Origin of the sequence: Cupriavidus basilensis (assembly GCF_008801925.2) — a bacterium.
Classification (GTDB): domain Bacteria; phylum Pseudomonadota; class Gammaproteobacteria; order Burkholderiales; family Burkholderiaceae; genus Cupriavidus; species Cupriavidus basilensis.
The window spans coordinates 2941877-2997432 of the sequence record NZ_CP062803.1 but is presented as its reverse complement, the minus strand read 5'-3'; the positions used below and the strand labels follow the sequence as shown (position 1 = coordinate 2997432).

The 55556-nt window shown below is 62.9% G+C and carries 58 protein-coding genes, 1 tRNA gene and 3 pseudogenes (1 of these 62 cut by a window edge); 43 read left to right on the top strand and 19 right to left on the bottom strand.

The genetic code is table 11. The annotated features are described in order from the left end of the window. From F7R26_RS13835 to F7R26_RS13820, 4 genes are all read left to right on the top strand, one after another. Positions 1–44: the 3' end of an RluA family pseudouridine synthase gene (locus tag F7R26_RS13835; RefSeq protein ID WP_150983149.1), read on the top strand. Its footprint begins 958 nt before the window's first position; only the last 44 of its 1002 coding nucleotides appear in the window; its start codon lies beyond the left edge, outside the window; the stop codon is at positions 42–44. A gap of 19 nt (positions 45–63) precedes the next feature. Beyond that, complete coding sequence (locus F7R26_RS13830; RefSeq protein WP_150983150.1) at positions 64–723, top strand: HAD-IA family hydrolase; 660 nt, start codon at positions 64–66, stop codon at positions 721–723. Further along, positions 716–1108 carry a Rieske (2Fe-2S) protein gene (locus tag F7R26_RS13825; RefSeq protein WP_150983151.1) on the top strand — a complete coding sequence of 131 codons (393 nt, stop codon included), beginning with the start codon at positions 716–718 and terminating at the stop codon, positions 1106–1108. Before F7R26_RS13830 ends, F7R26_RS13825 begins: the two co-directional genes overlap by 8 nt. Before the next feature lie 69 nt (positions 1109–1177). Beyond that, entirely contained in the window at positions 1178–2347 is a 1170-nt protein-coding gene (locus F7R26_RS13820; protein WP_150983152.1) for a S49 family peptidase, read from the top strand. Between the two features lie 82 nt (positions 2348–2429). On the opposite strand, the gene F7R26_RS13815 is transcribed toward F7R26_RS13820, so the two are convergent. Both F7R26_RS13815 and F7R26_RS13810 read right to left on the bottom strand, forming a co-directional pair. Beyond that, entirely contained in the window at positions 2430–3161 is a 732-nt protein-coding gene (locus F7R26_RS13815) for an SAM-dependent methyltransferase (protein ID WP_150983153.1), read from the bottom strand. A 59-nt stretch (positions 3162–3220) separates the two neighbouring features. Then, the gene (locus tag F7R26_RS13810; RefSeq protein WP_043347904.1) at positions 3221–3820 is read right to left on the bottom strand and encodes a Maf-like protein; all 600 of its coding nucleotides are present in this window, start codon (positions 3818–3820) and stop codon (positions 3221–3223) included. A gap of 249 nt (positions 3821–4069) precedes the next feature. Between F7R26_RS13810 and F7R26_RS13805 the strand changes: the two genes are divergently transcribed. The 23 genes from F7R26_RS13805 to nagZ all read left to right on the top strand — a co-directional run bounded on the left by F7R26_RS13805 (position 4070) and on the right by nagZ (position 24484). Beyond that, positions 4070–4666, top strand: coding sequence for a DUF177 domain-containing protein (locus tag F7R26_RS13805; RefSeq protein ID WP_150983154.1), 597 nt, complete (start codon positions 4070–4072; stop codon positions 4664–4666). A gap of 119 nt (positions 4667–4785) precedes the next feature. Further along, positions 4786–4965 carry a 50S ribosomal protein L32 gene (gene rpmF, locus F7R26_RS13800; RefSeq protein WP_006158597.1) on the top strand — a complete coding sequence of 60 codons (180 nt, stop codon included), beginning with the start codon at positions 4786–4788 and terminating at the stop codon, positions 4963–4965. Positions 4966–5288: 323 nt separating this feature from the next. Continuing rightward, positions 5289–6365, top strand: coding sequence for a phosphate acyltransferase PlsX (plsX, locus tag F7R26_RS13795; RefSeq protein ID WP_150983155.1), 1077 nt, complete (start codon positions 5289–5291; stop codon positions 6363–6365). A 59-nt stretch (positions 6366–6424) separates the two neighbouring features. Then, entirely contained in the window at positions 6425–7405 is a 981-nt protein-coding gene (locus F7R26_RS13790) for a beta-ketoacyl-ACP synthase III (protein WP_150983156.1), read from the top strand. Positions 7406–7477: 72 nt separating this feature from the next. After that, positions 7478–8413 carry an ACP S-malonyltransferase gene (gene fabD, locus F7R26_RS13785; protein ID WP_150983157.1) on the top strand — a complete coding sequence of 312 codons (936 nt, stop codon included), beginning with the start codon at positions 7478–7480 and terminating at the stop codon, positions 8411–8413. Between the two features lie 15 nt (positions 8414–8428). Continuing rightward, on the top strand, positions 8429–9178 hold the full coding sequence (fabG, locus tag F7R26_RS13780; RefSeq protein WP_150983158.1) for a 3-oxoacyl-ACP reductase FabG: 750 nt from the start codon (positions 8429–8431) through the stop codon (positions 9176–9178). A gap of 170 nt (positions 9179–9348) precedes the next feature. Beyond that, entirely contained in the window at positions 9349–9588 is a 240-nt protein-coding gene (gene acpP, locus F7R26_RS13775) for an acyl carrier protein (RefSeq protein ID WP_009522116.1), read from the top strand. 199 nt (positions 9589–9787) lie between these two features. Then, entirely contained in the window at positions 9788–11020 is a 1233-nt protein-coding gene (gene fabF, locus F7R26_RS13770) for a beta-ketoacyl-ACP synthase II (RefSeq protein WP_043347879.1), read from the top strand. 49 nt (positions 11021–11069) lie between these two features. Beyond that, the gene (locus tag F7R26_RS13765; RefSeq protein ID WP_241754319.1) at positions 11070–11537 is read left to right on the top strand and encodes a hypothetical protein; all 468 of its coding nucleotides are present in this window, start codon (positions 11070–11072) and stop codon (positions 11535–11537) included. Positions 11538–11666: 129 nt separating this feature from the next. After that, positions 11667–12266, top strand: a complete 600-nt coding sequence (gene rpoE, locus F7R26_RS13760; protein ID WP_006158605.1) for an RNA polymerase sigma factor RpoE — start codon at positions 11667–11669, stop codon at positions 12264–12266. A gap of 149 nt (positions 12267–12415) precedes the next feature. Further along, entirely contained in the window at positions 12416–13045 is a 630-nt protein-coding gene (locus tag F7R26_RS13755; protein ID WP_150983159.1) for a sigma-E factor negative regulatory protein, read from the top strand. Between the two features lie 8 nt (positions 13046–13053). After that, on the top strand, positions 13054–14127 hold the full coding sequence (locus tag F7R26_RS13750; protein WP_150983160.1) for a MucB/RseB C-terminal domain-containing protein: 1074 nt from the start codon (positions 13054–13056) through the stop codon (positions 14125–14127). 153 nt (positions 14128–14280) lie between these two features. Continuing rightward, on the top strand, positions 14281–15732 hold the full coding sequence (locus F7R26_RS13745; protein WP_416351286.1) for a DegQ family serine endoprotease: 1452 nt from the start codon (positions 14281–14283) through the stop codon (positions 15730–15732). 14 nt (positions 15733–15746) lie between these two features. After that, entirely contained in the window at positions 15747–16052 is a 306-nt protein-coding gene (locus F7R26_RS13740) for a glutaredoxin family protein (RefSeq protein WP_150983162.1), read from the top strand. A gap of 240 nt (positions 16053–16292) precedes the next feature. Next, positions 16293–18086 (top strand): translation elongation factor 4, encoded by a 1794-nt coding sequence (gene lepA, locus F7R26_RS13735; protein WP_150983163.1) that lies wholly within the window; start codon positions 16293–16295, stop codon positions 18084–18086. 87 nt (positions 18087–18173) lie between these two features. After that, entirely contained in the window at positions 18174–19073 is a 900-nt protein-coding gene (gene lepB / locus F7R26_RS13730; RefSeq protein ID WP_150983165.1) for a signal peptidase I, read from the top strand. A 51-nt stretch (positions 19074–19124) separates the two neighbouring features. Beyond that, on the top strand, positions 19125–19610 hold the full coding sequence (locus F7R26_RS41755; RefSeq protein WP_416351285.1) for a DUF4845 domain-containing protein: 486 nt from the start codon (positions 19125–19127) through the stop codon (positions 19608–19610). A gap of 1 nt (position 19611) precedes the next feature. Further along, positions 19612–20382, top strand: coding sequence for a ribonuclease III (rnc, locus tag F7R26_RS13720; RefSeq protein WP_020205117.1), 771 nt, complete (start codon positions 19612–19614; stop codon positions 20380–20382). Further along, complete coding sequence (era, locus tag F7R26_RS13715) at positions 20379–21314, top strand: GTPase Era (RefSeq protein ID WP_150983167.1); 936 nt, start codon at positions 20379–20381, stop codon at positions 21312–21314. The genes rnc and era overlap by 4 nt, the downstream gene beginning before the upstream one ends. Further along, positions 21307–22185: a DNA repair protein RecO gene (gene recO, locus F7R26_RS13710; protein ID WP_150983169.1), complete on the top strand. Its 879-nt coding sequence runs from the start codon at positions 21307–21309 to the stop codon at positions 22183–22185. Before era ends, recO begins: the two co-directional genes overlap by 8 nt. Before the next feature lie 30 nt (positions 22186–22215). Further along, positions 22216–22998, top strand: coding sequence for a pyridoxine 5'-phosphate synthase (gene pdxJ, locus F7R26_RS13705; RefSeq protein ID WP_150983171.1), 783 nt, complete (start codon positions 22216–22218; stop codon positions 22996–22998). Further along, entirely contained in the window at positions 22995–23438 is a 444-nt protein-coding gene (gene acpS, locus F7R26_RS13700) for a holo-ACP synthase (protein ID WP_150983172.1), read from the top strand. Before pdxJ ends, acpS begins: the two co-directional genes overlap by 4 nt. Next, on the top strand, positions 23435–24484 hold the full coding sequence (nagZ, locus tag F7R26_RS13695) for a beta-N-acetylhexosaminidase (RefSeq protein ID WP_150983173.1): 1050 nt from the start codon (positions 23435–23437) through the stop codon (positions 24482–24484). The genes acpS and nagZ overlap by 4 nt, the downstream gene beginning before the upstream one ends. Before the next feature lie 110 nt (positions 24485–24594). On the opposite strand, the gene efp is transcribed toward nagZ, so the two are convergent. Next, the gene (gene efp / locus F7R26_RS13690) at positions 24595–25155 is read right to left on the bottom strand and encodes an elongation factor P (RefSeq protein ID WP_150983174.1); all 561 of its coding nucleotides are present in this window, start codon (positions 25153–25155) and stop codon (positions 24595–24597) included. A 126-nt stretch (positions 25156–25281) separates the two neighbouring features. Further along, on the bottom strand, positions 25282–26484 hold the full coding sequence (gene earP, locus F7R26_RS13685; RefSeq protein WP_150983176.1) for an elongation factor P maturation arginine rhamnosyltransferase EarP: 1203 nt from the start codon (positions 26482–26484) through the stop codon (positions 25282–25284). 112 nt (positions 26485–26596) lie between these two features. Here earP and uvrC point away from each other — a divergent pair, with 112 nt between their 5' ends. The 4 genes from uvrC (at position 26597) to F7R26_RS13665 (ending at position 31851) form a co-directional block, all read left to right on the top strand. Beyond that, positions 26597–28732, top strand: coding sequence for an excinuclease ABC subunit UvrC (uvrC, locus tag F7R26_RS13680; RefSeq protein WP_416351333.1), 2136 nt, complete (start codon positions 26597–26599; stop codon positions 28730–28732). A gap of 103 nt (positions 28733–28835) precedes the next feature. Continuing rightward, a complete protein-coding gene (gene pgsA, locus F7R26_RS13675; RefSeq protein ID WP_150983177.1) occupies positions 28836–29438 on the top strand; it encodes a CDP-diacylglycerol--glycerol-3-phosphate 3-phosphatidyltransferase in 603 nt (200 codons plus the stop codon). 167 nt (positions 29439–29605) lie between these two features. Continuing rightward, positions 29606–29681, top strand: a tRNA-Gly gene (locus tag F7R26_RS13670). Between the two features lie 226 nt (positions 29682–29907). After that, complete coding sequence (locus F7R26_RS13665) at positions 29908–31851, top strand: tyrosine-type recombinase/integrase (RefSeq protein ID WP_012614046.1); 1944 nt, start codon at positions 29908–29910, stop codon at positions 31849–31851. A gap of 66 nt (positions 31852–31917) precedes the next feature. Here the strand turns inward: F7R26_RS13665 and F7R26_RS13660 are convergent, their stop codons facing one another. After that, positions 31918–32559, bottom strand: a complete 642-nt coding sequence (locus tag F7R26_RS13660) for a substrate-binding domain-containing protein (protein WP_012614047.1) — start codon at positions 32557–32559, stop codon at positions 31918–31920. A gap of 89 nt (positions 32560–32648) precedes the next feature. Between F7R26_RS13660 and F7R26_RS13655 the strand changes: the two genes are divergently transcribed. Then, a complete protein-coding gene (locus tag F7R26_RS13655; protein ID WP_021205759.1) occupies positions 32649–32957 on the top strand; it encodes a helix-turn-helix domain-containing protein in 309 nt (102 codons plus the stop codon). Between the two features lie 26 nt (positions 32958–32983). On the opposite strand, the gene F7R26_RS13650 is transcribed toward F7R26_RS13655, so the two are convergent. Further along, positions 32984–33877 (bottom strand): LysR family transcriptional regulator, encoded by an 894-nt coding sequence (locus F7R26_RS13650; RefSeq protein WP_012614048.1) that lies wholly within the window; start codon positions 33875–33877, stop codon positions 32984–32986. Positions 33878–34197: 320 nt separating this feature from the next. Further along, positions 34198–34767, bottom strand: a pseudogene (locus tag F7R26_RS13645) (4-hydroxyphenylpyruvate dioxygenase family protein); the annotation flags it as partial. Here F7R26_RS13645 and F7R26_RS13640 point away from each other — a divergent pair. Together F7R26_RS13640 and F7R26_RS13635 are read left to right on the top strand one after the other, a co-directional pair. Further along, positions 34763–35011, top strand: a pseudogene (locus F7R26_RS13640) (Lrp/AsnC ligand binding domain-containing protein); the annotation flags it as partial. The pseudogenes F7R26_RS13645 and F7R26_RS13640 overlap by 5 nt on opposite strands. Positions 35012–35111: 100 nt before the next feature. Next, complete coding sequence (locus F7R26_RS13635; protein WP_012614049.1) at positions 35112–35306, top strand: heavy-metal-associated domain-containing protein; 195 nt, start codon at positions 35112–35114, stop codon at positions 35304–35306. Positions 35307–35380: 74 nt separating this feature from the next. Here F7R26_RS13635 and F7R26_RS41970 read toward each other — a convergent pair whose 3' ends face one another. The 5 genes from F7R26_RS41970 to F7R26_RS13615 all read right to left on the bottom strand — a co-directional run bounded on the left by F7R26_RS41970 (position 35381) and on the right by F7R26_RS13615 (position 39679). Beyond that, positions 35381–35749: a MauE/DoxX family redox-associated membrane protein gene (locus F7R26_RS41970; protein ID WP_223656233.1), complete on the bottom strand. Its 369-nt coding sequence runs from the start codon at positions 35747–35749 to the stop codon at positions 35381–35383. 95 nt (positions 35750–35844) lie between these two features. After that, positions 35845–36117 carry a glutaredoxin domain-containing protein gene (locus tag F7R26_RS41965; RefSeq protein WP_012614050.1) on the bottom strand — a complete coding sequence of 91 codons (273 nt, stop codon included), beginning with the start codon at positions 36115–36117 and terminating at the stop codon, positions 35845–35847. Between the two features lie 223 nt (positions 36118–36340). Beyond that, on the bottom strand, positions 36341–36679 hold the full coding sequence (fdx, locus tag F7R26_RS13625) for an ISC system 2Fe-2S type ferredoxin (protein WP_012614051.1): 339 nt from the start codon (positions 36677–36679) through the stop codon (positions 36341–36343). A gap of 15 nt (positions 36680–36694) precedes the next feature. Next, the gene (cueR, locus tag F7R26_RS13620; protein WP_012614052.1) at positions 36695–37174 is read right to left on the bottom strand and encodes a Cu(I)-responsive transcriptional regulator; all 480 of its coding nucleotides are present in this window, start codon (positions 37172–37174) and stop codon (positions 36695–36697) included. Between the two features lie 15 nt (positions 37175–37189). Beyond that, positions 37190–39679, bottom strand: a complete 2490-nt coding sequence (locus tag F7R26_RS13615) for a heavy metal translocating P-type ATPase (RefSeq protein ID WP_202944282.1) — start codon at positions 39677–39679, stop codon at positions 37190–37192. A 241-nt stretch (positions 39680–39920) separates the two neighbouring features. Here F7R26_RS13615 and F7R26_RS13610 point away from each other — a divergent pair, with 241 nt between their 5' ends. Next, positions 39921–40277: an ArsR/SmtB family transcription factor gene (locus tag F7R26_RS13610; RefSeq protein ID WP_015912826.1), complete on the top strand. Its 357-nt coding sequence runs from the start codon at positions 39921–39923 to the stop codon at positions 40275–40277. A 109-nt stretch (positions 40278–40386) separates the two neighbouring features. On the opposite strand, the gene lpdA is transcribed toward F7R26_RS13610, so the two are convergent. From lpdA to F7R26_RS13580, 6 genes are all read right to left on the bottom strand, one after another. Continuing rightward, positions 40387–41814, bottom strand: coding sequence for a dihydrolipoyl dehydrogenase (gene lpdA, locus F7R26_RS13605; protein ID WP_015912827.1), 1428 nt, complete (start codon positions 41812–41814; stop codon positions 40387–40389). Between the two features lie 105 nt (positions 41815–41919). Further along, the gene (locus tag F7R26_RS13600) at positions 41920–42318 is read right to left on the bottom strand and encodes a hypothetical protein (protein ID WP_015912828.1); all 399 of its coding nucleotides are present in this window, start codon (positions 42316–42318) and stop codon (positions 41920–41922) included. A gap of 53 nt (positions 42319–42371) precedes the next feature. After that, the gene (locus tag F7R26_RS13595; RefSeq protein ID WP_012614056.1) at positions 42372–45518 is read right to left on the bottom strand and encodes an efflux RND transporter permease subunit; all 3147 of its coding nucleotides are present in this window, start codon (positions 45516–45518) and stop codon (positions 42372–42374) included. A gap of 13 nt (positions 45519–45531) precedes the next feature. After that, a complete protein-coding gene (locus tag F7R26_RS13590) occupies positions 45532–46647 on the bottom strand; it encodes an efflux RND transporter periplasmic adaptor subunit (RefSeq protein WP_003821159.1) in 1116 nt (371 codons plus the stop codon). Next, positions 46644–47195: a hypothetical protein gene (locus tag F7R26_RS13585; RefSeq protein WP_015912829.1), complete on the bottom strand. Its 552-nt coding sequence runs from the start codon at positions 47193–47195 to the stop codon at positions 46644–46646. The genes F7R26_RS13590 and F7R26_RS13585 overlap by 4 nt, the downstream gene beginning before the upstream one ends. 34 nt (positions 47196–47229) lie before the next feature. Continuing rightward, the gene (locus tag F7R26_RS13580) at positions 47230–47391 is read right to left on the bottom strand and encodes a hypothetical protein (RefSeq protein ID WP_225104336.1); all 162 of its coding nucleotides are present in this window, start codon (positions 47389–47391) and stop codon (positions 47230–47232) included. A gap of 110 nt (positions 47392–47501) precedes the next feature. On the opposite strand from F7R26_RS13580, the gene F7R26_RS13575 reads away from it, so the two are divergent. The 7 genes and pseudogenes from F7R26_RS13575 to F7R26_RS41960 all read left to right on the top strand — a co-directional run. After that, positions 47502–48256 (top strand): IS5 family transposase gene (locus tag F7R26_RS13575; RefSeq protein WP_150983178.1). Its coding sequence is split into 2 segments (ribosomal slippage): positions 47502–47835 and positions 47835–48256, totalling 756 coding nucleotides; the frame shifts between segments, so codons are not numbered across the junction. Positions 48257–48621: 365 nt separating this feature from the next. Beyond that, positions 48622–48879, top strand: a complete 258-nt coding sequence (locus F7R26_RS13570; RefSeq protein ID WP_003821156.1) for a metal-sensing transcriptional repressor — start codon at positions 48622–48624, stop codon at positions 48877–48879. 9 nt (positions 48880–48888) lie between these two features. Continuing rightward, on the top strand, positions 48889–50199 hold the full coding sequence (locus F7R26_RS13565; protein WP_003821155.1) for an MFS transporter: 1311 nt from the start codon (positions 48889–48891) through the stop codon (positions 50197–50199). Positions 50200–50332: 133 nt separating this feature from the next. Then, the gene (locus tag F7R26_RS13560; protein WP_003821153.1) at positions 50333–51355 is read left to right on the top strand and encodes a cation diffusion facilitator family transporter; all 1023 of its coding nucleotides are present in this window, start codon (positions 50333–50335) and stop codon (positions 51353–51355) included. Between the two features lie 43 nt (positions 51356–51398). Next, positions 51399–51776 (top strand): ArsR/SmtB family transcription factor, encoded by a 378-nt coding sequence (locus F7R26_RS13555; RefSeq protein WP_003821152.1) that lies wholly within the window; start codon positions 51399–51401, stop codon positions 51774–51776. 229 nt (positions 51777–52005) lie between these two features. Continuing rightward, on the top strand, positions 52006–52602 hold the full coding sequence (locus tag F7R26_RS13550; RefSeq protein ID WP_017513346.1) for a DUF4148 domain-containing protein: 597 nt from the start codon (positions 52006–52008) through the stop codon (positions 52600–52602). 12 nt (positions 52603–52614) lie between these two features. Next, positions 52615–52929 (top strand): annotated as a pseudogene (locus F7R26_RS41960) (cation transporter); the annotation flags it as partial. On the opposite strand, the gene F7R26_RS41955 reads toward F7R26_RS41960, so the two are convergent. Continuing rightward, the gene (locus tag F7R26_RS41955) at positions 52876–53223 is read right to left on the bottom strand and encodes a hypothetical protein (protein WP_017642565.1); all 348 of its coding nucleotides are present in this window, start codon (positions 53221–53223) and stop codon (positions 52876–52878) included. The pseudogene F7R26_RS41960 and the gene F7R26_RS41955 sit on opposite strands and share 54 nt — an antisense overlap. Positions 53224–53274: 51 nt before the next feature. Between F7R26_RS41955 and F7R26_RS13545 the strand changes: the two genes are divergently transcribed. Continuing rightward, positions 53275–55464: a heavy metal translocating P-type ATPase gene (locus F7R26_RS13545; RefSeq protein WP_017513344.1), complete on the top strand. Its 2190-nt coding sequence runs from the start codon at positions 53275–53277 to the stop codon at positions 55462–55464. Positions 55465–55556 lie beyond the last annotated feature (92 nt).

Sequence of the window (55556 nt, the reverse complement as noted above, 5' to 3'; positions counted from 1 at the left end):
AAGCGTTCCTGCAGCAAGCCCGTAACCTGCGCGCCGCTGACTAAGGCGCCAACAAGGATATTCATGGCCAGGCAACGCTTCGACCTGATCGTGTTCGACTGGGATGGAACCCTGATGGATTCCACCCCGACCATCGCCAAATGCATCCAGCTGGCCAGCCGCGACCTCGGCTTGCCGGTGCCCGACGACAGCGCCGCCAGCCACGTGATCGGGCTGGGACTCAAGGACGCGCTGTCGTACGCCGTGCCGACGCTCGATCCCGCCGACTATCCCCGGCTGGCCGAGCGCTACCGTTTCCACTTCCTGACCCGCGATGCCGAGCTGGTGCTGTTCGACGGGGTGCACGAGATGCTGGAAGCCTTGCGCGCCGAGCATTATTTTCTCGGCGTGGCGACGGGCAAGACCCGCGTCGGCCTGCAGCGCGCCCTGGAAGCAACTGGCCTCGTGCGCCTGTTCGACGGCACACGTTGCGCCGACGAGACCTTTTCCAAGCCTCACCCGGCCATGCTGCAAGAGCTGACCCGCGAACTGGGGCAGGACATGGAGCGCACGGTGATGATCGGTGATACCACCCATGACCTGCAGATGGCGGCTAATGCCGGCGCGGCTGGCATCGGCGTAGGCTACGGCGCGCATCCCGCGGACGCCCTGCGCGCGATGGCGCCGCTGCATTGCGCGTCGTCCATCGCCGACCTGAAAGACTGGTTGCTGGCGCATGCTTGACGCAACGGGCCAGAGGATGACTGGCGAGCGCCACCTTTGCGCGGCCGAGGATCTGGCTGACGGCGGCGCCGGGGTGCGTTTTGTGGTCGAGGTGGGTGGGCGCCCCGTGAGCGCGTTTGTCGTGCGCTTCGAGGGGGCTGTTCACGGCTACCTGAACCAGTGCGCGCATGTGCCGATGGAGCTCGATTGGCAGGAGGGACAGTTTTTCGAGTCCTCGGGCCTATACTTGATGTGCGCGACACATGGCGCGGTTTATGCGCCGGACAGTGGCTTGTGCGTGGGCGGTCCCTGCCGGGGCGCTTCATTGGCCAAGCTGCGCGTCGAAGAGCGCGACGGCAATGTGTACTGGCTGCCGGAAAGTCCATACGAAGTACCCGCGGGCTAGCGGGCAGCGGGCAGCCGGCAGCCCCGGTGCCCCGGCCCGCCTATCTATTCATATTCAAGAGCCAACTGCATGACTGAACAGCAAAAACCGCCGCAGGACGAATCCGGCAAGGCGCAGGAACCGGTGGCTTCGGCCAGCGCCGGGGCGCCCGGGGCGGGGGATGACCGGCTGGAAACCGCCTCGCAGGCTGATTACCCGCTGGAGCAAGAGTTGCGCGCCGGAGATGCTGCTTCGCAGAAAGAAGCCGGCCAGCGCAAGGCGCGCATGGCCGGTCGCGATGTCGGCCCGGTGCCCACGGGGACAGGCTGGGAGCGGGATGTGCTGGAAAAGGTGCTGATGGCGACGCTGCGCGAGCAGCGCGCGGCGCGGCGCTGGCGGATTTTCTTCCGTTTTGCCGGGCTCGCCCTGCTAGCGCTGATTTTCTTTGCCGTTTTTGACTTCAAGGGCGACGGCACCATTGCCACGAGCGGTCGCCATACGGCAATGGTGTCGCTCGACGGCGAGATTGCTGCCGGGACGCCGGCCAGCGCCGAATCGATCAACGCGGCACTGCAAGCCGCGTTTGCCGATACCAATGCCGCGGGGATCATCCTCAAGATCAACTCGCCGGGTGGCTCACCGGTACAGGCCGGCATGATCAATGACGAGATCCGGCGCCTGCGGACACTTTATCCCGCCAAGCCGTTCTACGTGGTGGTGGAGGAGATCTGCGCCTCGGGCGGCTATTACGTGGCGGCGGCGGCCGACAAGATCTATGTCGACAAGGCTAGCATCGTCGGCTCGATCGGCGTGCTGATGGACGGCTTTGGCTTCACCGGGCTCATGGACAAGCTGGGCGTCGAGCGCCGGCTTTATACCTCCGGCGCCAACAAGGGCATGCTCGATCCGTTCTCGCCGCAGGTGCCGCGGCAGAAGCAATACGCCGAAACCATGCTCAAGCAGATCCACCAGCAGTTCATCGACGTGGTCAAGGAAGGCCGGGGCGATCGCCTGAAGGACGATCCGGACCTGTTCTCCGGCTTGTTCTGGTCCGGCGAGCGCAGCGTTGAGCTGGGCTTGGCCGACGGCCTGGGCAACGCCGATTACGTGGCGCGGGATCTCTTCAAGGCCGAGGACATCGTCGACTACACCGTCAAGGAGAATATTGCGGAGCGGGTAGCCAAGCGTTTCGGCGCGGCGATGGGCACGGCGGCGATGAAGACCATGCTGTTCGGCACGCGCGTGCAGGCCATGCATTAAGCCAGCCGAGCCGGACTCGGGGCAGAAAAATGGGGCGAAAACGCCCCATTTTTCGTTTACTTACTCGTTTGCCGGCCGTCGCTCAGGTTGCCAGCAAGGAGAAAATGGCCGGGCGCTTGTTCAGTGCCAGCCGCTCCGGGCGCCAATCGGAGATGGGCAGCGTGACGATCGTCTCGCTTGGCAAGGTCAGGTCTACCGCGATCGACAGCAGGCTGGTGCCTGCGCAATGCTGGCGCATGGCCTCCAGCAAGGGGCCGTTGCGGTACGGCGTCTCGATCCAGACCTGGGTCTGGCGCGCTTTGCGCGATAGCTGCTCCAGTTCGCGCAGGCGCTTGGCGCGCTCGCCGGCATCCACCGGCAGGTAGCCGTTGAACGCAAAGCTCTGGCCATTGAGGCCGGACGCCATCACGGCCAGCAAAATCGAGCTCGGACCCACCAGCGGGCGCACGCGCACGCCCTTGGTGTGAGCCAGGCGCACCAGGTTGGCGCCGGGATCGGCCACCGCCGGTACGCCGGCTTCCGACAGCAGGCCGCCGTCGCGCCCTTCGCGGATCGGTGCCAGCAAGGCGGCCAGTTCGCCTTCGCGCGTATTGACGTTGAGTTCGCGGATCTCGATCTGCTGGATTGGCTTGCCTAGCGGAGAGGTTTCACTGAGTTTCTTCAGGAAGGCGCGTGCCGTCTTGGCATTTTCCGCCACCAGGTAGTCCAGGCTGGCCGTGATTTGCTGCACGCCAGCCGGAATGACATCCGCGAGCGGGTCGAACTCGTCGCGTTTGCCCAAGGTGTTGGGGATCAGGTACAGGGTGCCGCTCATGCTTGGGTTCTCATTTGTCTTCTGTGGCTTGGTGGCTTGATGCAAGGTGGGCGAAGCCCTCAGTCCTGGAAGAAGGGGTAGCCGGCCTGGCGCAGCATATTGGTCAGCGCGATCAGAGGCAGGCCTACCAGCGCGGTGGGATCGTCGGACTCCATATGCGAGAGCAGGGCGATCCCCAGTCCTTCGGATTTGGCGCTGCCCGCGACATCATAAGGGCGCTCGATGCGCAGGTAGGCATCCAGTTCCTGGTCGGGAAGGTCGCGGAAGGTCGCGCGCGTCTGGATATCGGCCAACTGAGCCTCGCCGTTACGACTGTCAAGCAGGCACAACGCGGAGTGAAAAGTGACGGTACGGCCGCGCATCCACTGCAATTGCGCCAGGGCCTTTTCATGGGAGCCGGGCTTGCCGATCTGCCTGCCGTCCAGCGTGGCGACCTGGTCGGAGCCGATGACCAGGGTGCCGGGATGCCGCTCGGCGATGGCCTGTGCCTTGGCGTGGGAGAGCCGCAGCGCGGTGGCTTCGGGGCTTTCGCCTGGTTGCGGGGTTTCGTCGATGTCGGGAATGGCCACCTCGAAAGGAATGCGCAGGCGCTCCAGCAATTCGCGGCGATAACGTGAGCTGGAACCCAGGATGAGGGTGGGGCGGGAAGTTTGCGGCATAAGTAATTGAGCGAAAAGGGAAAGCGGCGAATGGCCGTCTTCCAAAATTTTGACCGCGGCAGCAGAATCGACGTATAATCTCGCGTTTAGCCAAGCAAGTCCGGCGCAATACCGTGTTTTTTCCGGTGTTGTGTGGCTTCCGAGTCACGTTTCGACGGTACGTATACCAGTTATATGTCAGGTATACAGAAAAATGCGTCGAAGCCGCGATCCTCCGGGATGCCTCCCGGCATGACGGCACGATAAGACATGACCCAGCCGATTGACCTGCGCGCGCTCGATCTCTTTGCGTTTTGCCGCGCTGGCGACGACGCCACCGGCGAAGTTGCCGCACGCGATTTGCCGCGCATCATAGCCGAGACTGCGGCGCAAGCGCCAGCGTCGGCGCCGGACGAGGTGTTCAGCTACGCGCTTTCCGGCTTTGTCGAGGAAGAGGCGGGCGAGCCCGGCAAGCCCGCGGTGGAGCGCCTGTTCATCGATCTGGCCGTGAATGGCCGGGTCTGGCTGGATTGCCAGCGCTGCCTGCGGGTGTACGAGCAGCCGATCGCCACGGACATGTGCTTCGAGGTGGTCGCCAGCGAGGCGGATGCCGATGCGGCGCCCATGGATGACGACGAGCTCGATGTGATTGTTGGCTCCAAGCGTTTCGACCTGCTGACGCTGATTGAAGATGAAGTGCTGCTGGCTTTGCCGGTGGCGCCCAAGCATGACGTTTGCCCCACGGTGCACGAAAGTCTCGTGACCGGGGTGGACGGACAGGCGGAACCTGAACCAGAGGTTCTGCCGGAAGAAGAAAAACGGCCTTCGCCCTTTGCGGCGCTGGCCGGCCTGAAAACGAAGCACTGAAGCCGGTTCGCCGGCATCTTGCAACGTTCGAGGGCACCAGGATCAGCATCCGGCCGGGCCCGGCTACGCCTCGTGCGGGATGCGTGTGTTACCATTGAAAAATTCTCGAAGGAGTCATCATGGCAGTTCAACAGAACAAGAAGTCGCCCTCCAAGCGCGGCATGCATCGCTCGCACGACCACCTGACCACGGCAGCGCTGGCAGTGGAGCCGACCACGGGCGAAACCCACCTGCGTCACCACGTGAGCCCGAACGGCTACTATCGTGGCCGCAAGGTCATCAAGACCAAGAACGACTGACAGATCGTTCGGCGTGACTTTGCGTCTCGTACGCGCACGTTGGTAGGTCAAAAACAAAAAAGCGGCAAAATCGTTGCCGCTTTTTTGTTGCGCGCTCGCAGCGCAAACCGTAGCGCAGGCTTCCATCGGGCCGATTTGCGCCGCCGGCTCAAGCTGAGTGCATGGCTGGATGCCATGCGCGGCGGCAAGGGCGGCGCCAGATCTCGCCGTGGAGCGCTCCGGGAGTGCCGTCGGGTTGCCACCGGCTGGTCAGGGTCATGCCTGCCCGGCTCGGGAGCCAGGATTCCAAGTCACGCCGACCAGCGCTTCTGCACCAGGAAACAATGACGATCAAACTAGCTATCGACTGCATGGGTGGCGATCACGGTGTCTCCGTGACCGTACCGGCGGCGATCAGTTTTCTCTCAAGCCATAGCGACGCCGAAGTGGTGCTGGTCGGCTTGCGGGACAGCATCGAGCCGCAGCTCAAGAAGCTGCACGCGCTCGACCATCCGCGCGTGCGCATTGTGACCGCGTCCGAAGTCATCACCATGGACGACCCCGTTGAAGTGGCGCTGCGCAGGAAGAAGGATTCCTCGATGCGCGTGGCGGTGACCCAGGTGAAGGAGGGGCTGGCTGGCGCATGCATCTCGGCAGGCAATACCGGCGCCCTGATGGCCGTGTCGCGCTATGTGCTGAAAACGCTCGAGGGCATCGAGCGGCCGGCTATCGCAACCACCATTCCCAACGAGCAGGGCTGGGGTACCACGGTGCTCGACCTCGGTGCCAATGCCGACTGCGAGCCCGAGCACCTGCTGCAGTTCGCGCGCATGGCGGAGGCCATGGTTGCCGTGGTGGATCACAAGGAGCGCCCGAGCGTCGGCCTGCTTAACATCGGCGAAGAAGTGATCAAGGGCAACGATGTCGTGAAGCGCGCGGGTGAGCTGCTGCGCGCTTCGGAGCTCAACTTCTACGGCAACGTGGAAGGCAACGACATCTTCAAGGGCACCACCGATATCGTGGTGTGCGATGGCTTCGTCGGCAACGTCGCGCTAAAGAGCAGCGAAGGGTTGGCCAAGATGATCGCCAACATGATCAAGGAAGAATTCACGCGGTCGTGGTTTACCAAGCTGCTGGCGGTCCTGGCTTTGCCGGTGCTCAAGCGACTGTCCCGGCGCCTGGACCCGGCGCGCTATAACGGCGCTTCCCTGCTCGGCCTGCGCGGGCTGGTCGTCAAAAGTCATGGTTCCGCCGATGCGCACGCTTTTGAGTGGGCTATCAAACGCGGGTATGATGCGGCCAGGAATGGTGTGATCGAACGCACCATTCAGGCCTTCGCCAACAAGTCAGGTAACAGCACTCCGGCTACCGGCCCGCAGTCAGGCGCCGAGGATTCCAGTCCAAGCCCGCACGCCGCCTGAGGTCTTGATGTAGATGCCGCGGGCGACGACCCGTGGCCAGACGATCGATCCGACATTACATGACAAGCTACGCAAAAATCATCGGGACCGGGAGCTATTTGCCTCCGCGGCGCGTCACTAACCAAGATATCGCGGCGCAACTGGCTGAGAAGGGCATCGAGACCAGCGACGAATGGATCTTTTCGCGCAGTGGCATCTCGGCCCGCCATTGGGCCGAGCCGGATGTCACCAGCAGCGACCTCGCCGTCAAGGCGGCGGAGCGCGCGCTTGAGGCCGCCGGCATCGATCGCCAGAGCATCGACCTGATCATCGTTGCCACTTCCACGCCCGATTTCGTCTTCCCCAGCACCGCCTGCCTCGTGCAACAGAAGCTTGGCATCACCAACAACTGCGCGGCGTTCGACCTGCAAGCGGTGTGCTCGGGCTTTGTCTATGCGCTGGCCACCGCCGAGAAATTCATCCGCAGCGGTTCACATCGCAATGCGCTGGTGATTGGCTCGGAAGTGTTTTCCCGCATCCTGGACTTCAACGACCGCACCACCTGCGTGCTGTTCGGCGACGGTGCCGGCGCAGTTGTGCTGTCCGCCTCCGAGGAACCCGGCATCCTGTCGTCGGCGATGCACTCCGATGGCAGCCATGTGGATATCCTGTGCGTGCCGGGCAACGTCTCGGGCGGCAATATCACCGGCAACCCCTTCCTGCACATGGATGGCCAGGCTGTGTTCAAGCTAGCGGTCACCGTGCTCGACAAGGTCGCGCGCGAAGCACTCGCGGGCGCGCAGTTCCCGGCGGAAAAGGTCGACTGGCTGATCCCGCACCAGGCCAATATCCGCATCATGCAAAGCACGGCCAGGAAGCTTGGCCTGCCTGCCGAGCGCATGGTGGCTACGGTGCATGAGCACGGCAACACCTCGGCAGCCTCGATCCCGCTGGCGCTCGACGTGGCGGTGCGCGATGGCCGCATTGGCGCAGGGCATCACGTGCTGATGGAAGGCGTGGGCGGCGGCTTCACCTGGGGCGCGGTACTGCTGCGCATGTAATATTCGGGCCGGCGCGGCGGTGTCATGCCGTTGCGCCGACCCGGCGCTATTCATCTTTACGATTCGATTGCGATGAAATTCTCCTTTGTATTCCCAGGGCAAGGCTCGCAGGCAGTTGGCATGCTCAACGCCTTTGCCGGCAACGCGGTAGTTCGTGCCACGCTGGATGAGGCATCCGCCGCGCTTGGGCAGGACCTAGGCCAACTGATCGCCGAAGGCCCGGCCGAGGACCTGAACCTCACCGCCAACACGCAACCGGTGATGCTGACCGCAGCGGTGGCCATCTACCGCGCCTGGCTCGACGCCGGCGGTCCGGTTCCGGTCGTGGTGGCGGGGCACAGCCTGGGTGAATATTCCGCGCTGGTGGCAGCCGGAGTGATCCCCTTTGCTGATGCGGTGCCGCTGGTGCGCTTTCGCGCACAAGCCATGCAGGAAGCCGTGCCGGTTGGAGAGGGCGGCATGGCAGCCATCCTGGGCCTGTCCGATGATGACGTGCGCGCCGCTTGCGCTGAAGCGTCGGCGACCGGTGCCGGCGTGGTGGAGGCCGTGAACTTCAATGCTCCATTGCAGGTGGTGATCGCTGGCAACAAGGGTGCCGTGGAGAAGGCCTGCGAAATGGCCAAGGCACGTGGCGCCAAGCGCGCGCTGCCGCTGCCGGTGTCGGCACCGTTCCACTCGTCGCTGCTCAAGCCCGCATCGGACCGCCTGCGCGAGCGCATGGCCGGCATGGTGTTTTCCGCGCCGTCGATTCCGCTGGTGAACAACGTCGATGTGGCCATCGTCAATGACCCGCAAGCCATCAAGGACGCGCTGGTCCGTCAGGCCGCAGCCCCGGTGCGCTGGGTCGAGTGCGTGCAGAAGATCGCTGCTGAAGGCGTGACCCATGTGATTGAGTGCGGCCCCGGCAAGGTGCTGGCCGGCATGACCAAGCGCATCGACGGCAGTCTGGTGGGCGGAGCGATCTTCGATCCGGCCTCGCTGCAGGACACGCTGGCGCTGCTGAAGTAAACAAGGACCAACGCAATGACAAAATTTCTGGAAAACCAGGTCGCGCTGGTAACCGGCGCGTCGCGCGGGATTGGCCGCGCCATCGCACTGGAACTGGCCGCCCAGGGCGCCACGGTGGTGGGTACTGCCACCAGCGAGGCGGGTGCGGCAGCCATCAGCGAATACCTGGCGGCAGCCGGTGGCAAGGGCCGCGGCGCCGTGCTCAACGTCAATGATGCAGTGGCGTCGGAAGCGCTGATCGACGAACTGGTCAAGGCGCATGGCAGCCTGGGCGTGCTGGTGAACAATGCCGGCATTACCCAGGACCAGCTCGCCATGCGCATGAAGGACGAAGACTGGAGTGCGGTGATCGAGACCAATATGACGGCGGTGTTCCGCCTGTCGCGCGCCGTACTGCGTCCGATGATGAAGGCCCGCGGTGGCCGTATCATCAACATCACCTCGGTGGTCGGCTCGACCGGCAACCCGGGTCAGATGAACTACGCGGCAGCCAAGGCAGGCGTGGAAGGCATGAGCCGCGCGCTTGCGCGCGAGATCGGCAGCCGCAACGTCACCGTCAATTGCGTGGCGCCGGGCTTTATCGATACCGATATGACCAAGGTTTTGTCGGAAGAGCAGCATACGGCACTGAAGACGCAGATCCCGTTGGGCCGGCTCGGCCAGCCGGAAGACATCGCACATGCGGTGGCCTTCCTGGCAGGTCCGCAGGCGGCCTACATCACTGGTACAACGCTCCATGTGAATGGTGGCATGTACATGAATTGATCACCTTGTGCAGTGGCCGGGTTCGAGGGAGAAGCCGGCAGAAGCTGTATGAAGTGGTTATTTTTAAAACTGATCGGGCGCAGTTCTTGCAATAGATGGCGGGGGGCATTTTTATGGCCCAAACCTGCTAAAATGCGCCCACTTTTTGTCGAACTTCCCTGGAGGGTTACATGGACAATATCGAACAACGCGTCAAGAAAATCGTGGCAGAGCAACTCGGCGTGGCCGAGGCAGACATCAAGACCGAATCGTCGTTTGTGAACGACCTGGGCGCTGACTCGCTCGACACGGTTGAGCTGGTGATGGCGTTGGAAGATGAATTCGGCATGGAAATTCCTGATGAGGAAGCCGAGAAGATCACGACCGTGCAACAGGCAATCGATTACGCCACCGCACACGTCAAGGCTTAAGCCTGTCGTATCTGAATTCCGAGCCACAGAAGGCAGGCGCGTGGGCCCGTGGGTCCGCTGCGTTGTTTTCTGTGGCTTTCGTCTGTTCGAAGAAGCACAATTGGATGCGTTGCGCCGGTGTCGGTGCAGCCGGTTGCTGGCCGTTGGCCGGCATCGATTCCCAATCCGGTTTTGCTTCACGTACCCGTAGGAAATCATAGTGAGCCGTCGTCGTGTCGTCGTCACTGGGCTTGGCCTTGTGTCTCCGGTCGGAAACACGGTTGCCGAAGGCTGGGCCAACCTGGTTGCCGGCAAGTCTGGCATTGCCACCGTCACCAAATTCGATCATTCCGCGCTTGCCGTGCACTTCGCTGGCGAGGTCAAGGGATTCAACGCCGAGGACTACATCCCGGCCAAGGAAGCCCGCCATATGGATACGTTTATCCACTATGGCATCGCAGCGGGTTCGCAGGCGCTCAAGGATAGCGGCTACGAAGTGACCGAAGCCAATGCCGATCGCATTGGCGTGCTGGTCGGATCGGGCATCGGCGGCCTGCCGATGATCGAGGATACCCACGCGGAGCTGACCAATCGTGGCCCGCGCCGGATTTCCCCGTTCTTCGTGCCTGGCTCGATCATCAACATGATCTCGGGCCACCTGTCCATTATCCATGGACTCAAGGGCCCCAACCTGGCCGCCGTCACGGCTTGTACCACTGGCCTGCACAGCATTGGCCTGGCGGCCCGCCTGATCCAGGCGGGAGACGCCGACGTGATGCTGGCCGGTGGCGCTGAATCCACCGTCTCGCCGCTGGGCATTGGCGGTTTCGCCGCAGCGCGTGCACTATCGACCCGTAACGATGACCCCGCAGCCGCCTCCCGCCCCTGGGACAAGGATCGCGATGGCTTCGTGCTGGGCGAGGGCGCCGGCGTGGTCATGCTCGAGGAGTATGAGTCGGCCAAGGCGCGTGGCGCTAGGATCTATGCGGAGTTGATCGGCTTCGGCATGAGCGGTGATGCTTACCACATGACCGCGCCCAATATGGACGGCCCCCGCCGCTGCATGGCCAACGCCCTCAGGGATGCTGGCATCAATGCGGATGAAGTCGGCTACCTGAATGCGCACGGCACCTCGACTCCGCTTGGTGACAAAAACGAGACCGAAGCAATCAAGCTGGCCTTTGGCGATCACGCCTACAAGCTGGCTGTCAACTCGACCAAGTCGATGACCGGACACTTGCTGGGTGGCGCGGGCGGGCTTGAGTCGGTTTTCACCGTGCTGGCGCTGCACCACCAGGTGTCGCCCCCGACCATCAACATCTTCAACCAGGATCCCGAGTGTGACCTGGATTACGTGGCCAATACGGCACGTGACCTGAAGATCGACGTGGCGGTGAAAAACAATTTCGGATTCGGCGGCACCAACGGCACGCTTGTCTTCCGTCGCGCCTGAACCCGGCGGCCGCCGGGTGGCTTCCCCTTTGCGTTTCAAGGCCCATCCCTTGCGGTGGGCCTTGGTGCTGTTCCTGGTCTGCGAGCTGGCAACGTTCACGTTGTTGGCCCGGCAAGGCGTGCAGGAACTGGGGCGCTCGGCGCAAGGCTGGGATTTGACGCAGTGGCTGTTGGTAGCCGGCCTGGCCGGGTTGTGCGGCTCGCTGGCCTGGCATTGGCCCAAGCTCTGGCGCGGTGCCGCCTGTGCCTACGGCGGCCTTGCGCCAGGGCGGGACAGTACCGGCCGGCCCGGCATCCTGGTCGATATGCCGGACGGAAGCCGCGCGATTGCGAGGGTGGAATCCAGCTGGGAATTGGGCGAGCTGGCGCTCGTGCTGGCCCTGGAACCGGTAGCCGGACAGCCACCACGCGTGCTGGTGGTCAATCGGGCATTTGCCGGCGCCAGCGCTTTGCGCGCCCTGAGGCGCACTATTCGGGTTGCGCGCCGCGAAGGCTCGGCAGTCAGCGAGGCCGGCTGATGCGCGGCTATTTCAACCATTCTTCACAATATGCGTTGCAACGCACTGACCGTGCGGCCCGCAACGTAGGTAAAATACAACGTTTGTCGTGAAGACGATACCAAGAGATACACTGCAGGTGAAATATTCGTGAGCGAACGCGAAGCCGATCAGCTCCTCGTTGAACGCGTCCAGCAGGGCGATAAGCGGGCCTTTGAATTGTTGGTGGTGAAATACCACCGCAAGATCATCAGGCTCATTTCGCGTTTGGTGCGGGATTCCGCGGAAGTGGAAGATGTAGCACAAGACGCCTTTATCAAGGCGTATCGTGCATTGCCGCAATTTCGCGGTGAGTCGGCGTTCTACACCTGGTTGTACCGGATCGCGGTGAACACGGCGAAGAACTACCTGGCGACCCAGGGACGCCGGCCGGAGGCCTCCAGTGATATCGATGCCGAAGAGGCTGAAACTTTTGCGGACGGTGAGCAACTAAGAGATATCAATACGCCGGAGTCGATGCTTCATACCCGCCAGGTGGCCGAGACGGTCAACCGCGCGATGGAAGCCCTGCCCGAGGAGTTGCGCACCGCCATCACCCTTCGCGAGATCGAGGGCCTCAGTTATGAAGAGATCGCGGAAGCCATGGGTTGCCCGATCGGCACAGTCCGGTCGCGCATCTTCCGGGCGCGCGAGGCGATTGCCGATAAATTGCGCCCGTTGCTGGGAACGGCAGAGGGCAAGCGGTGGTAGCAGGTGATGATGTAGCAGGTGGTGATGTCTAGTGGTAAGCAGTAAATAAAATGTCGTGCGGCCAGCGTTGCAGCCTATTCCTGCATCGAAAAACGACAAAGCAGTAGACGGGATTGTCGGTTGTTCAATGGTTTTTCTAGGGGTGGGAAATGGGTCAGGCTCATAAGCAGTCGGTTCATGAAGTGGAAGCAGCGGAGCAAATCTCCGTGCTGATGGATGGCGAGCTGGCGCCGCACGAAGTAAACGCAGTGCTGGACCTCGCGAAAAGCGAGGCGGGCATGGCGAGTTGGGCCTCTTATCAATTGATTGGCGATGCCCTGCGTTCGGAAGAACTGACGCATGCCGGCTCGACCGATGACTTTCTTTCCCGGTTTTCCGCTCGTCTGGACAGTGAGCCGCATGTGCTGGTGCCCGCCGTCGCCAAGGCGTCGTCGGCTCATCGCCTGCTGTTCAAGCCGTCGTGGGTGCGGCGCGTCATGCCGAGCACTGCGATTGCCGCTGCAGTGGCCGCCGTCAGCTGGGTGGCCGTGCCGCAGATGCGCGGCGCCGCCGACCTCGGCACGCCGGATGCGGTTGTGGCGCGTGTCGAACAACCTGCAGCGCCCAAGGCTGGCGGCATCGTGACTGTCTCCGCCGACAACGCGCAGATGATCCGCGATCCCCGTCTGGATGAATATCTTCGCGCTCACCGCGTCTCGGTTGCCACCGATGCGGTAGTGCCGACCATGCGCCAAGTGGCTAACAGCGCAAACTTCTCTCAGGACAATTCGCAGGAATAATGCCGGACATGCATAAAGGATGGTCGCCCGCCAACGTAGCGGGCGCACACAGAATTAGGGCCCTTCGCAGGTCCTTTTTTCTGGCCTTGTGTCTGACTGCGGCTGCGGCAACTGCGCAGCCGCCGGACAATACGCTGGCCCGTCGCGATGCAACGGCCTGGCTCAACAAGATCCATCGCGCGGCCCAGCGCGAGAATTATGTCGGTACGCTGATTTATCAGCGTGGCAGCGTGATGCATGCATCGCGCATCCAGCACTACAGCGATCTCGTCAACAACGAGTATGAACGGCTTGAGACCCTTGACGGCAAGCCGCGCGAGGTGCTGCGCCAGAACGACATCGTCCACAGCCTGATTCCCGAGGCCAAGCTGGTGGTGGTGGAGAAGCAGGAAGCCAAGGATCGTTTCCCGGCGCTGCTGGCCACCAACAAGAGCGATGTGCTCGATATCTACGACATGCGCAGGCTTCCGGGCGAGCGCGTGGCTGGCGTCGAGTGCGAGGTCTTTTCGCTCGAGCCGCATGACGCGGCGCGCTACGCCGTGCGCCTTTGGGCGGAGAAGAATTCCGGCTTGCTGATGCGTGCACAGACCCTGGGCGAGGCCGGCAAGGTGCTGGAACAGGTTGCTTTCTCGCAAGTCGACATCGGCGTGCCATCGGAAAAGCAGCGCATTCTCACGGCCATCAAGAACTCCGGCTCCTGGACTCACTATGAGGTGACCAACCATCCGGCCAATATTGCCGATGAAGGCTGGAGCATCGCGGTTCCGGTCAAGGGGTTCCTGAAGATCCGCGAAGTTCGCCGCCCGCTGGGAGAGTTGCGCGCGCCGCAGGCCAACCCGCGTGGCAATGTTTTCGAGGTGCTCCAGGTCGTCTACAGCGATGGCTTGACCGGCCTATCGGTGTTTATCGAGCCGGTTTCCGAGCAGCGCGTGCGTCGCGAAGGTGTCGCCTCACTGGGTGCCACGCAGGTCGTGGTACGCCGCGTAGCCGATTTCTGGATCACCGTGGTGGGCGAAGTCCCGCCGGCTACAGTGAGGCAGTTTGCCTCGGCGGTAGAATACAAACCACCGAAGGCCCACTAGGCCGGATCGCGGCGTTGCCGCAGGCGTGAACACCGCCTGCGGGCCGCCGCCGATCGGCAACCCTGCCGCGCCTGTGCTTTATTCCTCTTTTCGCTGATTTCCCGGGAGTCGACGATGTCACCAAGATCTCCAGCCTTGGCTCGGACCGTGCTCATGGCTGCAATTCTCGCCTTCGCGCCTTTTGCCGCGGAGCTGAGTCATGCGCAGGCCGCCGCGCCATCCTATAACCTGCCCGACTTCACCGATCTGGTGGAAAAGGCCGGACCGGCTGTCGTGAACATCCGCACCACCGAGCGCGTGCGCGCACGCGGCACACCGGGGGGGACCGAAGATGACGAAATGGCAGAGTTCTTCCGCCGTTTCTTTGGCGTGCCCATGCCGGGTGCCCCCACGCCGCCGGGTGCCCCGCGCCGTGGGCAGCCACCGCAAGGCGAGGAGCAGAGCCGTGGCGTGGGATCGGGTTTTGTCATCAGCCAGGATGGCTATGTGATGACCAATGCCCACGTGGTTGCCGATGCGGAAACCATCTACGTCACGCTGCCCGACAAGCGTGAATTCAAGGCCAAGCTGATCGGCTCGGACAAGCGCACCGATGTCGCCTTGCTCAAGGTCGACGCGACCGGCCTGCCAAAGCTGACGCTCGGCGATTCGGACAAGGTCCGCGCTGGCGAATGGGTGCTGGCCATTGGTTCTCCCTTTGGCCTCGATAACACCGTGACTGCCGGCATTGTCTCCGCCAAGGGGCGCGATACCGGCGACTACCTGCCGTTCATCCAGACCGATGTGGCGGTCAACCCCGGCAATTCTGGCGGCCCGCTGATCAACCTGCGTGGCGAGGTGATCGGGATCAACTCGCAGATCTACAGCCGCAGCGGCGGCTATATGGGTATCTCGTTCGCCATCCCGATCGACGAAGCCATGCGGGTCACCGAGCAGCTCAAGGCGACCGGCAAGGTCACGCGCGGACGCATCGCGGTGGCCATCGGTGATGTGACCAAGGAAGTTGCCGATTCGCTCGGCCTGGGCCGTGCCCGGGGCGCGCTGGTCGGCAGCGTCGAGCCCGGCGGCCCTGCCGAAAAGGCGGGGATCGAGGCTGGTGACATCATCCTCAAGTTCAACGGCCGCGACATCGAGAAGGCGTCGGATCTGCCGCGCATGGTTGGCGACATCAAGCCGGGCACGCGCGTTCCGCTGCAGCTCTGGCGCAAGGGCGCAACGCGCGAGGTGTCCATCACAGTGGCTGAGCTGGATGCGGATGCGAAGGTGAAAACCCGCGGCAATGGCTCGCGCGACGATAGCACTCCGCCGGCGGCCAAGCCCAATGCGCTTGGCTTGATCGTCAACGAGATTCCCGACGCAAAGCTCAAGGAGCTCAAGATCAAGTCGGGGGTCGAGGTCGAGCAGGCGGATGGTCCGGCGATGCGCGCCGGTATTCGCCCGGGCGACATCATCCTGCGGCTGGGCGACAGCGATGTGACCAGCCCCAAGCAGTTCAACGAGCTGGTCAAGGGACTCGACAAAGCCAAGATCGCAGCGGTGTTCGTGCGCCGCGGGGACGCCACCCAGGTGCTGACCCTGCGGCCGGGCACGATGTCCTCGCGCTGACCGGCGCCGCCATCGTGGCCCATCTCACACTGTATGGCAGGCGCTACTGCCATCTGTGCGAGGACATGAAAATCGCGCTGGAGCCGCTCCGGCGCGATTTTTCCTTTGTCTTGCACGTGGTGGACGTGGATGCCGATCCGGCGGCCATAGCGCGTTTCGACGAGCTGGTGCCCGTGCTGATGGCCGGTTCCCCGGTCGGGCCGGACGTGGAGCTGTGCCATTACTTTCTTGACGAAAAGCGGGTGAGGGCGTGGTTGGCCGCACATGCGGGGCCGCGGGCGGGCGAACAGGTGGGCAATGGGGCGTTAGATGGCGCATAAGTGCGCCCGGCGAAGCCTGGTTTGGCTGCAGGGCTAGCGCCGTGGTCCATTTCGCGATACGGAAGTCCTTGAAAATACGGTAAAATCGCACTTTGGCGCAAAGTCTGCGTCACCAACCTGCGGCCGGGATCGGCGTGCGCCCCGCAGGGCGCCAGTTCTAGGCCGTTCATAATTGCTGCGCCGCCCGGCGTGCCCACGCGGGCATTTCGTGGCCTGAAACGGCGCACCCCTGAGTATCAGATGGACCATATCCGCAATTTCTCGATCATCGCCCACATCGACCACGGTAAATCGACCCTGGCCGACCGCATCATCCAACTCTGCGGAGGCCTGTCCGATCGCGAGATGGAAGCGCAGGTGCTTGACTCGATGGACATCGAGAAGGAGCGCGGCATCACCATCAAGGCGCAGACCGCCGCGCTGAGCTACAAGGCGCGTGACGGCAAGATCTACAACCTCAACCTCATCGACACCCCGGGGCACGTCGACTTCAGCTACGAAGTGAGCCGCTCGTTGTCCGCCTGCGAGGGCGCGTTGCTGGTGGTCGATGCATCGCAGGGCGTGGAAGCGCAGACCGTCGCCAACTGCTATACCGCCATCGAGCTCGGCGTGGAAGTGGTGCCGGTATTGAACAAGATCGACCTGCCGTCGGCCGATCCCGAAAACGCGATCCGCGAGATCGAGGAAGTGATCGGCATCGACGCGCATGACGCCACGCCTTGCTCGGCCAAGACCGGCCTCGGCGTGCAGGACGTCATCGAGGCGATGATCGCCCGCGTGCCGCCGCCCAAGGGCGACCCCGCGGCCCCGCTGCAGGCCCTGATCATCGACTCGTGGTTCGATAACTACGTGGGTGTGGTGATGCTGGTGCGCGTGGTCAACGGCACCCTCAAGCCCAAGGACAAGGTCCTGCTGATGGCCACGGGCTCGCAGCACCTGGTCGAGCAGGTCGGCGTATTCTCGCCAAAGTCGCTGCCGCGTGAATCGCTGCAGGCAGGGCAGGTGGGCTTCGTGATCGCCGGCATCAAGGAATTGAAGGCCGCCAAGGTGGGTGACACCATCACCACCATGGCGCGCAAGGCGGCCGAGCCGCTGCCCGGTTTCAAGGAAGTCAAGCCGCAGGTGTTCGCCGGCCTGTACCCGGTGGAAGCCAACCAGTACGAAGCGCTGCGCGAATCGCTGGAAAAGCTCAAGCTCAACGACGCATCGCTGCAGTACGAGCCCGAGGTGTCGCAGGCGCTGGGCTTCGGCTTCCGCTGCGGCTTCCTGGGCCTGCTGCACATGGAGATCGTGCAGGAGCGCCTGGAGCGCGAATTCGACATGGACCTCATCACCACCGCGCCGACGGTGGTGTACGAGGTCGACATGCGCGACAAGACCAAGCTGATCGTGGAGAACCCGGCCAAGATGCCGGACCCGAGCCGCATCGAGAACATCCTCGAGCCCATTGTCACGGTCAACCTGTACATGCCGCAGGCCTATGTCGGCTCGGTGATCACGCTGTGCACGCAGAAGCGCGGCACGCAGATCAACATGAGCTATCACGGCAAGCAGGTGCAGCTTACCTATGAGATTCCGATGGCGGAAATCGTCATGGACTTCTTTGACCGGCTGAAGTCCGTGTCGCGCGGCTACGCCTCGATGGACTACGAGTTCAAGGAGTATCGCGCCGCCGACGTGGTCAAGGTGGACATCCTGATCAACGGCGACAAGGTCGATGCCTTGTCCGTGATCGTGCACCGCTCCAATTCGCAGTACCGTGGCCGCGAAGTCGTATCCAAGATGCGCGAAATCATCCCGCGCCAGATGTACGACGTAGCCATCCAGGCCACCATCGGCGTCAACATCATCGCGCGCGAGAACGTTAAGGCGCTGCGCAAGAACGTGCTTGCCAAGTGCTACGGTGGCGATATCTCGCGCAAGAAGAAGCTGCTGGAGAAGCAAAAGGCAGGCAAGAAGCGCATGAAGCAAGTGGGTTCGGTCGAGATTCCCCAGGAGGCCTTCCTCGCGATCCTGCAGGTGGGCGACAAGTAAGCCGGCTGGGCCGCGCCGGCACTGCCGGCAGGCTCCTGGCAGTGGTTGACGCGGACTCTATCAAAACAACACGACGATCTAGCCGACATGAATTTTGCACTGATCCTTTTTGTGCTTGTGGTTATTACGGGCATTGCCTGGGTGGCCGACAAACTGGTGTTCGAGAAGCAGCGGCGGCTTTCCGCCCAGTCCGCGCTGGCCGAGTTCGATGCGCGTAAAGCTGATCTCCAGGGACGCTACGGCGTCGGCGAGATCGACACTTCGCGTAGCCGCCTCGCCGAGGAAAAGCTGCGCCAGCCTTGGTGGCTGGAGTATTCCGCAAGTTTCTTCCCGGTGATACTGGCCGTGTTCGTGCTGCGCTCCTTCGTGGTCGAGCCGTTCAAGATCCCGTCCGGCTCGATGATCCCGACGCTGCTGATCGGCGACTTCATCCTGGTCAACAAGTACGACTACGGCATCAGGCTGCCGGTGGTGAACAAGAAGATCCTCTCGGTCGGCGACCCGAAGCGCGGCGACGTGATGGTGTTCCGCTACCCGAAGGATCAGTCCCTCGACTACATCAAGCGTGTGATCGGCGTACCGGGCGATGTGGTGAGCTACCAGAACAAGCGCCTGACCATCAACGGCAAGGCCGCCGATTACAGCCCGCTGCCCGATTACCTGGATGAAGAACGGCTTTCATACTCGAAGCACTTCCGCGAGAAGCTGCCCGACGGTCCGGAGCACGGTATTCTCAACGACACCGACCGGCCACCGTTTGTCTCCGGCGCGGACCCCGATTTTCCGTTCCGCGAAAACTGCACTTACAATCAGCAAGGGCTGACTTGCAAGGTGCCGCAAGGTCACTATTTTGTGATGGGCGACAACCGCGACAACAGCCTGGATTCACGTTATTGGGGCTTCGTGCCCGATCAGAATATTGTCGGCCGGGCATTCCTGATCTGGATGAACCTCGGCAATATCGGACGCGTGGGGGCGTTCAAGTAAGCCTTCCGCGGCGCGAATAAATCACTCCAGTCAAGCGAGGGAAAGCGCAACATGGGTCAACAGGGTCAGAATGGTCAGAAGCGTCAGGCCGGTCAAACGGCACTGGCAGAACAAGCAGAACAATCGGATCAATCGGATCAATCGCGTCGGGAGGTTGGTTCAAGGAGGGGGAGGGCGCGTCTGGCGGGGCGGTACAAGGTGCGCGGATTCTCCCTTGGCAGCTTGCTGATCGTCATCTTGATCGTCGGAGGCATCGTGATCCCGGCGGTCAGGGCGATCCCAAGCTTGCTGGAGTATTTTGCGGTCAAGCGCGCCATCAGTTATGCCAAGCAACAGGCATCCAACAAGCGCGAAGTGGCCGATTATTTCGCCAAGCAAGCACAGATTGACCGTATCACCGCTGTGCGCAGCGACGATCTGGACATTCACGAGGACGACAATGGCACGATCCGCTCGGTGGGTTTTTCCTACCGTAACGAGGTGCCGTTATACGGCCCTCTGAGCCTTATGATTACCTATTCGGGAACGCAGTACTGACATGAACCTCGATGCCTTGCAGCAACGCCTCGGCTACCGCTTCAGCAAGCCAGAATTGCTGCAGCAGGCGCTGACGCACCGCAGCCACAGTGCCTTGCACAACGAGCGCCTGGAATTCCTGGGCGATTCGGTGCTGAACTGCGCCGTGGCCGATATGCTGTACGGCATGTTCAGCAAGCTCGACGAAGGCGATCTCTCCCGCGTGCGCGCCAACCTGGTCAAGCAGCAGGCGCTGTATGAAATTGCCCAGATGCTGCAGTTGTCCGAGGCGCTGCGCCTGGGTGAGGGCGAACTGAAGAGCGGCGGTTTCCGCCGCCCTTCGATTCTTGCCGATGCGCTGGAAGCCATCGTCGGCGCCGTATTCCTCGATGCCGGCTTCGAAGGTGCGCGCACACTGATCCGCAAGCTCTACATCCCCATCCTCGAGCAGGTGGATCCGCGCACGCTGGGCAAGGATGCCAAGACGCTGTTGCAGGAGTACCTGCAAGGCCACAAGATAGCCCTGCCGCAATATAACGTGATCGCCACCCATGGCGCCGCGCATAATCAGCAGTTTGAAGTCGAGTGCACCGTGCCTAAACTGGAAGTGCGGGTGTTCGGTACTGGCGCGTCGCGCCGTGCCGCCGAGCAAGCCGCCGCCAAGCTGGCGCTCGACGAGGTGCAAAAGCTCGTGCCCCAGTTGCTCAAGCGCAGCCGGGCCGAGCGCACCGGCAAGACGCGCAAGCAGCCGGTGCCGCCCGATCCCCAGTTGTCTCTCAGGTTGAAGGAATGACCGAATCTACCAATCCGCAGCAAGACGCCGCGGGTACCCCAGGCGCAGCCTTTCGTTGCGGCACCGTGGCTATTGTCGGGCGTCCCAACGTCGGCAAGTCCACGCTGATGAACGCGCTGGTTGGCCAGAAGGTCAGCATCACCTCCCGCAAGGCGCAGACCACGCGCCACCGCATCGTTGGCATCCAGACCACCGAGGACGCCCAGTTCGTCTTCGTCGATACGCCGGGTTTCCAGACCCGCCATGCCAGCGCGCTGAACCGCTCGCTGAACCGTGCCGTCACCTCGACCCTGTCGTCGGTGGACCTGGTGCTGTTCGTGGTCGAGGCCGGCTACTACGGCGCCGACGACGAGAAGGTGCTGTCGCTGCTGCCCAAGAAAGTGCCGGTGCTGCTGGTCACCAACAAGCTGGATCGCCTTGGCGCGGATCGGGCAGAGGTGATGATGCCCTTCCTGGAAAAGATGGGACACCAGTTCCAGTTCGCGGAAGTGGTGCCGATGTCGGCCAAGACGCACGATCACATCGAACGCCTGCTCGCCATCATCCGGCCTTACTTGCCGGAAGGCGAGCCGATGTACGACGCCGACTCCATGACCGATCGCAGCGAGCGCTTCATGGCCTCGGAGATCATCCGCGAGAAAGTCTTCCGCTGGACCGGTGACGAGTTGCCCTACACTAGCACGGTCATCATCGAGAAATTCGAGACCGAAGGCCGGCTGCGGCGCATCTTTGCCACCATCCTGGTCGAGCGCGACGGGCACAAGGCCATGATCATCGGCAACAAGGGCGCCAAGCTCAAGACCATTTCCACGGAGGCCCGCATCGACATGGAGAAGCTGTTCGACGGCAAGGTCTACCTGGAGATGTTCATCAAGGTCAAGAGCGGCTGGGCCGACAACGAAGCTGGATTGCGCGCCTACGGCTATGAGTGATAGAGCGGGCGGGCCTGCCCTGAAGGCCCGCCGCATTGACCCGGTGGTGGAAGAAGCCGCCGAACTGCTGGGCAGCCATGCCGTGCCTGGCATGGCAGTGGCGGAGCAACGCGCGATGATGGATCGCGCGTTGCGCATTGTGCCGGCGCGCACCGAGCTGCGCGTCGCCAACCAGCCCGGCTTCGTGCTGCATGCCTGGCCTTACCGCGAAACCAGCCTGATCCTCGACGTGTTCACGCGTGACCACGGGCGCGTCGCCATGGTGGCCAAGGGCGCCAAGCGGCCGCATTCGGCGCTGCGCCCGGTACTCCAGCATTTCCAGCCGATCTCGCTGTCATGGAGCGGCCGCGGCGAGGTCAAGACGCTGACACGCGCGGAGTGGGTTGGCGGCATGCTGCCGCTGGCAAGCGACGCCTTGCTCTCAGGTTTTTATCTCAACGAATTGTTGCTGCGGTTTTGCGCCCGCGAAGACGCCCACGTTACCCTGTTTCGCCAGTACATGGCCACGCTGACCCAACTCTCGCACGGCGAGCCGGCCGGACTGGTGCTGCGCGGCTTTGAGCGTGTGCTGTTGCAGGAAACCGGCTTTGCGGTGGCTTTCGATGAGTGCGCCAATTCCGGCGAGACGGTCGAGCCGGAGCTGGACTACGTTTACCAGCCTGAGCGCGGCGTGCGTCGCGCGCAGGCCAGCGATCCGTCATCCTGGCCGGTGGTTTCCGGCCAGACGCTGCTCGACATGTCGCAGGACGACTATAGCCGTATACAAACTGTCACGCAAAGTCGTGCCCTGATGCGCTTCCTGCTGCATTATTATCTGCAAGGCGCGCCGCTGAAGACGCGCCAGATTCTGATCGACCTGCACTATCTCTGATTTGTTTCCGAGCCTTTAGAGCCCACCCGCATGATCTTCCACGCGCATCCCGGCGTCATCGACCTTGGCGTCAATATCGACCACGTGGCCACGCTGCGCAATGCGCGCGGCACGGTCTATCCCGATCCGATCCAGGCAGCGCTGCAGGCCGAGCAGGCCGGCGCCGACCTGATCACGCTGCACCTGCGCGAAGACCGCCGCCATATCCGCGACGCCGACGTGCACGCGCTGCGCCCGCTGCTGGCCACGCGCATGAACCTGGAGTGCGCGATCACCCAGGAAATGCTCGACATTGCCTGCGGGATCCGTCCGCAGGATGTCTGCCTGGTGCCCGAGCGGCGCGAGGAAGTCACCACCGAAGGCGGCCTGGACGTAGCCGGGCGCTTCGAGCAGGTCAAGGCCGCCTGCCGCCAACTGGCCGACGCGGGCATTCGCGTCTCGCTGTTCATCGATGCGCAGGTCGAGCAGATCGAAGCCGCTGCCGCTTGCGGCGCGCCGGTGGTGGAACTGCACACCGGGCGCTACGCCGATGCGCATTCGGCCGAGGAGCAGGCTACCGAGCTGCGCCGCGTCGCCGAAGGCGTCGATGCCGGCGTGCGGCTCGGTCTGGTGGTCAACGCCGGCCACGGCCTGCACTACACCAATGTGCAGCCGGTGGCCGCGCTGCATGGCATCAAGGAACTGAATATCGGCCACGCCATCGTCGCGCATGCGGTCTTTGTCGGCTGGCAGAACGCCGTGCGCGAGATGAAGGCCATCATGGTCGCCGCGCGTCTCGGTACCACCTATCCACGCCCGGACACCGCAGCGTGATCTACGGCATCGGCACCGACATCATCCAGATCGATCGCGTGCAGGGCGTGATGGAGCGCACGCGCGGCCGGTTTGCCGAGAAGGTGCTTGGTCCGCAGGAACTCCAAAAGTACCACGCCCGCAAGGCGCGCTCGGAAAAACGCGGGCTCGCTTTCCTGGCCACGCGTTTCGCCGCCAAGGAGGCCTTCTCCAAGGCGATCGGCCTGGGCATGCGCTGGCCAATGACCTGGCGCGCGATGGAGCTGCTGAACCTGCCCTCCGGCGAGCCGTATCCGCATTGCCACGGCGAGCTCGACGCCTGGCTGCGGGAGCGCGGCCTCGTGGTACGGGTCAGTGTCAGCGACGAACATGATTATGCGGTCGCTTTTGCGATTGCCGAGCCGGGCGGCGCTGGCGTCAGCCCGCCGCTTGCCTCCCAGCCTAGTGAAGAATCCAAATGATCAAGAAGATTCCCGGTAAACGGCCGGGTCCGGTTGTACTCGATGTCAAAGGCAAGCAGCTCGATGCGGACGATGTCCGCCGCATTTCTCACCCGCTGACCGGTGGCGTGATCCTGTTCGCGCGCAACTTCGAATCGCGTGCGCAGCTGCAGGCACTGACGCATGAGATCCGCACCGTGCGCGACGATGTGCTGATCTGCATCGATCACGAGGGTGGCCGGGTGCAGCGCGCCAAGACCGACGGCTTCACGCACCTGCCGGCCATGGCCCGGCTTGGCGCGTTGTGGGACCAGGACGTGCTGGCGGCAACCAAGGCGGCCGTGGCCTGCGGCTACGTGCTGGCGGCCGAATTGCGCGCCTGCGATATCGACCTGAGCTTCACCCCTGTGCTCGACCTGGACTACGGTCTCAGCGCCGTGATCGGCGACCGAGCCTTCCACGCTGACCCGCGTGTGGTGACCATGCTTGCCAACCACCTGACTCACGGCCTGCTGCTTGCCGGCATGGCCAATTGCGGCAAGCACTTCCCGGGGCACGGCTTTGTGGCCGCGGATTCGCACGTGGCCGTGCCGGTGGACGAGCGCGGCCTTGACGAGATCCTCTCGCAGGACGCGCGCCCTTACGAGTGGATGGGGATGACGCTGTCATCGGTGATGCCGGCGCACGTGATCTACCCCAAGGTCGACCCGCACCCGGCCGGCTTCTCGCGCTACTGGCTGCAGGACGTGCTGCGTACCCAGTTGGGCTTCGAAGGCGTGATCTTCAGCGACGATCTGAGCATGGAAGGGGCCAGCGTCGCGGGCACGGTGACCGAGGCCGCGCGTGCTGCCTTGGGCGCCGGATGCGACATGGTGCTGATCTGCAACCATCCGGAGCGGGCCGACCAGTTGCTGGATGAGCTCGATGTGCGTATCGGCAAGACCTCGCAACGCCGTATCCGCCGCCTGTTCGGGCGCCGCAAGCCGCTGGACTGGAACAAGCTGATGCAAGAGGCGGAGTACGCCGCCGCCATGCGCGTGCTCAAGCGCCACAGCTTGATTGCCTGACGCTGCATTGGCCGAAGGCCGGCAAGCAGCGGGGAAAGGAAAAGGGCAGCCGAAGCTGCCCTTTTTCCGTTGCGCCACCCGCGCTGCGGATGGCGGCGAATCAGCTGCGCTTAGTTTGCGCGGCTGCGGTATTCGCCGGTACGGGTGTCGATTTCGATCTTGTCGCCGATGTTGCAGAACAGCGGCACCTGCAGCTCGAAGCCGGTGTTGATCTTGGCGCCCTTGAGCACCTTGCCCGACGAGGTGTCGCCCTTGACTGCCGGCTCGGTGTAGGTGATCTCGCGGACCAGCGTGGTCGGCATATCCACCGAGATGGCCTTGTCGTTGTAGAACACCACTTCGACGGTCATGCCGTCTTCGAGGTAGTTCAGCGAGTCACCCATGCTGTCCTGCTCGACTTCGTACTGGTTGAAGTCGGTATCCATGAACACGTACATCGGGTCGGCGAAGTACGAGTAGGTGCATTCGCGGCGTTCCAGCATCACGACTTCAAACTTGTCGTCAGCCTTGAAGACGGATTCACCCGGGGCTTCCGTCAGCAGGTTCTTGTACTTCATCTTGACCACGGCGGAGTTGCGGCCCGACTTGTTGTACTCAGCCTTCTGCACGACCATCGGGTCGGTACCGATCATGAATACGTTGCCGACGCGGAGTTCTTGTGCGGTTTTCATCTGAACTATTTCCTGAAAAAGAATGTCTCGGAATTCGGTATGGCGAAGGCGCTCTGCCGACACACTGCGCGCAAGCTTGCGCGGGGCGTTTCCGTCTTCCGGCCTGGTCACCATCAAAATAACCCATTATTTTACCCGATTTTCGCAGAAGGCCACGAGATTTGCGGCCAGGTCGCCAAGGTGCTGCAGGCTGCGCTGCCACTGCTCGGTGGCGGCACCCAGCACGGGTAGATGGGCGCGCAGGCGCGACCAATCAGGTGATTCACCCTCCTTATTCCAGCTGTGCCAGAAGGTGGAAAGTGCGTTGGCAACCTCAATCTGGCCGCTTTGTTCCAACCGATGCCGGAACAGAGCCAGGAAGGCATCGAGCTTGACCATGTGCGCGGCGTCGGATTGCGGGTAGATATGCCAGACAAAGGGCCGGCCAGCCCACTGTGCGCGCACGAATGAATCCTCGCCACGCACGAAGTTCAGGTCACATAGCCAGAGCAGTTCATCGTAGTGCTCCTGGCGCACAAAGGGCACCACCTGCACGGTCAGGTTGCCGCGCGCGAAGGCGCTGCCGGGCACGCAACCGGCCGCCCCGAACCATTCGCTTGCCTGCTGCGCCGCCAGGCCGGCCGGGACCAGGCACTGGACCGGGTCCGGGCCATCCCGCCATTGTGCGAGCAGCGCTGGCAACGCAGCATTGGCATATGCGAACAGACTGACTTTCAGCGCGCCGTCGATGGGCTGGAAGCCAAGGCGATGCCAGAGCGCCGCTTGGGCAGCGGGGCTGGTGCGCAGGTGCTCGCGTTGCATGCCGAGCATGGCTTCGCGCAGCAGGCCGCCCGTGCCGGGCTCGAAGCCGGGGAAGAAGAAGTACTTGACCAGTGGCAGGCGCGGATGGGGCGAGGCCATGCCGTGGTGTTCCCTGACCCAGGGCTCGGCGCTCATGTATTCGAGATTGATCCAGGCCGGCTTGGGCTCGCATGCAGCCATGGCGGCCAGGAACGTGGCCGGCAGGTCGCAAGCGAAGGATTCGATCACCGCATCGTGCGGCGTGACCCCCGCGAAGCGCGCGGCGCTCTCCTCGGCGCTTTCCTGGTCCGCGCGCCGCCACGGGCGAATCGTCACGCCGGCAAGCACTTGCTCTGGGGCGGCGACGTTGAGGCCTGGCGCAAGGCGCGCGAAGCTGGCCAGGTCATCCACCCACAGGCGTACCGCGTGGCCGTGTTCCTGGGCCAACTGCCGTGCCAGTCGCCAGCAGACGCCGATATCGCCATAGTTGTCGATGACTGTGCAGAAGATGTCCCAGGAGCGGATGGCGCGATCGGGCTGAGTGGGCATGGTGGCGGGGCTCCGCAAGGATTTGCTCTAAACTTGCAATTTTAGAGCTTGTTGCGGCTTGGCCCAGCCGGGCATGCGCGCCAACAGCCAACCCACGGTCAATTCGCTACCGATGTCCCAGCAGGAACCTGAAACCCACGATCAGGGCGCGTCCACTGCCGCCCAGCCGGATGAGCGGCCCGAGCAGCCGGCCAAGGCGTCCTTGGCGGTCCCTTGCGCGGCGCCCGGCGAACCTGTGCCAGACACGCCGTTCGACGCCAAGGCCGTGATTGCGCAATTGCCCGGCCTGCCCGGGGTCTATCGCTACTTCGATGCCCAGGGCAATGTCCTTTACGTGGGCAAGGCGCGCGACCTGAAAAAGCGTGTCTCCAGCTACTTCAACAAGACGCTGCTGTCGCCGCGCATTGCCATGATGGTGGCCAAGATCGTGCGCATCGATACCACGGTGGTGCGCACCGAGGCCGAGGCGCTGCTGCTCGAGAACAACCTGATCAAGGCGCTGGCGCCGCGCTACAACATCCTGTTTCGCGACGACAAGTCGTATCCGTTCGTCAAGCTGACCAGCCATCGCTTCCCGCGCATGGCCTATTACCGCGGTGCCACTGACCGCAAGCATCAGTATTTCGGGCCGTTCCCCAGCGCCGGCGCTGTGCGGGAGAGCATGCAGATCTTGCAGCGCGTGTTCCAGTTGCGTACCTGCGAGGACACCGTCTTTACCAATCGCACGCGGCCTTGCCTGCTGCACCAGATCCACCGCTGCACCGGGCCTTGCGTGGGCGCCATCAGCGAGGCGGATTACACGCGCGATGTCAGCAACGCGGCGCGCTTCCTGCAAGGCCGTCAGAACGAGGTGCTCGAAGGCTTGCAGGCGAAGATGGAAGAGCACGCCGGGCGGCTGGAGTTCGAGCAGGCGGCAGCGGTGCGAGACCAGATCGGCGCGCTGTCCACCGTGCTCAAGCGGCAGGCCGTGGAGGAGGTCGGGCAGTCCAGCGACATCGACGTGCTTGCGGTAGCGGTCGAGGGGGGGCGCGCGTGCGTCAACCTGGCGATGGTGCGCGGAGGCCGCCATCTTGGCGACAAGGCTTACTTTCCCGCGCACGTCGAGGAAGGCGCGATGATTGTTGGGCACCAGGACGAGGATATCGGTGCCGGCGCGGTGATCGAGCCAGGCGAGGCAGGCGGTGAGGGCGCGGCAGCGCCCGGCGGCCCGGCCGGCATACCGGTCGAGCGCATCGCCGCCGAGGTGTTGTCCGCCTTCATGGCGCAGCACTATCTGGACCAGGCCGTGCCGCCGATCCTGGTGGTGAGCCACCTGCCGCCAGGCAAGGCCCTGTTGGAAGCGTTGTCGATGCAGGCGGGGCGCAAGGTCACGCTGGTGCGCCAGCCGCAGGGGCAGCGCCGGTCCTGGCTCGAGATGGCGCAGAAGGGCGCCGAGCTGGCGCTTTCACGCCGCCTGGCTGAGCAAGGCAGCCAGCAGGCGCGTACGCGGGCGCTGGCCGAGACGATCGGCATCGACATGGAAGACCTCGCTTTGCTGCGGGTCGAATGCTTCGACATCAGTCACACCGCTGGCGAGGCCACGCAAGCGTCTTGCGTGGTCTTCCACCATCACGAGATGCAGAACGCCGAGTACCGCCGCTACAACATCCAGGACATCACGCCCGGCGACGACTACGCCGCCATGCGTCAGGTGCTGACCCGCCGCTACCAGAAGCTGGTGGAGATGATGGAGCAGGCGCAGGAGCCCGCCCCCGAGGGTGGCGAGCAAGGCGGCGAGGCGGGGGCATCCAGTGCGCTGGCGCTGGTGCCGAACGTGGTGCTGATCGATGGCGGCAAGGGTCAGGTGGAGGTTGCGCGCCAGGTGTTCGAGGAGCTTGGCCTCGATATCGGGCTGTTGGTCGGCGTGGCCAAGGGCGAGGGCCGCAAGGTCGGGCTGGAGACGCTGATCTTCGCCGATGGCCGTCCTTCGCTGGAGCTGGGGCAGGGCAGCGCGGCGTTGATGCTGGTGGCGCAGATTCGTGACGAGGCGCACCGCTTTGCCATTACCGGCATGCGCGCGCGCCGCGCCAAGGTGCGCAACACCTCGCGGCTGGAGGAGATCGAGGGCGTCGGCGCGCGCCGCCGGCAGAAGCTGCTCACGCGCTTTGGCGGCCTGCGCGGGGTGGTCGCGGCCAGCATCGACGAACTGGCCAGCGTCGATGGTATATCGCACGCGCTGGCCGAGGAAATCTATCGGCAGCTACATTGATCCGGACAAATCCGACGCCCATGTGGCAGGAAATGCTCGGCCATCGTTGAAATAGGCGACAATCTCGGCGTTGCCCATTGCCGTCGTTTCGTTCCGAGCCCCCATGCCGCTGAATATACCGATCCTGCTGACCTGGCTCCGTGTTGCCATGATTCCCCTCGTGGTGGGCGTGTACTACCTGCCTGAAGCATGGCTGCCCATGCATGCCAAGAACATGACGGCAGCCGGTTTCTTCATCGTGGCCGCAGTCACCGACTGGCTGGACGGTTTCCTGGCAAGGCGCTGGAACCAGACGTCTTCCTTTGGCGCCTTCCTCGATCCGGTCGCCGACAAGCTGATGGTGGCGGCCGCGCTGCTGTCGCTGCTGGCGCTGGGCCGGGTGGCCGACCTGATCGCGCTGGTGATCATTGGCCGGGAGATCACCATCTCCGCGCTGCGTGAGTGGATGGCGCAGATCGGGGCGTCGAAGAGCGTCGCGGTGAATTTCCTCGGCAAGCTCAAGACCACCTTCCAGATGATCGCGATCCCTCTGCTGCTCTTCAACGATAGCCTGCTCGGCATCGTCGATGCTTCCGTGCTCGGCGCATGGCTGATCTACGTGGCGGCGGTGCTGACGCTGTGGTCGATGTTCTATTACATGAAGCTGGCGTGGCCGCAGATTCGCGAGCGCAGCGGCCTGAGTGGCGAGGCCACCGCACAAAAGTGATGGTTCGATGAAAAATATGCTTGACGACCACGTCGCTGATTTGCAATAATCCTGTTCTCGCTTCTGACGAAACAAACCGAACGAAGCGAAAAGCAGCAAGAATGTAGCGAGATGTGAGCGGTATTGGCACAAAAGCTGTGTTTTAAGTAAGAAGTTAGCAGGATCCTGCGGGAGTAGCTCAGTTGGTAGAGCGCAACCTTGCCAAGGTTGAGGTCGCGAGTTCGAGCCTCGTCTCCCGCTCCAGATAGTGATCTACAGACTTCTACTGACGTCTGTAAGTCGTTGAAAAGAGGGGCTTTGGCCCCTTTTTTCATTCCAGCGAGCGCCACGGAAATCCACCCACAGCTACCGTTTTTGAGTGACCAATTGAGGCACAAGAATACGGTTGGGACGGCTACCGGATAGTTGCTGGGGCTGAGCGGGAACCATGACGAGCATTAGGCCTAAGTCATAACTTAGGAGCCTCGAAATGGCACTCTCTGATCTGACAGTCCGGCAGGCAAGAACCACCGGCAAGCGCTACACCCTCTCCGATAACGACTGCCTGGGCCTGATGGTCTCTGCCGCAGGCGGCAAGTCGTGGATCTTCCGATACTACTGGCTGGGCAAGCAAAAGCGCATGTCCCTGGGTGGCTATCCCGCCCTCAGTCTGCGCGAGGCCCGCGCCGAGCGGGACAAGGCTCAGGTTCTGCTCGCCAAGGGCATTGATCCCCAAATCGAACGCGACCAGCGCCGGCACGCGGCCAAGCTGGCGGGCGAATACACCTTCAAGAACGTCTTCGATGCTTGGGTCGAGCATCGCCGCAAGGAACTCAAGGAAGGCCGTCAGAGCACGCTTTCGCAGATCCTGCGCATCTTCAACAAGGACGTGCTGCCTACCCTGGGGAAGATGTCGATCTACGACATTCGACGGCCCCAGCTCGTGGGCGTCGTGGCGGCGATCGAGAAACGCAAGGCGTTCACCACCGCCGAGAAGGTCCGCACCTGGTTCAACCAGATGTTCCGCTATGCCCTGGTCATCGCCGAAGGGCTGGAAGTCAATCCGGCCGCGGACCTGGACGTGGTGGCCGAGCCCAAGCCCCCGGTGGCCCACAACCCCTATCTGCACCTGCCCGAGCTGCCCGAGTTCCTTCAGAAGCTCCGGCGCTACAACCCCCGGGGCTGGCAGACCCAGCTTGGCGTCCGGCTGCTGTTCCTGACGGGGGTGCGCACGGGCGAGTTGCGCCTGGCCGAGCCTGAGCAATTCGACCTCGACCGCGGCTTGTGGATCATCCCGCCGCAGGTCGTCAAGCAACTCCAGGACGAAATGCGCAAGGCCGGCAAGCGGCCGCAGGACGTGCCGCCCTACATCGTGCCCCTGTCCCTGCAGGCCATCGAGATCGTGCGCTATCTCCTGGGCGTGATGCGTCCAGCGCAGAAGTACCTGCTGTCGCATCGCAGCGAACTCAAGAAGCGCATCAGCGAGAACACCCTCAACAAGGCCGTGCAGCTCATGGGCTACGAGGGGCGCCTGACCGGCCACGGCATCCGCGGCACCATCTCGACCGCGCTCAACGAGATCGGATACCCGAAGATTTGGGTGGACGCTCAGCTTTCGCACTCCGACCCCAACAAGGTGAGTTCGGCCTACAACCACGCCAAGTACGTGGAGCCTCGGCGTCGCATGATGCAGGACTGGGCAGACCGTCTTGACCTGCTCGAACAGGGTGAAGTCGAAGCCGCGAGCGCGCATCTGACCATCCGTATCGACGGGGTGCCGGCAATGGCGGAAGTGGAGGAAGTGGTGGGCGCGGTCTCCACGACTGCTGAGCCTGTTGTCCCCGGCGTGCCGCCCGTGGTGGCCACGCCTATCGTCGTGACCCCCAACAGCGGCGGAATCATGTTCCAGCGGCTGTCGCAGGTGCCGCCGCCTCCGGTGCATGCCCCGGAGCCGGAAGTCTCCGCGATCCAGCGCGAGCGCGAGGAAATGCTGGCCATCTACGAGTCGCCGAACAATCTGCCGGTCCCGCTGTTCGGCAAGCTGGCCGGGAAGTCCAAGGACCAGATCAACCGCGAGCTGAAGGCGGGCAAGCTGCTGTCGATCAGCCTGGGCAACCGGGGGCAGCGGGTTCCCGACTGGCAACTGGTGCCGCTCAAGCACAAGCTGGCCCAAGTGCTCATGAACCAATGCCCGCACGCCGATTCGTGGGACCTGTACCGCATGCTGACCCAGCCTCACCCCGACCTGGGTGATCGTGCGGCCATTGATGCGGTCACGCCAACGAACGTGCCCGCAATCATCCGGGTTCTCATGGGCGACTACCAGCACCATGCGGATGTGCCCGAGGCCGTTGCCCCGCGGCCCATCCCCGAGGACGTGCGGCAGAGCGTCCGCCGACTGGTGGACAGCGCAGCGGTGCTTGAAGGGGTCTAGTCCGGTCTAGTCCCATGCTGCAACCTATGGCCGGGATGAGACGGCTCCGGCCTATAGGAGTGCCTGCTACAGGGCGCCTGCCTCGGCGATCTGCAGCGCCCTGCGCTCGAAACGCTTGGCAGCAGAATCTGCTTGCGCGTGGGGCCGTTGGAGGTACGTCACGATCTCATAGGGGCCATCGGCGAGCGGTCGCATGCTTACCCCCCATTGATGGGCACGCTCGATGCGCGATTGCGCGCATACGCCGATGCCGTAGCCGGCTGAAACCCACAGCGCCATCATCTCGAATGAAGTTGCAGGCAGGATGTTCTCTTGGTCCACTGGCATCAGGGAGGCCAACCTCTCGTCCAGCAAGGGACAAGCCTCCGCCTGCCAGCGATAGATTGGATAGTCCTGAAGATCGGAGATGGTGAGCTTCGCCTGATCAACCAAACGGAACCGCGGTGGTATCGCGACGGCCATGCTTTCGCACCACAGCCTCCGGCTACTCGTCAGGTGATCCCCCGCACTGCTAAGAGATAGCCCCGCGTCGTAGCGGCCCTCATGCAGGCCCGTTACCAGCTCTTGATCCGAAACTTCACGCACGGCGATCGCGACACCCGGCTCGTGCGCTCGCTGCAGTGCAAGCAGCGCCGACAGCCGTGAAGACGGCACACCTGGCGCTATGGCGAGTGTGAAATTCGGGGACGGTCTGATGGCGTTGTGCATGGATGCCCCCAAGAGGCAACGGGATCGAAAAGAGCAGCCGACATCATACTCAAGAGATATCTTTAACGTGGTTAAAGATCAGTGATTCCATGACGCTTCTGCGAATGCAGAAGCGCACTATTCGGCCTGGACGGCCCGCCGGAGTAACCACCTATGAGTCCGCACCGGCGTTGGCGTTCGGGCAAGCGGTGCGAGCCGCTCGCCTGGCTCAGGGGATTGCTCAGGATGAGTTCGCGGGCTTGGCGGGGATCGCGCGCTCGCACATGGGCAAGATTGAGCGCGGCGAGCACATGCCGACACTCGCTCTCATTCTAAAAATTTCCCTGGCTCTCAAGATCAGCTCGGCCGAACTGATGACGGCCACGGAGCGCAACCTCTACCTTCAGGGCGATGCGTGACGCCGGATGTGGCGCAGGCGTCGTAGCTAATCGCTCTTTGGCGAACGCAAACGCTCGATGAAGCGCTCTACGGGTGCGGATAGTCCGCTACCGCCTTCGGGCCGAAGCAGGTAGGTGATGATGACGGCCGAATCGAGCGCCAACGGCCGGATCACCACGTCGGGACGTTGACACGCCGCGATTCGGGTCGCCGTTGCGAAGCCGATGCCGTAACCAGCTCCGACCAATGTGAGCATCATGTCCAGCGACGAGACATGCTCAACGATGGTGGACTCGCGCTCCAGGGGATGTAGCAGCCGGGTCAATTCGCGGCAGTAGCCCTCGCAAAGCTGCGGATCGCACATCACCAGCGGGTAACTCACGAGTTCACGTAGCGACACTTCCTTGTGGGCCAGCAACGGGTGCCGGATCGGCACGGTCACCACCAGCGGGTCCTGCCAGATGGGCTCCGTCACCAGTCCGTCGCCGACGTCCGCGGTGTGTGCGAAACCGATCGCGAAGTCGCCGGATCGCAGTCCCCGCAACTGTTCCGCCAGGGTGACCTCGGAGAGCCGTATTTCGATCTCCGGCTCCTCCTGGCGGCACAGGGCAAGAAGTGCAGACAGCCGCGGGTCGATGGCGCCATCGGAGATGGCGATGCGCACGCTGCCTCTTAGGCCTGCGGCGATCGCCCTGACGTTTTCTCGTGCCTGCTCCAGGTTGGTGAACAGCCTGCGAATGTCCTGAAGGAAGGTGGTGCCCGCTGGCGTCAACCGCGTTCCCCGCCGATCGCGGTCAAAGAGCAGCACCCCCAGTTCGTCTTCCAATTCCTTGATCGTGCGGGACAGCGGCGGCTGCTCGATGTGCAAGCGCTCCGCAGCACGGGTGAAATGCAGCTCTTCGGCGAGAGCCACGAAGCAGCGCAAATGACGAAGTTCCATGGGCACGTCCTTCAGCAATCCTGGTCATTGGGTTGGCCACGGCGCATTGCTGCCGAAGTGCGCTTAGAGGGGGCGACGTAGTGCTGGGTCCCTCTTCAGGGCGAGGAAAAAGGCCATCGGTGTATCTGAATAAGAATACATATGTTCATGTATTAACTCAAGTCAAGGGCGGTAGCAACTGTTTCGGAACGTGACGCCGAAGCCAACCCGCTCAATGCTTGAGCGGCTAAGGCAGTACTGACGCCAAAGTAGCGCGAGCCCACAGAGGGGCTCGCGAGATGTAGGACTGAAGGCGCTCTGCCTTCATGGAAAGGCCCAAATCAGGCCGGGTTGATTTCCAACGAGCCACGGTTGATCTGGTCGCGTTCCATCGACTCGAACAAGGCACCGAAGTTTCCTTCGCCGAAGCCCTCGCGGTAGTTGCCCTTGCGCTCGATGAACTCGAAGAACACCGGGCCAAGCAGCGGCTCGGAGAATATCTGCAGCAGCAGGCGGGGCTGGCCGCCTTCGGTCGTGCCGTCGAGCAGAATGCCGCGCGCCTGCAACTCGGGTACGGGCTGGCCATGGCCGGGCAGGCGCTTTTCCAAGTTTGCGTAATAGATGTCGTTGGGGGCGGTCAGCAGCGGGATACCGGCCATCTGCACGCGGTCGAGCGCATCGAGTAGGTTGTCGCACAGCAGGGCGATGTGCTGGATGCCCTCGCCGCTGAACTGCATCAAGAATTCCTCAATCTGGCCGCCGCCCTGGCGTGCTTCCTCGTTCAGCGGGATGCGGATCAGGCCGTCCGGCGCGCTCATCGCCTTGGAGGCTAGGCCGGTGTACTCGCCGTTGATGTCGAAGTAGCGGATCTCTTGGAAGTTGAAGAACTTCGTGTAGAAGTCGGCCCAGTACTCCGACTCGCACAAGCGCAATCCCATGGACGTGTTCCGCGCGTCTGTCCAGAACTGGCCAGAGGTTGTGGAGTGCCATGCGCTGACCGGCGACATGGACTATCTGCTGCGGGTGGTCGTCATGGACATGGCTCACTACTCCCGCTTCGTGCTCGACACGCTGCTCAAGCACCCCAGCGTGCAGGACTGCAAGACCAGCTTCGTGCTGGATCGCGTAAAGAGCACCACGGCCTTGCCCCTATGAGCATTCGGCCGGTTGGTGTGGCGGGGATGCAAATAGCGATTGACCTTCCAACGGTGGCAAGGAGCACACTTCAAACACCCCAACCCGAAAGGAGTTTTCCATGCAATTCCATCTCGAAGACATGACCTGCGGCGGCTGCGCCCGCACTGTGACGAAAACGATCCAAATGATCGACCCCAACGCCAAGATCGTCACGGACCCGCCGACCCGCCGTGTCGAGGTCCAGACCTCGGCCTCGCAAGAGCAGATCGCCGCGGCCCTGAGCGAAGCTGGCTTCCCGCCGCGCGCGCAGTAACACCGCATCGTGGCCGGCATGCACACAGGACGGCCGATGCGAGCACGTGCGCTGCGCCGTACCTGGCGCGGCGCTCAGTGCATCCCAAGGTAGGCCGACCTTGGCCACAGGGCCATCGCCACCATCATCAGGTTCTCGGTCAGGGACACGAAGCCCAGCGGCACGTTGCTGTCCCCGCCCACGCAGGCGCACTTGAGTTCCCGGCGATCGACATAGACCGCCTTGAAAACCGACACGGCCCCGACGGTCCCGATGAACAGCGCCAACGGAATCGACACCCACATCCCCACGCCCGCGACCATCTGGACGCCTGCGATGGCCTCCGCGAACGGGTAGAAATAGGCATACCGAACCCAGCGCTTGGCCAGCAGGTCGTCGCGAAGCCGTCCACGTCCTTGAGCTTCTGCAGCGCCAGGAGGCACATGGCAAAGGCCACGAACCACTCTGCCGCCTGAATGCTCTAGACTTGGCCGAAGGCCGCCCAGCTCGCCGCCAGCGCCATTGCGGCCGCCGTGGCGAACAGCGCGATCACAGGGGTCTAGGTCACGGCGTTCTTGTCCTTCACGGACATGCCGAAGAATTTGCGTAGGTCGTCGTAGCCGCCCACGCGCCGCCCGTTTATGAAGACCTGGGGCGTGGTCTCGATGCCATGCTCCTTCTTGAACGCATCCGTCTGCTCGCGGCTTGCCAAGTGTTTGTCCTCGACCTCGTAGCCCTTGCGGTTGAGCAGATCGAGCGACTTCAGCCCGTAGGGGCAGGTATGGCCGGGCATGACCATTCGGTAGAGCGTGGCTAGCTTGGGCGCAGACATGCAGGACTTCTCCTGTGGGACTTTCCATGGGCCGGCCGTCACGGATTTAAGGACGTTGATGACCTTTCCAGCCTAACCGACGACCGTGCAAAGGGAGTGTAGACACCTGGCTCGCGGGTTGGTCTGGCCCACGGGTTGGTTATCTGGCGGCAATGCCGTCAGTCCTCCATCTGCCAGAGCAACCCTGCCGCAGGCCGGTGCGCCTGAGGCAGCACGCAGGCTCCTAGTGGTTCTCCTTGGCATGGTTGATCGTGTACTTGGGGATCTCGACGGTCAGGTCTTCGGTCGCAACGATGGCCTGGCAGCTCAGCCGCGACTGCGCCTCCAGTCCCCAGGCCCGGTCGAGCAGATCGTCCTCGCATTCCTCGACTTCGTTTAGAGAATCGAACCCCTTGCGCACGATGCAGTGACAGGTCGTGCAGGCACAGCTCATGTCGCAGGCATGCTCGATCTCGATGCCGTTGTCCAGCAGGGCCTCGCAGATCGAAGTGCCTGCTGGCACGTTCAGTTCGGCTCCCTCAGGCGCCAGTTCAGGATGGGGCAAGACGGTGATTTTGGGCATATCTCTCCTGGCTGCTCAGTGCGCACACGGCTTTTTTCCTGCTGCGTTGGCTCGCGCGCGGCGCGGCACTGCGCCAGTGCGCGCTTCGGGCTTGTTGTCACTGATATCGGGCTGCTCCAGCGTGTGCAGGATCGGGCAGTCGGGCCGTTCGTCGCCGGCGCAACACCGGATCAGCGCCTTGAGCGTCGCGGCCATCTCCAGCATGCTCTCGATGCGCCGGTCCAACTCGTCGATGTGTTGCTGGGCCAGACGCTTTACATCAGCACTCTGGCGCGACTTGTCATTCCACAGTCCCAGCAAGTCCGTGATCTCGGCCACCGAGAAGCCGAGGTCGCGCGAACGCCGGATGAAATGCAACCGGTGAACGTCGTCCTGGGTATAGGCGCGGTAGCCCGAATCGGTGCGGTCAGCCGGAGGGATCAGACCGATTTGCTCGTAGTAGCGGATCATTTTGGCCGAGACCTTCGAGGCCTTGGATGCTTCACCGATGTTCATGGTGTTCCTCCTTTCTCAATGAGCGGTATCCGCCGCCAGCGGCGGCTGGAAGCGGCGCAGGCGCAGCGCGTTGCCGAGCACGAACACGCTGGACAGCGCCATCGCGCCAGCCGCGAAGATCGGCGACAACAGCACACCGTATGCGGGGTACAGGACGCCAGCGGCCACCGGGATCAGGGCCGTGTTGTAGCCAAACGCCCAGAACAGGTTCTGGCGGATGTTGCCGATGGTCGCCTTGGACAGCGCGATGGCGTTGGGCACGCCCTGCAGGTTGCCCGACATCAGCACTACGTCGGCCGACTCCACCGCCACGTCGGTGCCGGTGCCGATGGCCAGGCCCACGTCGGCCTCGGCCAGCGCCGGGGCGTCGTTGATGCCGTCGCCCACGTAGGCGATCTGGCCGTGGCTGGCTTTCAGCCGGCGCACGGCTTCGACCTTGCCCTCGGGCAGCACTTCGGCCACCACCTCGTCGATGCCCAGTTGCTTGGCGATGGCCTGCGCGGTACGCGCGTTGTCGCCGGTGATCATCGCCACCTTCAGGCCGAGCTGGTGCAACGCGGCAATGGCCGCGGGCGTGCTGGACTTGATCGGATCGGCCACCGCGATGATGGCGGCCAGCCGGCCGTCGATCGCGGCGTACAGCGGTGACTTGCCCTCGTTGCCCAGGCGCTCGGCCGTGCGAGCGAAGCTGCCCACGTCCAACCCCAGCTCACGCATGAAGCGATCGGCACCGACCTCGACACGCGCGCCGTCCACGGTGGCGCGCACGCCCATGCCCGTGACCGAATCGAAGTCTGTCATCGTCGGCAGCGCGATGCCACCTTCCACGGCCGACTCGACGATGGCGCGTGCGATCGGATGCTCCGAGCGCGATTCGACAGCGGCGACCTTCGCCAGCACCTGGTTGCGGTCAAAGCCGTCGGCAATCTCCAGGTCGGTCAGGACCGGGCGGCCCTCGGTCAGCGTGCCGGTCTTGTCCACGGCCACCACCTTGGCGTCCTTGAGCAGTTGCAGGGCTTCACCCTTGCGGAACAGCACGCCCATCTCGGCGCCCCGGCCCGTGCCGACCATGATGGAGGTCGGCGTCGCCAAACCCATGGCGCAAGGGCAGGCAATGATCAGCACCGCCACGGCATTGACCAGCGCGAAGGACAGCGCGGGCGACGGGCCGAACACCAGCCAGACCAGGAAGGTCAGCACCGCGGCCAGCATGACGGCGGGCACGAACCACAGCGTCACCTTGTCCACCACGGCCTGGATCGGCAGCTTGGAACCTTGCGCCTGCTCGACCATGCGGATGATCTGCGCCAGCATGGTCTGACCGCCCACGGCGGTGGCACGCAGCGTCAGCGCACCCTTCTGGTTGACGGTGCCGCCGACCACGGTGCTGCCTTCCGCCTTTTCGACGGGAATCGGCTCGCCGGTGATCATCGACTCGTCCACGAAGCTGCGGCCCTCGGTCACTTCACCATCGACCGGCACGCGCTCGCCGGGGCGCACTTCCACGATGTCGCCCTGCGCCACGTCGTTGATCGGGATGTCCACGATGCGGCCGTCGCGCAGCACGTGCGCCTCCTTGGCCTGCAGGCCGATCAGGCGCTTGATGGCCTCGGAGGTGCGGCCCTTGGCCCGTGCCTCAAGAAAGCGGCCCAGCAGGATCAGCGCCACGATGACGGCTGCCGCCTCGTAGTACACGTTCACCGTGCCGGCCGGCAGCAGACTGGGCGCGAACGTGGCGACCATCGAATAACCGAAGGCCGCGGCCGTGCCGACCGCGACCAGCGAGTTCATGTCGGGACCCAGGCGGAACAGCGCCGGGAAGCCCTTCTCATAGAAGCGCCAGCCCGGAATGGCGAGCACCAGCAGGGTCAGCACGAACTGCAGATACCAGCTCTGCTGGATGCCAATGGTGGAAGCCACCCACTCGTGCATGCCGGGAATCATGTGCGAGCCCATTTCGAGCACGAACACAGGCAGCGCCAGCACGGCGGCCAGGGTCAGGTCGCGCTTGAGTTCGGCGCGCTCGGCGTCCTTTTTCTCGGCAGCTTCCTCGTCGGCCTGCATGCCTGTATCGACCGGGCTGGCCTCGTAGCCGACCTTATCGACAGCAGCAATCAGATCCTGCACGGATGCTACGCCACGCACGGTAGCGCGCTCGGTCGCCAGATTGACCACAGCCTCAGTGACGCCCGGCACCGCCTTGAGCGCCTTCTCGACGCGGCCCACGCACGAAGCGCAGGTCATGCCTCCGATCGCCAGCTCGATGGTGCCCTGAGGCACGTCGTACCCTACCTTCTCGATCGCCTGGATCAGCGCCATGCGATCGACAGGACGGTTCAGGCGAATGTCCGCTCGCTCGGTGGCGAGATTGACAGACACGCTTGCCACGCCCTCGACCTTGGCAAGGGCGGCCTCGACTCGGCCGACACAGCTTGCGCAGGTCATGCCCTCGATGGGCAGGCTGATTGCCGCTGCTTGGGCGCCAGCACTACTCGTTGTTGCCATGCTCATGGTGTGCTTCCCATAGTTGAAATTCGACATGGAGGGAGCTTAGGGTTTACCATCGTGGGAAGGTCAAGCGCTTTTTCGGATGCTGTCAGGTTTCAGAAATGACCCGGTGCACGGGGAACGGAGGCCTTGCCTGCCAGGCTCGCACTGGTTCTTTGCTGCGCGCGCCTAAGCGGCCGCTGCCTTGTTAATTCTGAAGGGCGAAAACAGCCATTCGAGGTTAGGAAATATTTTAAAAATGAATACAAGTAAGCCATTCAGTACCCCACCGAAGGGTCCCAGCGCCGATTTGGAATCGCTGTCACAGAATGACGTGACCATCTTGGCTGAGACATTCCGCCTCCTGGGTGACCCGTCCCGGCTGAGAATCATGCTGTGCTGCATGAAAGGCTCTTCCTCGGTCGGGGACATCGCTGAAACCCTCGAACTCTCGCAGTCGCTGGTGAGCCACCACCTGCGGCTGCTGCGCGGTGCTCGCCTGGTCAAGGGCGTGCGCCAAGCCAAACAGATCTTCTATGAGGTGGCGGACAAGCACGTGAACCAGGTGCTGCTGGATATGGCCACCCACATCGCGGAAGACCACAACGACGAGTAACTGTTGGGCATAGCATGCCGTTGCGGCGTGGCCTACGTTCCATGGCGATATGCGCCCCACCGCCCGCAGCTGCGTTCGGTGAGGTGGTTTGGATGCCGCTTCCGATCAATCAGAAGTTGAGCGCGCGCTTGTCCACGGCCAGCGAGGCCTCTTTGAACGTCTCGGAGAGGGTCGGATGGGCAAAGCAGATGCGGGCGATGTCTTCGCTGCTGGCCTTGAACGCCATGGCGATCACGGCCTCGGCCACCAGTTCACTGGCCTGCGGGCCGACCACATGCACGCCGAGTATCTCATCAGTGGCAGGATCGGCGATCACCTTGACGAGGCCCGGCGTGTCGCCCAGCGCACGCGCGCGGCCATTGGCCATGAACGGGAAGGAACCGATTCGATAGGCGGTGCCCTGCTCTTTGAGCTGCTGCTCGGTGCGGCCTACCCAGGCAATCTCTGGGCTGGTGTAGATGACGTTGGGGATCGTATTGAAATCGACGTGACCGTGCTGGCCGGCAATGCGCTCGGCCACTGCGACACCTTCCTCTTCCGCCTTGTGCGCCAACATCGGGCCACGCACCACGTCACCGATGGCCCAGATGCCGGGCACACTGGTGCGGCATTCATCGTCCACCAGCACGGCGCCGCGCTCATCCAGTTGGAGTCCCACGGCGGCCGGATTCAGGCCTTCGGTGTTGGGCACACGGCCGATAGCCACGATCACTTTGTCTGCCTGCAAGGACTGCGTCTGGCCCTGGCTGTCGGTGTAGTGAATAGTCACGCCAGCCTCGGTTGCATTGACTTCGCGAACCTTCGCACCTAGTTCGATCTTCAGGCCTTGCTTGTCGAACGCCTTCTTCGCCTCCTTGGCGATGGCTTGGTCGACGATTGGCAGGAAGCTGGGCAAGCCTTCGAGGATCGTGACATCCGCCCCCAGGCGGCGCCAAACGGAGCCCAGCTCCAGGCCGATCACGCCGGCACCGATGACGGCCAACCGATCGGGCACGGCCGCGATGTCCAGCGCGCCGTCGTTGGAGAGCACGACCCGCTCATCGAACGGTAGGTTGGGGAGTGGCCGCACGTTGGAGCCTGTGGCAACGATGATCTGCTTGCCCACCAAGGTAACAGCCTCATCGGCGGCGACGCTCACCTCGAAGCCACCATCGACAGTCCTGGTGAAAGACGCCAGGCCGTTGAAAAACTGGACCTTGTTTTTGCGGAACAGATAAAGGATGCCTTCGTTGCTGGACTTCACGACCTGATTCTTACGTTCCAACATCGTGGTCACATCCATGCGCAGATCACCCGTGGAGATGCCGTGCGTGCCAAAGTGGTGCTTGGCTTGTTCAAAGTTCTCTGACGACTGCAGTAGCGCTTTCGAAGGGATACAACCGATGTTGTTGCAGGTGCCGCCAGGTGCTGGCTTTCCGTCCTTGTTCTTCCAGGCATCTACACAAGCGACCTTCATGCCTAATTGGGCAGCGCGAATGGCCGCGATGTATCCGCCTGGGCCGGCACCGATAACAATGACGTCGAAATGCATTTCCATGATTTACATCTCCAAAGTTTTTGAGGAAATAGTGAGCGCCTATGTCGCGCCTTTTGTCAGGTGGTCGCCAGATTACAGCTCGTTCCCTGACGATCACGTTGAACACTACGGCAGAACGAACCGGGCGCTCGCGGTATTGCCCCCACGTTCGACTTGGACGACGGCCTTCGTGCCCTTGGCTGCGGCGAAGGTCCCGCTGCCTTCGAGGCGGCTTCCGTCCGCGGCAGGCGTGAGTTGCACCTCCTGCTTTTGTGAGCCGGTCAACAGTGTGAGCTTGGCTTTGGTGTTGCTTACATTGACCTGCTTGCCGTGGTCGCGCAGGTAGAGTTGCGCTGCTGCGGGCTGAACGACCAACTCGTAGTCCACGTCCCGGACTTCGGTCACGACGCCACCATGCAGCGGCTTGTGGTCATGCGCGTGGTCATGGTCGCCTGCGGCGAAGGCGGTGACGGATGCCAGGGCGAGGGCGGTGCCGGCCGTGAGGGAACGAAATCGAACAGACATGAAAGCTCCTATAGGGTTACGGTGGTTGAAATCGGGTGACAGAAGGCGTTGCATCAGAATGCCTCCGCGTCGCGGTCGTCCAGCAGGCGTTCGGCAGGCTTGCGGCCGAACAGCCAGAACATGGCGGGTGTAAGGAAGGTGTCTAGCAGCGTGGAGCTGACCAGCCCCGAGAAGATCACCACCGCGACGGGGTGCAGGATCTCAGTACCGGGTCGGGACGCCTCGAACAGCAGCGGGGCCAGCGCGAAGGCCGTGACCAGCGCGGTCATCAGAACCGGGGAAAGCCGTTCGAGCGAGCCACGCACGATCATCTTCTGGTCGAAGTCCTCGCCCTCCATGCGCATGAGGTTGAGGTAGTGGCTCACCTTCAGGATGCCGTTGCGCACAGAAATACCCGCGAGCGTGATGAAGCCGACCAGGGCGGCCACGGACAACGGCTGGCCAGACAGCCACAGCCCCAACACGGCGCCGACCAGGGCCAATGGAATGTTCACCATGATGAGCGCTGATAGGACGACCGACTTGTAGCGCGTGTACAACACCACGAACATGAGCGTCAGGGAGACGATGGACAGCAGGCCCACCAGTCGCGAGGCTTCCTCTTGTGCCTGGAACTGGCCGCCCAGCGTGATGAAGTAGCCTTCGGGCAAGCGCACTTCTTGGACGACGCTGCGTATGTCGGCCACTACTTCGGACAGCGGCCGTCCCTGAGCGTTGGCCGACAAAACTATGCGTCGACGGCCATCGTCGCGGCTGACCTGGTTGGGGCCGTCGCTGTCTTCGATGGTGGCAAGGCGCGACAACGGGACCCGACCCATGGGCGTGTCGATGAGGATGCGGCTCAAGCCCTCAATCGACCGCGCCTGCTCGGGCAGGCGAACCACCAGCGCGAAGCGGCGGTTGCCCTCGATGACCTCGGTGATCTTTTCGCCTTCGACCAGGCTTTGCAGCGTGGACAGAATTTGCGGTGCGGCCACGCCGTAGCGTCCCGCCGCCGCATAATCCACGCGGATTTTGATCTGCGGCGCTAGGACCTGCTTTTCGATCTCCAGGTCAGCAAGCCCCGGAATTCCGGCCAGCTTGGCGCGCAGCAGATCCGCCTGCCCGCGCAGGACGTCCAGGTCCTCGCCGAACACCTTGATGGCGATCTGCGAGCGCACCCCCGACAACATGTGGTCGATGCGGTGCGAGATCGGCTGGCCAATGCCGATGGAGCCGGGCAAGTGAGCCAGACGCGAACGGATGTCGGCGGTGATCTCCTCCATGGAGCGCTTTAGCTCCGAGGCGGGCAGCAGGCCCACGTCCAGCTCGCTGACATGCACGCCTTCGGCATGCTCGTCCAGCTCGGCCCGTCCGCTGCGCCGGCCCACGTGCTGCACCTCTGGCACCTGCGCGACCAGCAGCTCGGCTTGCTGGGCAAGCGCCGAAGATTCGGCCAGCGTCACACCGGGATTCAGGCGCAGGCCCACCAGCAACGTTCCTTCATTGAACGGGGGCAGGAACGTGGTCGGGAAGAATGGCACCGCGGCGACAGCCAGTGTGACAGCCACAGCGGCCATGCCAAGGGCGGCACGCGGCCGCTGCAAGACCCGCTGCAGGCCGCCCTGATAGCGCGTCTTCAACCAGGCTAGAAGCCGAGTGTCGCCATGGTCCAGCGTCCTCATCTTGGGCAGCAGGTAGTACGAAAGCACCGGAGTGACCGTCACAGAGACCAGCAGCGAGGCCAGCGTGGAGACGATGAAGGCGATGCCCAGCGGCACGAACAAGCGCCCCTCCATCCCCGGCAGCGCGAACAGGGGCAGGAACACCAGCACAATGATCATCGTGGCGTAGAGAATCGCCGAGCGAACCTCCATCGAGGCCCTGGCAACGATGACCAGGGGCGTCAGCCGGTTCTCAGGGTGGCGGGTGCGGTCCTCCTTGAGCCGCCGCATGATGTTCTCCACATCGACCACAGCATCGTCCACGAGACCGCCGATGGCGATCGCCAGCCCACCGAGCGTCATGGTGTTGATTGATAGGCCGAAATAGTGGAACACCAGCCCGGTCACGAAGATCGAGGCAGGAATCGCGGTCAACGCGATCACCAGGGGGCGCAAAGTGCCCAGGAAGAAGAACAGGATCACCGCCACGAAGACCGATGCGCCGATGAGCTTGCCTTGCAGCGTGCTGATGGACGCCTCGATGAAGTTGGCTTGTCGGAAGGTCACCTGTGGCTCGGCCATGCCAGCCGGCAGTGAGCCCTTCATGTCCGCCAACGCTGACTCGATCGAGCGGGTCAGTGCAATCGTATCGGCCGTGGGCTGCTTTTGGATGCCCAGGATCACGGCTGGCAGGCCCTCGAAGCCCGCATCGCCGCGCTTGATGGCTGGCGCAAACTGAACATCGGCGACCTGGTGGAGCAGGATGGGTTGGCCCGCACGCACCGCGAGAGGCAGGTTACGCAGGTCGTCGAGTCGGGACGTGCGGCCCAGGTTGCGGATCAGGTACTCGCGGCCATTGATCTCCAGGAAGCCGCCGGAAGTGTTCGCGGAGAAGCCCTTGAGAGCCGCATCCAGATCGGACGCAGTCACGCCCAGCTCTGACATTCGCGTGGTGTTGGGCTGGACCTGGAACTGACGGACCTCGCCTCCGATCGGGATGACTTGGGCAACACCAGGTATGGCCATCAGCCGGGGGCGTAGCACCCAGTCCGCGTACTCGCGAGTGTCCATGGCCGACAGCGGCGGGGCTGCGTTCTTCTGCCCTGAGGGCTTGGCACCGATGGGGATTGCAATCTGCATGATCTCGCCCATCACTGAGCTGATTGGCCCCATAGTGGGCGTCACGCCCGGGGCTAGCCCTTCCTCCATGGACGTCAGGCGTTCGGAGACCATCTGGCGCGCCCGGAAGATGTCGGTCTTCCAGTCAAATGTCACGTAGATGAAGGAAAGCCCGGCGCTGGAGACCGAGCGCACGCTTTCGACGCTGGGCAGGCCGTTCATGGCCGTTTCGAGCGGGAACGTGATGAGTTGCTCGACTTCTTCGGCAGCCATGCCGCCAGCCTCCGTCATGAGAGTGACGGTCGGCTTGTTGAGATCGGGAAAGACATCTACCGGCGTGCGCGTCAGGGTGAACGCGCCATACGCCATCAGCACCAGCGCCCCGATGATGACCAGGAGCCGGTTTCGTAAGCTATTTTCGAGAAGCCACTTGAACATGGAATGGTGCCCCTCAACGAACTTGATTGATCAGGGACGCGCCCTCGACAACCACGCGGTCGCCGTCCGCCAGGCCCGAAGTGACAGCGATGGATGCACCATCCAAAGGAGTGATGTTCACGACACGCGGCTCGAAGCGCTCGGCCTGGTCTTTGACCCAGACGATGTTCTGGTTGGCAGGGTTCTTCATCAGCGCACCGGAAGGCACGCGGTAGCCAGGTACCGTCGTCGCCTCTTGCACGAAGACCACCACCGGCATACCGACCGCCAAGCGCGAGAGGCTTTCGCTGGTGCCCTTGAACAGCATGGGCAGGGCCTGCTCGCGCAGGCTGCTGGCGGCACCGACGAAGCTCAGCGGCACCTTCTGACCGCCTACTGCGAGTGCAGCACCGGCCAGGTTCTGTGCCATTGCCGGATCGTAGGCAAGCGCCTCGATGCGCAGTTGGGTCGGATCGACCACCTCAAACACCAGTTCGCGCGCATCCACGACCTGCCCGGCAACTGCGGGGCTGGATGCGATGACGCCGCTGACTGGGGCCTTCAGTACGTCCCTGCCGGCGAGGCCCCCGCTCAAGGCGCGGGCGCGTTCGGTCAGGCTGTTCACTTCGCTTTCGGCTGCTTCGATCTCCTTGCGGGGCACGGTCTCCGACAGCTCGCGCAGCCGGGCCAAGCGCTTCTGCGCGAGCGCTTGGCCCGCACGCAGCTCGGCAACCTGGGCCATCTGGCCTGAGCGCTCCAGCACACCGCTGGCCGGTTCGATGTAAGCCAGCACCTGGCCCTTGCGCACGGATTGGCCGATCTGCGGCAGACCATCCGGCCCGGGCACCAGCCGGCCCATTACCATTGCCTGGACCTTGCCGCCTGTCGTCGGGTCCATGATTACTTTGCCAGCCAGTTCATGGCTGCGGGCCAAGGGCTCCTGCTTGATCAGCTGGGTGCGTACACCGATCTGACGTTGCGACGGTTTCGGAAGAAACACGCTGCCATCAGGCTGGCGCTGGGGGCCATTGGAAGACGCAGCCGGCGCTTCGTCGCCGTGGTCATGGCCGTCGTGAGCGAACGCGGGAGCAGCCAGAGCCAATGCAGCCGCCATGGCCGTCGTCATTAGGAAACGGAAGTTGCGCTTCATGCTGCACCTCGCAGTGCACCGTTGGTGCGTGTACGTCTGCGCAGCGCCCACGCTAGGACACCGACGCCGAGGACTGCGGCACCGCCACCTAGTACGACCACACGGCCGGATGCGACGGCATGCTCGTGTTCGGCGTCTTCGCTATGAACATCGAGAACGCCCGTCAACAGGTCCGATTGGCCCTGCGCAGTAATAGTGGCCATGATTGAGGTCTCGCCATCGGATAGCGGCTCAGTCAGATCGGCCTCGAACTCTCCAACCCCGTGTGAGCTGACCTTTACCTGTTGACCACCCAGCTCGAGGGTCAGCTCGCCATCGGTCACCGGCCGGTTGTCGGCAGCATGGTCGAGGTAGAGTGTGAGACGCTGGCCGTTCAGCACACCCACCAGTTCGAAGTCATCGGAAACTGCGGCAAAGCGCGGAAGCGCGGCCGCTGCGGGGGCAGGAGCGGCTTCGCCATGGTCATGGCCGTCGCCGGCCCACGTTGCGCTACTGCCAAGCAGGAGGCTGGACAAGGCAGCTGCACGCCAGAAAGAGGATTGCGACATTTCTAAGGTTCCAGGATGGTTGAGCGCGCGCCGATCAGCGCGTGCCGGAGATGTCAGTGAAAGTCTCGGTCGGCTGCGGCAGCGTGCCTTGTGCCTGCAACAGGGACGAGATGGCCGCGGCATGCTCCACCTTGGCGAGCAGCGCCGCGCGCTCGGCCTCGGTGGCCTCCTGCTCGATGCGAAGGCGTGTCGGCATGTCCGTCTCGCCCATCGCGAACGACTTTTGGTAGAAGGTGCGCGTTTGTTGGGCTAGGGCCTGTTGAGAATTAATCTGAAATGCGTGAATGGATGTGATGCAATAGGCGCATGAGCATTCGATGGGTACTGACAGACGCGCAATGGGACAAGATGGAGCCGCACTGCCTTGGCAAACCAAGTGATCCGGGGCGAAGCGGCACAGACAACCGCCGCTTCGTTGAGGCAGTGCTGTGGATTGCCCGCACAGGCAGCCCTTGGCGAGACCTGCCGCCAGAGTTCGGCAAGTGGAACACGGTGTTCAAGCGCTTCAGAGACTGGGTCAAGGCCGACGTATTTCAACGCCTGTTTGACGCGGTGAGCGAGCAGCCAGACATGGAATATGCGATGGTGGATGCCACGATTGTGAAAGTGCATCGGCACGGCCAGGGGGCAAAAGGGGGACTTCGGGCCAGGCCATAGGCCACTCGCGGGGCGGTATGACCACGAAGATACTGGCGCTGACGGATGCATTGGGCAATCTGGTGAAGTTCGTCTTGATGCCAGGGCAGCGCCATGACACCAAGGGGGTCAGAGAGCTGATCGCCGATGTGCACTTTGAAGCCTTGCTGGCCGACAAGGCCTTCGATGTGAACTGGCTAATCCAAGAGTTGGACAAACGAGGCGCACAGGTGGTGATCTCACAGATGCCGCGAAGGAGAGAGCCGCTGGAGATTGACTGGGAGGTCTACAAGTGGCGTCACTTGATAGAGAACTTCTTTGGCAAGCTCAAGGAGTTCAAGCGAATTGCAATGCGCAGCGACAAGACGGATACCAGCTTCGCGGCGATGATCTATCTCGCAGCTGGAGTTATCAACTCACGGTGATTCTCAACAGCCCCTAGCACGGTGCCGGCCCAAAGCGTGGATACCGCCCATATCCATCCCTTGCGTATGTCTTTGCGAAGCATTCAATTCTCCATCGGTGTTGCATCAGTACTTACCCCCGGCTGGGTGTTCTCTTTCCGAGCAAGTGCTTGTCGTTGAAAAGCCACTGTTCACTGGCTTAGATATGAACAATTGTATATCTATTCATATGAATGGGAAAGAAAACCTTACATCCTTTGAGCACCAATCGCCTTAGAGAGGGCGTCGGGCGCAAGACATCGAGAGGCGAGGTGGGGCTAATCCACTGCGCAAACAGCTATGCAGACTCCTTGAGCATATCCCCCGGGGGGGGATATGATTGCTGCATGAAAGAGATGCACAAGCACACCAGCCACCCAGATCTCGTGAAACGGCTCAAGCGCGCCGAGGGTCATCTGCGACACGTCATCGGGATGATCGAAGGAGAAGAAACCTGCCTGGACATCGCTCGCCAGCTCGCTGCGGTGGAGAGCGCCGTCACAGCGGCCAAGCGCGTCCTGATCCATGACCACATCGACCACTGCCTATCTCATGATGAGGACTCCGTTCTAGCCGAAATGAAGGCGCTAACCAGACTGCTCTGAGGTCTCTCGATGCTCTCCGTCCTAAAGAACCGCACCTACCGCCACCTGTTCACCGCGCAGGTGATCGCACTCGTCGGCACAGGCCTGATGACGGTAGCGCTCGGCCTACTTGCCTACGAGCTGGCCGGGGCCGATGCAGGTGCGGTGCTCGGGTCGGCGCTGGCTATCAAGATGCTGGCCTATGTGGGAGTCGCTCCAGTCGCACAGGCCTTCGCCGACCAGTTCCCGCGACGGTCATTGCTCGTAGCGCTGGACCTGGTACGAGCGGTTGTCGCGATCTGTTTGCCCTTTGTCACCGAGGTCTGGCAGATCTATCTGCTGATCTTTGTCCTGCAAGCGGCATCCGCCGGCTTCACGCCGACTTTCCAAGCCACTATCCCGGACATCCTTCCCGATGAAGAGGACTACACGAAGGCGCTGTCGCTGTCCCGGCTGGCCTATGACCTGGAAAGCCTGATTTCCCCGATGCTGGCTGCTGCGCTGCTGACCGTCATCAGCTTTCACAACCTGTTCGCGGGAACAGTGCTCGGTTTCCTCGTTTCAGCCGCGCTCGTGGTCAGCGTGCGGTTGCCCACAACTATTCCCGGACCGCGCCGCGGCATTTGGGATCGCACGACCCGCGGCACACGCATCTATCTCGCTACGCCACGCCTGCGGGGCCTGCTGGCGATCAGCTTGGCCGTCTCGGCGGCGGGCGCCATGGTGATCGTGAACACGGTGGTTCTCGTGAAGGCGCGCTTTGGCCTAGGCGAGGTCGAAGTGGCGTCGGCACTGGCGGCATTCGGAGGCGGTTCGATGGTGGCAGCCTTCGTTCTGCCATCCTTACTGGAAAAGGTGGCCGACCGAACCGCGATGCTCACCGGCGCTACCGTACTGGTCGTGGGCACGGGGATCGGCGCACTGCTGCCGAGCTATGCATTGTTGCTGCCGCTGTGGTTGATCATCGGCTTTGGCTACAGCGTGGCGCAAACGCCATCCGGCCGTCTTCTGCGCCGCTCGGCCCATGCCGAGGACCGTCCTGCGATCTTCGCGGCACACTTCGCGCTGTCGCACGCCTGTTGGCTCATCTGCTACCCACTTGCCGGCCGCTTCGGCGCGGTCATGGGCTTGCCATCGACCTTCATTGTCATGTCCCTGGTCGGCTTGGCCGGCGTGGCGCTGACGCTCTGGCTGTGGCCGGCCAGCGACCCTTCTGACGTGGCGCATGACCACCCCAGCTTGCCGCCGGATCACCCTCATTTACGCACACACGCAGACCAAGGCAGGCACCATCACCAGCTGATTCTGGATGACCTGCACCGTATCTGGCCGAAAGGATAGGCACATTTTCTCGTTGCGGCATCACAACGCATGGCTTCGGAGGCTGAGAAGGGTGAGCGAAAATATATCACATGAACACATATTCATGTGTTATATTTCGCCATAGTCAAACACTCAACCAGCAGAGGCGCCCATGTCCCAATCCAATGCACATGACCATGGTCACGACCATGATCACGACCACACCCCCACAGTGACGAGCGCCAACGAGCGCAAGGTTCTGGTTTCCTTCTTCCTGATCTTCGGCTTCATGCTCGTGGAAGCTGTCGGCGGCGTGCTGTCGGGCTCGCTAGCCCTACTTGCCGATGCTGGCCACATGCTGACCGACGCCGTGGCACTTGCCCTGGCTTACGCTGCCTTCCGATTCGGTCGCCGCGCAGCCGACAGCAAACGCACATTCGGTTACCTGCGCTTCGAGGTCATCGCCGGCTTCCTGAACGCCGTGACCCTGTTCGCGATCGTCGCATGGATCGCCTACGAGGCGTGGGAGCGGCTGCAGGCGCCGCCCGTCATCCTCGCCGGCCCGATGATGATCGTCGCCGTGCTCGGCTTACTGATCAACGTCCTCGTGCTGTGGATCATGACCCGCGGCGAAACCGATCACGTCAATGTGAAAGGTGCCATCCTCCACGTGATGGGTGACCTGCTCGGCTCTGTCGGCGCCATCGTTGCAGCGATCGTCATCTACTTCACCGGCTGGACTCCGATCGACCCCATCCTGTCGGTTCTAGTAGCGGCGTTGATTCTGCGCAGCGCCTGGAAGCTCCTGGCCAAGTCGATCCATATCCTGTTGGAGGGTGCGCCAGAGGACGCTTCGCCGGAAAAGGTGGAACAAGGCCTGATGAGCACTGTGCCCGGCCTGGCGGCTGTCAGCCATGTTCACGTGTGGCAACTCACTTCCGGTCGCACGATGGCCACGCTACACGTTCGACCCAACGTGGACGAGGAGGCGCGAGCTGTGGTCAAGCGCGTCGAGGCGGTGCTGCGAGAGCAGTTCAGCATCGAACACGCCACAGTCGGAATCGACTGGAACTCGGAGGCTGACGAGAACATCTGCAGCCTGCAACCCACGACAGGCCGTCAGGACCACAGCGGCCACGACCACAGTGAGCACAATCATGACCATGACCACTCCGCTCCCGGTCACAAGCATTGAGGCCGTGCTAGACGGTTCGCAGTTCACTTGAGGGTTTGAATCCATGACATCCCGCAAAACCACCAGCGCCGCTATTGTGCAATGTTCGACCTCTAACCACGGCACGACCACTGATGTCCTCGCACTATCGCAAAGTGACGTCGCTGTTCTGGCAGAGACCTTCCGCCTGCTGGGCGACCAATCGCGATTGAAAATCCTGTTGCAGTGCATGCGCGGATCGGTCGCAGTGGGCGACATTGCTGGCTCGCTAGACCTGTCGCAGTCCTTGGTCAGCCATCACCTGCGCCTGTTGCGCGGCGCGCGCCTCGTGCGCGGCGAGCGCCAAGCCAAGCACATCTTCTACGGCATTGCCGACCAGCACGTCAGCCAGGTACTCCAGGACATGGCGGTTCACATTTCGGAGGACAGACACGACGATTGACTGAACATGTGAGTGCGCGCCGGCCTACGCCTTCAAGGGGTAGGCTTTTTTTGGCTATTAATCTAGAGAGACACCGGCGCGCCTTGCTGAATGCCTAGAAGACCCCAAGCAAAAAGCACTCTAAAAATAAACACTTGAACATATCTTCATGTGTGTTATTATTTGTCTACGGGGTATCCGAAAGGCGTAAGGACCACGCCATTATTTTTAACGTCAAGGAGTATTGACCATGTCCAAGAAAATTCGCTTTGCTGTTCTGCTTTCCGCACTTTTTGCTGCTGGAGTAAACGCTCAACCGTTCGCCGCAGATATGACACGGCAACAGGTCCAGGAGGATCTGGCTGCTTGGAGGCAATCTGGGTTGGAAGCGTTGTCTCGCGGCGAAAGCGGCCCGGATACGTTCAGCCCTCAATACCAGGCTGCCTTTCAGCGCTACTTGCAATTGACCCAAGGTGATATGTATCAGGCGCCCTCAGCAGGAAAGACTCGTGCTGAAGTGATGGCTGATTTGGAACTGTGGAAAATCTCCGGCATGCACGCGTTCACCTCGCGCGGAATCACCACCGCTTCGCACACCCAAGCCTACCAACAAGCCTACGAGAGCTATCTCCAGCTCAAGCTGGGTGCGGCTTACAAGGCTCCGGTGGCATTGACTCGTGCTCAAGTAAAGAGTGATTTGGCAGATTGGCAGATTGGCAGGTTGCGGGAATGGCTGGATTCTGGGCTGGTGAGCAGACGCCTGATACCTATAGTGATGCCTACCGCACCGCATTTGAAACCTACCAGATGCTGCGCAACAAAAAATGACTTAATGGCAGCTGCATAAAGCAGCGGTCGGATGGTTCAGCCAGAAAGAGATTCTTTCTTTTTTTTGAATAAACATACAAACAAGTGTTCATTTGTTTGCATAACATTCCGATCGCTGATTTGTGCGTCCTGCCACGGCGATTACTCAGAGAACCAGGAGATTGATATGTCTTTGGAAACATTGGACGGCACAGGAGCGCAGGACGAACAACTGGGCTTTCGGGTCGAAGGTATGGATTGCGCCAGTTGCGTCGGCAAGATTGAAACAGCGCTTGGTCGAATTGATGGCGTATCAAATGTACAGGTTAATTTTACAAATGAGACGCTGACGTTGACGCGCAGCACAAGTAGCCGAAATACTGCACGCGACATTGCCAAGAAAATCCGGTCCCTGGGCTTCGACGTGCAGGCACTGCCCGCGTCCGAAATGTCCGCAGCACCTGCACCGTGCCATGCGGCCCACGCGCATGACCACGCCGGCTGCGGCGGCCACCATGACCATGGGCATGCCCACGACCACGGGCACGATCATTCGCACGGCAAAGCGTGCGGTGATGACCATGGGCATGGCCATGCTCACGGCCATGCCCATGCCCATGACCACGGTCACGATCACGGGGCCTGCAGCGGGCATGACCATGCGCCGGCCTCTGCCTCCCGTGGAGCACCCAGCACGCCCCCCAACGTGTCCATGCGCGTCGAGGGCATGGACTGCGCCAGTTGCGTCGGCAAGATCGAAACGGCGCTCGCTCGCATGGATGGCGTGTCCGATGCCCGCATAAACTTCACCGCAGAAACGCTGGAATTGACGCTCGCGTCTGGCGGCCCCACGCAGCTCGGCCACATCGAGAAGACCATCAAGAGCCTGGGCTTCGGCGTCTCCGACGTGCGCCGCCATGATGGCTCAGCACCCGCGGCCCCAGCAGCAGCATCGACGGCGCGCCATCAGCGCTGGTGGCAGACGAAGAAAGGCAAGCACGTGCTGGGCCTGGGCGGCCTGATGGGCTCGGCCTACGCGATCGCGCAGTTCGTTCCTGGCTACGCTGAATGGATCTTCGCCGCTGCGGTGATCGCGGGCGTGCTGCCGTTCGCTCGCAAAGCCTTCGCGCTGGCTGTGTCAGGCTCGCCGTTCTCTATCGAAACGCTGATGGTCGTCGCCTCGCTGGGCGCGCTCGTGATAGGCGAGGCCGAGGAAGCTGCTGCCGTGGTGTTCCTGTTCGCGATCGGCGAGCTGCTGGAAAGCGTGGCCGCCGGCCGCGCGCGCGCCGGCATCAAGGCGCTGGCCTCCCTGGTGCCTAAGACGGCGGTACTGCTCGATGCCGCGGGCGGGCAGCGCGAAGTGCCCGCCGCTTCCCTGCGCGTGAGCGACCGCGTGCTGGTGCGCCCTGGTGACCGGGTGCCTGCGGACGGCAAGATCCTCCGCGGTGAAAGCAGCCTGGACGAGTCGCCTATCACCGGCGAGTCCGTACCGCGTCAAAAGGCTATCGGTGCCGACGTGTTCGCCGGCTCCATCAACGTCGATGGCGTGCTCGAAGTACAAGTCGAGAAGACGGCATCGGACAACACCATTTCTCGCATCATCCAACTGGTGGAGCAGGCGCAGTCCTCCAAGGCGCCCACGGCTCGCTTCATCGAAAAGTTCAGCCGCTACTACACCCCTGCCGTCATGGCCATCGCGGCGTTGATCGTGGTGGTTCCGCCACTTGCCATGGGTGGCGACTGGGGTACCTGGCTGTACCGCGGCCTCGCACTGCTGTTGATTGCCTGCCCATGTGCGCTGGTGCTCTCCACACCGGCGGCCATCGCCTCGGGCCTTGCGGTGGCCACGCGACGGGGCCTGCTGATCAAGGGTGGCAACGCGTTGGAAACCATCGGCCGCGTGCGCGCCATTGCCTTCGACAAGACTGGCACGCTGACCGAGGGCAAGCCGCGCATCACCGAGGTCCTGCCCTTCGGGCTGTTCAAGCATCAACAGGTCCTTGCGCTTGCCGCCGCTGTCGAGTCCGGCTCAAACCATCCCTTGGCGAAGGCCATTGTCGCCCATGCCAAGAGCCTGGACGTGGCGATTCCCCAGGCCACGGGCGCATCGGCCATTGCCGGCAAGGCGGTGCGCGCCACCGTGAACGGCAGTGCGCTCGCTGTCGGATCGCCCGCCCATGCGGAACAGACGGCCACGCTGACAGCCGCGCACCGCAGGGAAATCGACAAGCTGGAGGATGGCGGCAAGACCGTGGTGGTCCTGTTCGACGAAGCCAGCAAGAACGTTCTGGGCCTGCTGGCCCTGCGCGACGAGCCCCGCCGCGACGCGCGCGAAGGCGTGGCCCAGCTCAACGCCATGGGCGTGCGCTCGGTCATGCTGACCGGCGACAACCGCCGCACCGCGCAGGCGATCGCCGGCAAGCTGGGCATCGAGTGGGAGGCCGAGCTGCTGCCGCAGGACAAGCTGCGCTTGGTCAACGAGATGAAGCGTGATGCCAAGGTGGCGATGGTCGGCGACGGCATCAACGACGCGCCGGCCCTGGCGACCGCCGACGTGGGTATCGCCATGGGCGGCGGCACGGACGTGGCGCTGGAAACCGCCGATGCCGCGCTGCTCAAGAGCCGCGTCACGGACGTGGCCCACCTGGTGGCCCTGTCGCGGGCGACGATGGCCAACATTCACCAAAACGTCGTATTCGCCATTGGCCTCAAGGGCTTGTTCCTGGTCACCACCGTGTTGGGTATCACCGGCTTGTGGGTTGCCGTGCTGGCCGACACCGGCGCCACGGCCCTGGTCACGCTGAACGCACTGCGCCTGCTGCGCTTCAAGGGCGCGCCGGAGGCCAACCACGGCGACGACGCCGGGCGTCCCACCACCTTGTCCGTGCCGTCTGCCCGCTGAGGCAACAAGAGGGCTTGACCTTGCCGTCGTTGTAACGCCTAGCCTCCACACAAATGTCTGCAGAGCGCTTCGGAAGGGCCGGAGTCCTGCAT

Bases quoted from the DNA above. Each gene is read 5' to 3' on its own strand.
- recO (WP_150983169.1), top strand. From the start codon at position 21,307: ATGAGTGATAGAGCGGGCGGGCCTGCCCTGAAGGCCCGCCGCATTGAC.
- F7R26_RS13755 (WP_150983159.1), top strand. From the start codon at position 12,416: ATGGGTCAGGCTCATAAGCAGTCGGTTCATGAAGTGGAAGCAGCGGAG.
- F7R26_RS13655 (WP_021205759.1), top strand. From the start codon at position 32,649: ATGACGCTTCTGCGAATGCAGAAGCGCACTATTCGGCCTGGACGGCCC.
- F7R26_RS13550 (WP_017513346.1), top strand. From the start codon at position 52,006: ATGTCCAAGAAAATTCGCTTTGCTGTTCTGCTTTCCGCACTTTTTGCT.
- F7R26_RS13745 (WP_416351286.1), top strand. From the start codon at position 14,281: ATGGCTGCAATTCTCGCCTTCGCGCCTTTTGCCGCGGAGCTGAGTCAT.
- acpP (WP_009522116.1), top strand. From the start codon at position 9,349: ATGGACAATATCGAACAACGCGTCAAGAAAATCGTGGCAGAGCAACTC.
- F7R26_RS13565 (WP_003821155.1), top strand. From the start codon at position 48,889: ATGCTCTCCGTCCTAAAGAACCGCACCTACCGCCACCTGTTCACCGCG.
- F7R26_RS13820 (WP_150983152.1), top strand. From the start codon at position 1,178: ATGACTGAACAGCAAAAACCGCCGCAGGACGAATCCGGCAAGGCGCAG.
- rpmF (WP_006158597.1), top strand. From the start codon at position 4,786: ATGGCAGTTCAACAGAACAAGAAGTCGCCCTCCAAGCGCGGCATGCAT.
- F7R26_RS13665 (WP_012614046.1), top strand. From the start codon at position 29,908: ATGGCACTCTCTGATCTGACAGTCCGGCAGGCAAGAACCACCGGCAAG.
- rnc (WP_020205117.1), top strand. From the start codon at position 19,612: ATGAACCTCGATGCCTTGCAGCAACGCCTCGGCTACCGCTTCAGCAAG.
- fabD (WP_150983157.1), top strand. From the start codon at position 7,478: ATGAAATTCTCCTTTGTATTCCCAGGGCAAGGCTCGCAGGCAGTTGGC.
- cueR (WP_012614052.1), bottom strand. From the start codon at position 37,174: ATGAACATCGGTGAAGCATCCAAGGCCTCGAAGGTCTCGGCCAAAATG.
- earP (WP_150983176.1), bottom strand. From the start codon at position 26,484: ATGCCCACTCAGCCCGATCGCGCCATCCGCTCCTGGGACATCTTCTGC.
- F7R26_RS13650 (WP_012614048.1), bottom strand. From the start codon at position 33,877: ATGGAACTTCGTCATTTGCGCTGCTTCGTGGCTCTCGCCGAAGAGCTG.
- F7R26_RS41755 (WP_416351285.1), top strand. From the start codon at position 19,125: ATGGGTCAACAGGGTCAGAATGGTCAGAAGCGTCAGGCCGGTCAAACG.
- lepB (WP_150983165.1), top strand. From the start codon at position 18,174: ATGAATTTTGCACTGATCCTTTTTGTGCTTGTGGTTATTACGGGCATT.
- fabG (WP_150983158.1), top strand. From the start codon at position 8,429: ATGACAAAATTTCTGGAAAACCAGGTCGCGCTGGTAACCGGCGCGTCG.
- era (WP_150983167.1), top strand. From the start codon at position 20,379: ATGACCGAATCTACCAATCCGCAGCAAGACGCCGCGGGTACCCCAGGC.
- F7R26_RS13660 (WP_012614047.1), bottom strand. From the start codon at position 32,559: ATGCACAACGCCATCAGACCGTCCCCGAATTTCACACTCGCCATAGCG.
- F7R26_RS13790 (WP_150983156.1), top strand. From the start codon at position 6,425: ATGACAAGCTACGCAAAAATCATCGGGACCGGGAGCTATTTGCCTCCG.
- F7R26_RS13610 (WP_015912826.1), top strand. From the start codon at position 39,921: ATGAATACAAGTAAGCCATTCAGTACCCCACCGAAGGGTCCCAGCGCC.
- F7R26_RS13545 (WP_017513344.1), top strand. From the start codon at position 53,275: ATGCGCGTCGAGGGCATGGACTGCGCCAGTTGCGTCGGCAAGATCGAA.
- F7R26_RS13585 (WP_015912829.1), bottom strand. From the start codon at position 47,195: ATGTCGCAATCCTCTTTCTGGCGTGCAGCTGCCTTGTCCAGCCTCCTG.
- F7R26_RS41965 (WP_012614050.1), bottom strand. From the start codon at position 36,117: ATGTCTGCGCCCAAGCTAGCCACGCTCTACCGAATGGTCATGCCCGGC.
- F7R26_RS13595 (WP_012614056.1), bottom strand. From the start codon at position 45,518: ATGTTCAAGTGGCTTCTCGAAAATAGCTTACGAAACCGGCTCCTGGTC.
- F7R26_RS13615 (WP_202944282.1), bottom strand. From the start codon at position 39,679: ATGGCAACAACGAGTAGTGCTGGCGCCCAAGCAGCGGCAATCAGCCTG.
- F7R26_RS13580 (WP_225104336.1), bottom strand. From the start codon at position 47,391: ATGCCGACACGCCTTCGCATCGAGCAGGAGGCCACCGAGGCCGAGCGC.
- pdxJ (WP_150983171.1), top strand. From the start codon at position 22,216: ATGATCTTCCACGCGCATCCCGGCGTCATCGACCTTGGCGTCAATATC.
- efp (WP_150983174.1), bottom strand. From the start codon at position 25,155: ATGAAAACCGCACAAGAACTCCGCGTCGGCAACGTATTCATGATCGGT.
- F7R26_RS13555 (WP_003821152.1), top strand. From the start codon at position 51,399: ATGACATCCCGCAAAACCACCAGCGCCGCTATTGTGCAATGTTCGACC.
- F7R26_RS13830 (WP_150983150.1), top strand. From the start codon at position 64: ATGGCCAGGCAACGCTTCGACCTGATCGTGTTCGACTGGGATGGAACC.
- F7R26_RS13635 (WP_012614049.1), top strand. From the start codon at position 35,112: ATGCAATTCCATCTCGAAGACATGACCTGCGGCGGCTGCGCCCGCACT.
- F7R26_RS13590 (WP_003821159.1), bottom strand. From the start codon at position 46,647: ATGAAGCGCAACTTCCGTTTCCTAATGACGACGGCCATGGCGGCTGCA.
- F7R26_RS13810 (WP_043347904.1), bottom strand. From the start codon at position 3,820: ATGCCGCAAACTTCCCGCCCCACCCTCATCCTGGGTTCCAGCTCACGT.
- plsX (WP_150983155.1), top strand. From the start codon at position 5,289: ATGACGATCAAACTAGCTATCGACTGCATGGGTGGCGATCACGGTGTC.
- F7R26_RS13560 (WP_003821153.1), top strand. From the start codon at position 50,333: ATGTCCCAATCCAATGCACATGACCATGGTCACGACCATGATCACGAC.
- F7R26_RS13750 (WP_150983160.1), top strand. From the start codon at position 13,054: ATGCATAAAGGATGGTCGCCCGCCAACGTAGCGGGCGCACACAGAATT.
- F7R26_RS13570 (WP_003821156.1), top strand. From the start codon at position 48,622: ATGAAAGAGATGCACAAGCACACCAGCCACCCAGATCTCGTGAAACGG.
- lepA (WP_150983163.1), top strand. From the start codon at position 16,293: ATGGACCATATCCGCAATTTCTCGATCATCGCCCACATCGACCACGGT.
- F7R26_RS13815 (WP_150983153.1), bottom strand. From the start codon at position 3,161: ATGAGCGGCACCCTGTACCTGATCCCCAACACCTTGGGCAAACGCGAC.
- fdx (WP_012614051.1), bottom strand. From the start codon at position 36,679: ATGCCCAAAATCACCGTCTTGCCCCATCCTGAACTGGCGCCTGAGGGA.
- pgsA (WP_150983177.1), top strand. From the start codon at position 28,836: ATGCCGCTGAATATACCGATCCTGCTGACCTGGCTCCGTGTTGCCATG.
- F7R26_RS13805 (WP_150983154.1), top strand. From the start codon at position 4,070: ATGACCCAGCCGATTGACCTGCGCGCGCTCGATCTCTTTGCGTTTTGC.
- lpdA (WP_015912827.1), bottom strand. From the start codon at position 41,814: ATGGAAATGCATTTCGACGTCATTGTTATCGGTGCCGGCCCAGGCGGA.
- F7R26_RS41955 (WP_017642565.1), bottom strand. From the start codon at position 53,223: ATGGTCATGCCCGCTGCAGGCCCCGTGATCGTGACCGTGGTCATGGGC.
- F7R26_RS13600 (WP_015912828.1), bottom strand. From the start codon at position 42,318: ATGTCTGTTCGATTTCGTTCCCTCACGGCCGGCACCGCCCTCGCCCTG.
- uvrC (WP_416351333.1), top strand. From the start codon at position 26,597: ATGTCCCAGCAGGAACCTGAAACCCACGATCAGGGCGCGTCCACTGCC.
- nagZ (WP_150983173.1), top strand. From the start codon at position 23,435: ATGATCAAGAAGATTCCCGGTAAACGGCCGGGTCCGGTTGTACTCGAT.
- F7R26_RS13825 (WP_150983151.1), top strand. From the start codon at position 716: ATGCTTGACGCAACGGGCCAGAGGATGACTGGCGAGCGCCACCTTTGC.